Annotated in this window: 41 protein-coding genes and 1 pseudogene (1 of these 42 running past the window's edge); 11 read left to right on the forward strand and 31 right to left on the reverse strand. The window is 39.6% G+C overall.

The window, feature by feature from the left end; all coding sequences use genetic code 11:
• From C4F49_RS17705 to C4F49_RS17720, 4 genes are all read left to right on the forward strand, one after another.
• Positions 1-816, forward strand: partial view of a hypothetical protein gene (locus tag C4F49_RS17705; RefSeq protein ID WP_196937157.1) — the 3' portion only. 252 nt of this gene lie to the left of the window's left edge; the window shows 816 of its 1068 coding nt (coding positions 253-1068); its start codon lies beyond the left edge, outside the window; its stop codon occupies positions 814-816.
• 111 nt (positions 817-927) lie between these two features.
• Positions 928-2169 (forward strand): TPM domain-containing protein, encoded by a 1242-nt coding sequence (locus C4F49_RS17710; protein WP_196937158.1) that lies wholly within the window; start codon positions 928-930, stop codon positions 2167-2169.
• An 11-nt stretch (positions 2170-2180) separates the two neighbouring features.
• On the forward strand, positions 2181-2867 hold the full coding sequence (locus C4F49_RS17715; RefSeq protein WP_196937159.1) for a hypothetical protein: 687 nt from the start codon (positions 2181-2183) through the stop codon (positions 2865-2867).
• Between the two features lie 85 nt (positions 2868-2952).
• A complete protein-coding gene (locus tag C4F49_RS17720) occupies positions 2953-3423 on the forward strand; it encodes a hypothetical protein (protein ID WP_196937160.1) in 471 nt (156 codons plus the stop codon).
• 305 nt (positions 3424-3728) lie between these two features.
• Here the strand turns inward: C4F49_RS17720 and C4F49_RS17725 are convergent, their stop codons facing one another.
• The 8 genes and pseudogenes from C4F49_RS17725 to C4F49_RS17750 form a co-directional block, all read right to left on the reverse strand.
• Positions 3729-4439 carry a CBASS cGAMP synthase gene (locus C4F49_RS17725; RefSeq protein ID WP_196937161.1) on the reverse strand — a complete coding sequence of 237 codons (711 nt, stop codon included), beginning with the start codon at positions 4437-4439 and terminating at the stop codon, positions 3729-3731.
• Positions 4440-4557: 118 nt separating this feature from the next.
• On the reverse strand, positions 4558-5301 hold the full coding sequence (locus C4F49_RS17730; protein ID WP_196937162.1) for a CBASS cGAMP-activated phospholipase: 744 nt from the start codon (positions 5299-5301) through the stop codon (positions 4558-4560).
• Positions 5267-5497, reverse strand: a pseudogene (locus C4F49_RS18195) (patatin-like phospholipase family protein); the annotation flags it as partial. The pseudogene C4F49_RS18195 and the gene C4F49_RS17730, both read right to left, overlap by 35 nt.
• Positions 5446-6135 (reverse strand): RloB family protein, encoded by a 690-nt coding sequence (locus C4F49_RS17735; RefSeq protein WP_196937163.1) that lies wholly within the window; start codon positions 6133-6135, stop codon positions 5446-5448. The pseudogene C4F49_RS18195 and the gene C4F49_RS17735, both read right to left, overlap by 52 nt.
• Entirely contained in the window at positions 6120-7412 is a 1293-nt protein-coding gene (locus C4F49_RS17740; RefSeq protein WP_196937164.1) for an AAA family ATPase, read from the reverse strand. The genes C4F49_RS17735 and C4F49_RS17740 overlap by 16 nt, the downstream gene beginning before the upstream one ends.
• Positions 7413-7866: 454 nt before the next feature.
• Positions 7867-8001 carry a hypothetical protein gene (locus C4F49_RS18120; protein WP_262894790.1) on the reverse strand — a complete coding sequence of 45 codons (135 nt, stop codon included), beginning with the start codon at positions 7999-8001 and terminating at the stop codon, positions 7867-7869.
• Positions 8002-8054: 53 nt separating this feature from the next.
• Complete coding sequence (locus C4F49_RS17745) at positions 8055-8234, reverse strand: hypothetical protein (protein WP_196937165.1); 180 nt, start codon at positions 8232-8234, stop codon at positions 8055-8057.
• A gap of 130 nt (positions 8235-8364) precedes the next feature.
• A complete protein-coding gene (locus C4F49_RS17750; protein ID WP_196937166.1) occupies positions 8365-9195 on the reverse strand; it encodes a phytanoyl-CoA dioxygenase family protein in 831 nt (276 codons plus the stop codon).
• Positions 9196-9821: 626 nt separating this feature from the next.
• Here C4F49_RS17750 and C4F49_RS17755 point away from each other — a divergent pair.
• Positions 9822-10691: a helix-turn-helix domain-containing protein gene (locus C4F49_RS17755; protein WP_196937167.1), complete on the forward strand. Its 870-nt coding sequence runs from the start codon at positions 9822-9824 to the stop codon at positions 10689-10691.
• A gap of 175 nt (positions 10692-10866) precedes the next feature.
• Here C4F49_RS17755 and C4F49_RS17760 read toward each other — a convergent pair whose 3' ends face one another.
• The 12 genes from C4F49_RS17760 to C4F49_RS17815 form a co-directional block, all read right to left on the reverse strand.
• Positions 10867-12765 (reverse strand): RICIN domain-containing protein, encoded by a 1899-nt coding sequence (locus C4F49_RS17760; protein WP_231388367.1) that lies wholly within the window; start codon positions 12763-12765, stop codon positions 10867-10869.
• Positions 12766-12823: 58 nt separating this feature from the next.
• Complete coding sequence (locus C4F49_RS17765; RefSeq protein ID WP_196937168.1) at positions 12824-13993, reverse strand: prolipoprotein diacylglyceryl transferase; 1170 nt, start codon at positions 13991-13993, stop codon at positions 12824-12826.
• Position 13994: 1 nt separating this feature from the next.
• Positions 13995-17042 (reverse strand): SusC/RagA family TonB-linked outer membrane protein, encoded by a 3048-nt coding sequence (locus tag C4F49_RS17770; protein WP_196937169.1) that lies wholly within the window; start codon positions 17040-17042, stop codon positions 13995-13997.
• A 34-nt stretch (positions 17043-17076) separates the two neighbouring features.
• Positions 17077-18759 carry a RagB/SusD family nutrient uptake outer membrane protein gene (locus C4F49_RS17775; protein ID WP_196937170.1) on the reverse strand — a complete coding sequence of 561 codons (1683 nt, stop codon included), beginning with the start codon at positions 18757-18759 and terminating at the stop codon, positions 17077-17079.
• An 18-nt stretch (positions 18760-18777) separates the two neighbouring features.
• Positions 18778-21870, reverse strand: a complete 3093-nt coding sequence (locus C4F49_RS17780) for a SusC/RagA family TonB-linked outer membrane protein (RefSeq protein WP_231388368.1) — start codon at positions 21868-21870, stop codon at positions 18778-18780.
• Between the two features lie 50 nt (positions 21871-21920).
• Positions 21921-22922 (reverse strand): DUF4961 domain-containing protein, encoded by a 1002-nt coding sequence (locus tag C4F49_RS17785; RefSeq protein ID WP_196937171.1) that lies wholly within the window; start codon positions 22920-22922, stop codon positions 21921-21923.
• A gap of 4 nt (positions 22923-22926) precedes the next feature.
• Positions 22927-23364 carry a DUF5004 domain-containing protein gene (locus tag C4F49_RS17790; protein WP_196937172.1) on the reverse strand — a complete coding sequence of 146 codons (438 nt, stop codon included), beginning with the start codon at positions 23362-23364 and terminating at the stop codon, positions 22927-22929.
• A 14-nt stretch (positions 23365-23378) separates the two neighbouring features.
• Positions 23379-25106, reverse strand: coding sequence for a RagB/SusD family nutrient uptake outer membrane protein (locus tag C4F49_RS17795; protein WP_196937173.1), 1728 nt, complete (start codon positions 25104-25106; stop codon positions 23379-23381).
• Between the two features lie 107 nt (positions 25107-25213).
• Positions 25214-27517 (reverse strand): GH92 family glycosyl hydrolase, encoded by a 2304-nt coding sequence (locus C4F49_RS17800; RefSeq protein WP_196937174.1) that lies wholly within the window; start codon positions 27515-27517, stop codon positions 25214-25216.
• On the reverse strand, positions 27510-29849 hold the full coding sequence (locus tag C4F49_RS17805) for a GH92 family glycosyl hydrolase (protein ID WP_196937175.1): 2340 nt from the start codon (positions 29847-29849) through the stop codon (positions 27510-27512). The genes C4F49_RS17800 and C4F49_RS17805 overlap by 8 nt, the downstream gene beginning before the upstream one ends.
• A gap of 28 nt (positions 29850-29877) precedes the next feature.
• A complete protein-coding gene (locus C4F49_RS17810; RefSeq protein ID WP_196937176.1) occupies positions 29878-31278 on the reverse strand; it encodes an SGNH/GDSL hydrolase family protein in 1401 nt (466 codons plus the stop codon).
• A gap of 322 nt (positions 31279-31600) precedes the next feature.
• Positions 31601-33121 carry a DUF6377 domain-containing protein gene (locus C4F49_RS17815; RefSeq protein WP_196937177.1) on the reverse strand — a complete coding sequence of 507 codons (1521 nt, stop codon included), beginning with the start codon at positions 33119-33121 and terminating at the stop codon, positions 31601-31603.
• A 418-nt stretch (positions 33122-33539) separates the two neighbouring features.
• On the opposite strand from C4F49_RS17815, the gene C4F49_RS17820 reads away from it, so the two are divergent.
• Complete coding sequence (locus tag C4F49_RS17820) at positions 33540-36191, forward strand: family 78 glycoside hydrolase catalytic domain (protein WP_196937178.1); 2652 nt, start codon at positions 33540-33542, stop codon at positions 36189-36191.
• A gap of 150 nt (positions 36192-36341) precedes the next feature.
• A complete protein-coding gene (locus C4F49_RS17825; protein ID WP_196937179.1) occupies positions 36342-36908 on the forward strand; it encodes a hypothetical protein in 567 nt (188 codons plus the stop codon).
• 219 nt (positions 36909-37127) lie between these two features.
• On the opposite strand, the gene C4F49_RS17830 is transcribed toward C4F49_RS17825, so the two are convergent.
• From C4F49_RS17830 to C4F49_RS17840, 3 genes are all read right to left on the reverse strand, one after another.
• Positions 37128-38255, reverse strand: coding sequence for a TlpA family protein disulfide reductase (locus C4F49_RS17830; RefSeq protein ID WP_196937180.1), 1128 nt, complete (start codon positions 38253-38255; stop codon positions 37128-37130).
• A 1145-nt stretch (positions 38256-39400) separates the two neighbouring features.
• The gene (locus tag C4F49_RS17835; protein WP_196937181.1) at positions 39401-40633 is read right to left on the reverse strand and encodes an IS256 family transposase; all 1233 of its coding nucleotides are present in this window, start codon (positions 40631-40633) and stop codon (positions 39401-39403) included.
• A gap of 62 nt (positions 40634-40695) precedes the next feature.
• The gene (locus tag C4F49_RS17840) at positions 40696-41712 is read right to left on the reverse strand and encodes a WD40 repeat domain-containing protein (protein ID WP_196937182.1); all 1017 of its coding nucleotides are present in this window, start codon (positions 41710-41712) and stop codon (positions 40696-40698) included.
• Between the two features lie 250 nt (positions 41713-41962).
• Here C4F49_RS17840 and C4F49_RS17845 point away from each other — a divergent pair, with 250 nt between their 5' ends.
• On the forward strand, positions 41963-42913 hold the full coding sequence (locus C4F49_RS17845) for a glycoside hydrolase family 43 protein (protein WP_196937183.1): 951 nt from the start codon (positions 41963-41965) through the stop codon (positions 42911-42913).
• Positions 42914-43020: 107 nt separating this feature from the next.
• A complete protein-coding gene (locus C4F49_RS17850; protein WP_196937184.1) occupies positions 43021-43410 on the forward strand; it encodes a diacylglycerol kinase family protein in 390 nt (129 codons plus the stop codon).
• Between the two features lie 172 nt (positions 43411-43582).
• On the opposite strand, the gene C4F49_RS17855 is transcribed toward C4F49_RS17850, so the two are convergent.
• From C4F49_RS17855 to C4F49_RS17870, 4 genes are read right to left on the reverse strand one after another with little or no spacing between them, the layout of a single operon-like run.
• A complete protein-coding gene (locus C4F49_RS17855) occupies positions 43583-44863 on the reverse strand; it encodes a M16 family metallopeptidase (RefSeq protein ID WP_196937185.1) in 1281 nt (426 codons plus the stop codon).
• Complete coding sequence (locus C4F49_RS17860) at positions 44847-46109, reverse strand: M16 family metallopeptidase (protein ID WP_196937186.1); 1263 nt, start codon at positions 46107-46109, stop codon at positions 44847-44849. Before C4F49_RS17860 ends, C4F49_RS17855 begins: the two co-directional genes overlap by 17 nt.
• A 12-nt stretch (positions 46110-46121) precedes the next feature.
• A complete protein-coding gene (gene hemF / locus C4F49_RS17865; protein ID WP_196937187.1) occupies positions 46122-47024 on the reverse strand; it encodes an oxygen-dependent coproporphyrinogen oxidase in 903 nt (300 codons plus the stop codon).
• The gene (locus C4F49_RS17870) at positions 47024-48031 is read right to left on the reverse strand and encodes an NAD(P)H-dependent glycerol-3-phosphate dehydrogenase (RefSeq protein ID WP_196937188.1); all 1008 of its coding nucleotides are present in this window, start codon (positions 48029-48031) and stop codon (positions 47024-47026) included. Before C4F49_RS17870 ends, hemF begins: the two co-directional genes overlap by 1 nt.
• 234 nt (positions 48032-48265) lie before the next feature.
• Here C4F49_RS17870 and C4F49_RS17875 point away from each other — a divergent pair, with 234 nt between their 5' ends.
• On the forward strand, positions 48266-48667 hold the full coding sequence (locus tag C4F49_RS17875) for a hypothetical protein (RefSeq protein ID WP_196937189.1): 402 nt from the start codon (positions 48266-48268) through the stop codon (positions 48665-48667).
• A 33-nt stretch (positions 48668-48700) separates the two neighbouring features.
• Here C4F49_RS17875 and rny read toward each other — a convergent pair whose 3' ends face one another.
• From rny to pheT, 4 genes are all read right to left on the reverse strand, one after another.
• Positions 48701-50260 carry a ribonuclease Y gene (gene rny / locus C4F49_RS17880; protein ID WP_196937190.1) on the reverse strand — a complete coding sequence of 520 codons (1560 nt, stop codon included), beginning with the start codon at positions 50258-50260 and terminating at the stop codon, positions 48701-48703.
• A 254-nt stretch (positions 50261-50514) separates the two neighbouring features.
• Entirely contained in the window at positions 50515-50805 is a 291-nt protein-coding gene (locus C4F49_RS17885; RefSeq protein ID WP_196937191.1) for a cell division protein ZapA, read from the reverse strand.
• A gap of 43 nt (positions 50806-50848) precedes the next feature.
• The gene (locus C4F49_RS17890; protein WP_196937192.1) at positions 50849-51157 is read right to left on the reverse strand and encodes a hypothetical protein; all 309 of its coding nucleotides are present in this window, start codon (positions 51155-51157) and stop codon (positions 50849-50851) included.
• Between the two features lie 29 nt (positions 51158-51186).
• Entirely contained in the window at positions 51187-53580 is a 2394-nt protein-coding gene (pheT, locus tag C4F49_RS17895; RefSeq protein ID WP_196937193.1) for a phenylalanine--tRNA ligase subunit beta, read from the reverse strand.
• Between the two features lie 213 nt (positions 53581-53793).
• On the opposite strand from pheT, the gene purL reads away from it, so the two are divergent.
• Positions 53794-57462 (forward strand): phosphoribosylformylglycinamidine synthase, encoded by a 3669-nt coding sequence (gene purL, locus C4F49_RS17900; protein WP_196937314.1) that lies wholly within the window; start codon positions 53794-53796, stop codon positions 57460-57462.
• The last annotated feature ends 209 nt before the right edge of the window (positions 57463-57671 follow it).

Raw genomic sequence — 57671 nt, forward strand, 5'->3', positions numbered from 1 at the left:
TCTGCATTGGAAAAAGAAGGAACTTCGTACAGATACACGAACGCACTACTGTGGAAAAACGGCCAAGCTCAGGTGCTGAACGCACCTCCTTCAAAAAGTGTTAGTGCAAATGCACTTTTCATTTCTGGAAATGATGTTTATGTAGCAGGTTTTTACGTGCCAGAATCCGTGAATGCAACAAGCAGGGCTATCGTATGGAAAAATGGAGTGATGATGAATATTGGGAGCACTTCTATCCACACCCGCTTGGAAGACATATTTGTTTCCGGTAGCGCAATTTACGTAGTGGGTCACGAGAATACGCAGGGAGGTATCGTGTCAAAATACTGGAAAAACGGAGTACCGACCGTGCTTTCAGAAAGCTCATCAACGACTTATGCAAAAAGTATCCATGTAGATGGAACAGACGTTTATGTGGTGGGTTACGCAGATGCGCTCGGTGATCGTAGCTTGAAGTTGTGGAAGAACGGTGTGCCTACCAACCTGATATCGGGAACATCTGTAATACGAGGTCTAAACGTTAGTGTTAGCAATGGCAACGTCTATGCCACAGGCTATGAACAAGTAGGAAGTAAATATGCGCCCAGGGTTTTCAAGAACAATGAGCCACTTCCTATCCAGCACTCAAACAGCGGACATTCCTATGCTTTCTCCTCACAGGTTGTGGACGGCAAGGTGTATGTGCTGGGACAGGAAGATCAGAATGGTGCAATGACATACCTAGTTTGGGAAGATGGAAAGGAAATCAAATACCTCACAAATACTTCCCAGCCAATGGAATTACACTCCATGTACGTTGTACCTAAGAATTTATAAAATGATGCAATTGGACAGCAAATTAACTACGAATCATGATATGATTTATCACATACTAAATTAAAAAAATATTAGATGCGTAATCTGCTCTATATAATAGTGTGTTGTTTTTTGTCAACGCTGGTGGTTGGACAGACCAATCCTAACAAGAATCAGTTTGTTGTCAAAAAAGAACGCGTCATTGATTATGAAAGGATTTTTTCCGATAAAGAGATACAGCAGTTAGACAGTATTGTAAATGACCTCTGGCAGAAAGGAATTGCCGAAATAGCCATCATAACTATTGATGAACGCCATACCGACAAAGACCATTTTGATCAATATGTATTTAATAATTTGACAGGATATGCCCCAGGGGAATACGGAAAAAACAATGGGATAGTTATCGCGATTTCCAAACAATTCCGCCTAATGCGTATAGAAAATGGCTACGGTATAGAGAAAATCATGAGCGATGAAGCTACAAAAAAAATCATTGAAAAATATTTTATACCGAAATTTAAGGATGACAACTATTTTGAAGGAACAAGGAGCGGTCTAGATGCCATTGTCAGTCATGTAGAAAAGAAAGTGCAGCAATACAACTATACGGATGCATCGTCTATTTTCCTTCCTTCGCTGTTTCAAAAGATCAGGACATTTGTGCTAGAAAACGGAACACCGCAGACTTTCCGAAATCTCGATAATGATAATCCCTCATACAATTTCACATCACTTGATGTATTCCTCGGTCCAGCAAGGAAACAAGCTTTTATCTTGAAAGACTTTTTGGAAACCGATTACTATGAAATGACCATCCGAAAAAGTGATGGCAAAGATTATCAGTTTATCTATTTTGGTGAGCATGTACCTGAGCAGACATTTATAAAAAAGAATATGCACGCATATCGGGTGTATTGGCTTGACCCCGGAGATCAGTTGATTCCTCAGGATGTATGGCCTTTGCTCTATCAGATGGAGGATGAAATGACTCAGCATTCAGCAAGTTCCAATCCTAAAAAGTTCACTGATTACAGTTGGAAACTTAAGCAGGAATTCTATCCAATGGAGCGCAAATATAAGAACATTGACCGTAATGACACCATAGCGTTTTTTCAAGACCATGTTTTTATCAAAGGAGAAAAGAAAGGCGCATTTGACATCAACGAAAATAAAAGAGTGTTGTCCATCAAGATGGATGACGGACAACATCCTTCATTTGCGATTTTTAAAATGGAAGACCGCTATTATTATCGTTATCATTTCAATAAGACTGAACAGAAACTCTATTTGGTTCCGTTGGATGAAAAAGAAGGTAATGATCTTATTTCAGTAGAGGGATGCACACTTGTATTTGAAATTTTAGAACAATAAAAAGAAGAAATATGTTTTTTGTAATCAATAAAATAGAACATGCAGTCCATAGTAACGATGGTCTGCATAATCCTAAAAATCCATCCAACCCAATGGTATTGGGTATCTACCGTACACAGTCAAAAACGGCACTTTTTACCGTATATTCCAAAAAAGCCTATGGTGAATTCTGGGATGAAGTGACGCAAAAGAAAATTCCAAGAAGATTCTGGATACCGGAAATGAAAGCATTTGCGAGTCAAAAGGCTGCTGAAGCACCTCAGCCTCCTTTTATCTTTAAGCTGACCGTTGTAGGATGGATTTTCGTAGCATTGATGATCGCTACGATGGGATTGATCGTTTATCAGGAAGTAAAGCCGCCAGTACCTAAGTCTGCAATCTACACAGCTATGGAAAAAGCTCCAGTGGTCGGCGATATTTTCTTTGGGCATTATGAAAAGTATAAAGAAAAAAGAACGCCCATTGGCGCCGAGATAGGTTTTGGTTGGTTCAAAATTGTAAAAGTGGAGGGATCAGATTTTTATCTTTCCAAAAGCATGGAGATGAGCAAAACCAGCAAACCTAAAGAACAACTGAACAGCAGCGATTACGAAACAGAAACCTTACCCGCATTGCAATTGTCGGAACAAACCGGGTATAATATCCGCTTTAAATCTGCCGATGGATTGACGGAAGTATATATATCAGAGAAGAAGTAAGATGTCTGCGAAAAAAACAATGGGTATCATTGCTTTAATTATTATAGGTTGTATCGTGCTTTTAGGTTTTATAATTTTCGCAACGGTGAAGACAAAATCTACCAACATCAACAGATACGAACCTTTTAAAGAATGGGTGGGAAAAACCGTAGCTCTGAACAAGGAAACAGTCTTATTTAAGGATAAGGTAGAAATTCACCATAACAGCAGCTATCCTTACTTGCTACTGGATAGCAACCATCCGAAATGGCAATATATAGAAGAACAAAAAGAGATTGGCGATTTATTGGAGATAACCAGATTTCCGGCAGGAACGAGGTTGAAGTTTGACAAAGCCATTCAATATACCAATGGCGTATCCGGTTTTTCTTATCCCTCAATATTCGGAACGATAACAGCTAATGGAAAAGAATACAAGACAGGTTACCAGTGGGGAGAAATGGATATGGGAAAAAGATTTGACATGGTAGAAAAGTGCTGGCAATTTCATCAGGCACCGTGGCAAAAAGAAAAGGACACGGCTTTTTATGCATTGCCAACGGCCAGATTTTGGTAATATTAAAAAAGCATAAAAAAATCATCACATTTTAACAATTATTCTCATAGATACTATAAGTATATACTTTTTTGCACTTGCTTCTATGATTGGCATTGAAAGCAGTAGTATAATGAGCGAAAAAGCAACTATCACGATTATTCCTTCGAAAAAAAACTTTTAAGTTCATCAGGAAGACCTTTTTGCTGTCATCATGAACAGAGATGACAGCCTCGTTGCAGCACACGGAATGCAGCAGATAGCAGCATTCATCAAGACTAAAGAAAAGAAAAATCATAATGGTTTGACTGTTGATGAAATCGTGTTCAGCAGTAGCAACCAACAGTTGAATACGGTTTAAAAGGTCGGTATATCGATCCAGATGTGTGGACCTCACCCCTTAGCTCATCTGACCACCCCTTCAAATAGCGAACGATCCTTCGCAACTGTGCATCCTCCTTACGTATATCTGACTGCCATTGCTTATATTCACTGAACATCCTTCTTTCATAAAGAAATGCTTTTTGAAAACCAGATGCAACTTTCTCCTCAAACCACGCTATGAATTCAACGGGATTGCTCAACGGCCAGTCCTTGGATAAATGCGCTAAATTTGGATTCGTAGGTGAATCCGCATAGTAGATTGGAAGATCAATGTGGAATTTCTCTTTGTCGTAACGTACCCGCACACACGTATCTTTGTCCGTCACATCCGCGTAGCTTTCATCCTCACCGACCGCGAACAAGATTGCATCATGAAATTCCTTCGCATCAGGCCTGTCCTCCTTGGATTTATCCCCAAGAAAATAAACCCCGTAATCCAAATCATAATCATCATCCTTTGGTGTGATGATCGTATCCATCACGTACGATCCCTGACTATGGAATTCCAAAGTTTCGTCAAAAATTAATTCGTTAAATTTCCGCTCAATCTTTTTTCGTAAACTATTGCGTACAGCGCGTAAAATGGTTCTTCGCTCCTCGCTTAATTTAATCGCACTGTTGTAAAGTGAAAATAGTTCGTTACAGTTTGCCATAATTTGGTTTATATGTTTTTGGTGTAGTAAATAATTCGCGTATAACTTCGGTTTTTCCCATTCCAATGCTTGGTTCGATGCCAATTGCTTCATCAAGCTGAAGGCATCTTCCGTAGCTTTATCCAGTTTTGATGATCTTTTCCTGATTTTTTGACATCGGACAACTCGGAATACGGTTGTAAATGATATCAGTTTCTGAAAATTTCGAGATTTTCTTCAGAAAAAAATCTGTAAAAAAACTTTGCCCGTTCATTGAGGTTTCGAATAGCTCGTCACGCCAATCAACAAACGCGCGATGCCGCTTGAGATTCGGACGGTTTCCCGCATTAGCCGACAAGCTACTCAAAGACAAAATATTAATCGCTTTATATGGTTTTGGGTCTTCACCGACGAAGTAATCCAATGCTTCTAGTATACCCACCAAAGCCGGGTTATTCGCCCATACTCCCCCATCGATAAACTGCGTATTATTGTAGCTCGGCAGGTTCGCCAATGGAAAATACGTCGGCGCGGCAGATGTAGCAAGCGCAATTTCCACCATCTTGCTGGTGTTATCACGCTCCAAATTCGTATGGTCGTATTTGAACACATACGGTTTGTGTTCTGTGATCGAATAGCTCGGTATACACAGCAGATTGTTCGAGTTCCTAATGATCTTATCGCCAAAGATACTTTCTAGGGCCTCCCGCAATCCTTTATCACTGAACTTTCCACAAAATAGGGTCTGTCTTATAAATGACATCAACCGATTGCGCTCCGGAAATATAAGCGGACCATTTCTGATATAGAACGCTGCGATATCTTTTGCTGGAATTTTTAGCGATAAGGCTAGGGCAATCAGCCCCCCCGGTGGAGGTGCCACATATCATGTCGAAATGATCGCTGGTAAGGCACTCAAACTTCTTTTCGAATTGTTCTAAAATTGACGCCGAGTAAAGTCCCTTGATACCGCCTCCATCAATTGACAATATCTTAAACGTCTTTTGGTGAACTGTATCCATTGGTATTATGAGTCTAAATTTATTAATTCTTCGATCAGTGCGAACACCATCGTGCATGGATTTTGGCTTGAATAATCCCGGTCCCCTTCATATTTTTTCGCCAATCGTTTTGCATTGCGGATCGCCACTTCTAAGCTTCCAAACTTCCTAAGAATAGCATACATGTTTGGGCTATTCTTTCTATACCGAAAACTGTTGCCCAAACTTGACTTCAGGCGATCTTCGATCATCTTTTTATATACATCACGCCCCATCCCATTTTCGAAATAATCGAAATGTAGCAGATACCATAGCTCAAATGCCTCATTACTCCATGCACAACCGATTCCTTCATTATGGCAGCGCTGGATAGCTCCATTGAAATCCTGCGCCGTGAAACTGTCCTTATCAAAAACAATCCATAACCGATCAACTTTCCGTGTGGAATATTTTTGCATCCAAGCCCTCAATCGCATAGCTTCATCCAACAAAGACTGTGTATTGCGTCCTGTGCCTTGCACCTCAATTTGATGTGTCGTAAGCGTCCCTTTGGGAAGATCATCTTTAAGACCCTCAAAGTAATTAGGCTCTGTTTCTGCACCCTCACAAACGATCAGAAAGTACTGACGCATGTTGCGAGTATCTCTTTTCCGCCGTTGGTCGATCCGCGAGAATTTCTCCCTCTTTGCGTCAGAGAATTTTACCTTTCTTGCCATTCCACAGCGATATTAGAAAAGTTGCCAATAAATGGAATGGCACCATAGCGTCCCTCTATATAATCTTTCTCGAAAGAACGGTCTTTGCGAACGGTCTTCCCGTCTTCTTTATACTCCACCAAAGAATAAATTGAAGACGCTCCATACCGATCTTTCTCAACAAAATAAATCTGATCCCTTCTGTAATCCCCATAGCACAGCAGGTTGGTATCGTGGGTAGCAAAAATTAACTGTGCATTATTCCTGTTAAATTCATTGGAATTGAAAAGCTTCGTAATGGCTAAGGTCATCAACGGATGCAAACTTGCATCCAGTTCGTCCACCACCAGCAAGCCACCGTCATTTAGCACATCGAATATTGGACCCGAAATATTGAACAACTTATTCGTTCCAGATGATTCCTGACCGCGCATATCAAATTCTACAGGATCTACCGGCTGGTTGTTTTCGTTGTACTTCGTGTGTATCGTCTTTATATCGATACGGAAAGATCCTTCAAGATCGGTCAGCAACTGCTTGACCATCACATCTGGCAATCCGCTAGGTAGCTCCTTAGGATCAAACTCATTTTTGGAGATTCTTAGCTCGTCAAAACCTAAATCCAGCTTTCTGTAAAAGTCAAACAGCGTGCTACGTGTATCTTTATTATTCAGCATATCGAACGTAACAGCCTTGTAACCTTCATGACTCAGACCCGAAATACTTATAAAGTTGTTGAACCATTTCATGACCTTCTGTGCAATCTTCCCATTGAACTGATCCGCAACAGCAAGAAATAAAGCATTATTCCTGGTGCGCTCCTCCAAATTCTTACCTTCAGTAAAGCCTTTCATCACTTCGATGCCCTCCCCTTCACGAAGAAAAAGAGCCTTCTCCGTATTTTTCAGAGCTTCAAAAAGCCATTCCGCATGTACGCCGTGGTTGTCAACCTCGAAACCATACCGATAACGAATACCACCGATCACAAAAACCGCTTCAAAAAACGAAGGTTTGGCTTCTGTTTCTGTGTTTAGCAAAAACGGAACAATATCCAGTTCATCCGCGGAAGACTGCTCGAAAGATAACAGCACAAGCCGACGCATAGTAGACATCGCCCTCACGATATTGCTTTTCCCACTTGCATTCGCCCCATAGATCACCGCACCTTTTAATAGGTTGAAACGATCCGTTGCGAAGATATTTGCATCACTATGCTCTTTTATTGGCGTAGCAACCATGCTAAGAGTAGCCTTGCTTTTAAAAGATAAAAAATTACCAACTGAAAATTCTATTAGCATCTTATTTATTTGAGAATTATTCTCAAATATAAACAGAAAATTTTAAAAAAATGAAATAATTTGAGAAATTATCTCATTTTAATTATTTTTAATGTAAAATATGTAAGAATATCAAGTTCTCACGCTATTCTAGATCTTCCGAAGAGTCCTCCAGAATGTCTGATAAAGCGGATTTGCAATATCCATCCCTACTCCTATTATCAGCTATATCGCTTAGCTAAGAGACTCTTCGTTTTACTCAGATTGGCAAGCCAAATAAAGCTATTCTGGATGTTCCGAAGGGTCATCCAGAATAGCTGCTACTGCGGATTTGCAATTCGCTCTAGATTCATTATCAGGATTGCAAACCTGGCTTATCTGCAGTTCGACATCTTCCTACGGAGGCTATCGAACAACGGAGCCAGTTCTTACAAACCATCTCCATCAGACTATTTGCATCCATTTTAAATTTGGGTTACTCAACTTTATTTTTCAGCGCCATCAACAGTGCATATGCTCCTTTGCTGACAATGCTTTTATTTATAAAATCCGAATAGTTTTTGACTTCGACATACTCATTGCCGCTCTCGCCTACTTCGACATTTAACAATTGAAATTTGTTATTACCCAGCGATTCAAACACGTAATTTTTCCCCTCGAAATCTACCAATGCCTGCGTTGGAAATGTATATGCCGTCTGTTTATCATTTCTTTCTTTTCTGTTTTTTCGCCAAAAGGATACACCTCTACGCCATCGAAGCCATCAGACTTGACTTTGCTGGAAAATGTGTTCCAGTTAATGGTTTCGGAGCCCCAACGGGGACAAAAAAATTCTATCTTCATAATTTGCTACTTATCAAAACTGTTTTTCGATCGAAAGATTATTTCTCTTGGATGCTAATGAACTCGGACCGACAATCTTCTACTAAAAACTAAAAATTAGGCAGAACGAGTGAACACCCGTCAATCAGCATTAAAGAGATGATTCGCGCCGTTTATAGATTAGCGGATTTTGTTGCTCGTTATTTAAAAGATCTCCGACCTTAAGCGTCTTTACGTATTCATCAGGCAGCACGTTTGGAGTACCATTATATGTATTTCCATCTGGCATAAATGCACATGTCATTGCCCTACGAAAACCTGGCGTCATGTTGGCGTGCGCACCGTGTATTGTAAGACCATTGTGAAAAGTGCAACTGCCTGCTTTTATGACGGCAGATTTTGAGTGCGTAGATTTAAATTCGGGATACAATTCAAAAATTCCACCCATATTTTTGCCGATGCCAGCATTTTCAAATGTGGTTTTTTTGTGGGAACCCGGAATAAAGAATAAACAGCCATTTTCAAGAGTTACGTCATCCAGAGCTACCCAAATCGAAAGTGCCCTACGGTCTGAAAACGACCAGAATGGTGTATCTAAATGCCATGAAGTAGGATTTGCCCATGGACGTTTGATCAATGCTTGATCATGCCAAATGCGAATGCCATCAACTCCAGCCAGAGTCGCAGCCATTTTTCCAATACGTTCGTCCAACATTATTTCTTTAACCGCATCACTTGTTTGCCATAGATTTAAGAGCTGGTCGAAAACGTTATTGAAATAAGCCGTATCCTCGTTAATACCGTCGTCCTCTCCTATCTCAATATCTTTTCCAGGCATCTTTTTACCATTTCGCTCCTCAATAGCAGACTTAACCGCAGCTCTCCATGTCTCCAATTCCTGAGCGGATAAAAAATCCTCAATAACGACAAAGCCGTTAGCAGCATAAAAGTCTATTTGTTTTTTAGTTATATCAGTTTTCATGATTTATAAAAGTTAGATTACACTGAATGTATAATTGATCGTTAAACAAACTTAGATCTTACAGCCAAAAATAAAATGATCAAACTGGCAAGATTGTTGTACTTTTTGATATTACGTTTATCTTTAAACCAAACTCGAAAGTGTTGCCAAATCGTGAGCGCCAAATAAATAAAATGAGACAGTACGCTACATACCCCATAAAATCAAGTTATTGAGTTGAAAGAAAAATGAAAAAAGAGGGCCTAGCTCTAAATATTTAGACTTTCAAATTCATTAGAATAGATAAGATAACTGTTACAATTTTTAACAAATAGTATCTAAAATGATATTCTTGGATAAGATTGAGCTGTATGAAGGAATTGATTCAATGACAAATTCATCGTTTGATTAGGTTTCCCAAAAAGCCAAAAGTAAAACTGTCATCTTGCGTCAGAATTAGGAAAATCTAGGAACTATTAGTGGCAACAACCCACAACGCACATGGAATAGTATTAAGCAACGGCTTTGGTTCGTGTTACTGCTTGGCAAGTAAATGAACATGGAATGATCTCCTAAGAACTGATGCGAATTTCTTTTGTCGATATTTTCTGTATCTTACATTCAATAGATGATTACTGCGCAATTTTATGGAAAACTATCATAAATACCTAAACATTAGCGAACTTGAAAAAAAATGGAATTTCTATATTACAACAGTTGGATATAGCAAGACCGAAAAAAACATAGATTATCCCAATCCAAAAGACCATCCTTTGGATCATGGCTTCTCATGGAACAAAGGCCGGATTTTAGATGGCTTCTATGTCGTTTTTATCACAAGTGGCCGTGGTATTTTCGAATGCGAATCGATAGGAGAATGCGCAATTCATGCCGGTACTTGTTTTATCTTATTTCCAGGAGTTTGGCATAGGTATAAGCCGGATTTAACCACTGGTTGGGAAGAATATTGGGTAGGTTTCAAAGGTAGTTATCCGCAACAACTTATGGAGTCATTTTTTGACCAGAAAGTTCCTATTATCAAAACTGGTATCAGCAACAAACTTATTGCCGCTTTTACCGATTTGCTAAGCACGGTCCATCAAGCTGAAATTGGATACCCGCAAATGATTACTGGCCAAACTTTACAGATTATCGCCGTTTTGAACAGAGTAAAATTAATGGAAGAGATCAAAGATGATCCCGAATCATTATGGGTCTCAAAAGTAATATTTCTGCTTCAGCATCAACTCGACAGAAATCTAAATATCGAAGAGTTAGCAGCGGAGTTTCCAATCAGTTACTCCAAATTCCGCAAAGTGTTCAAAAGCTTAATTGGAGTAGCGCCAAATCAATACCATTTGGAACTCCGTCTTCATAAATCGAAGGAGCTTCTTGAAGAGGGCAATATGAGCACCAAAGAGATTGCATACCGCACGGGATTCACTTCTCCTCATTACTTCTCCCGATTGTACAAAAAGAAGTTTGGATTCCCGCCGAAAGTATCAAGACGCGGATAGAGATTTGCGTTCGCTCTTAAAAGAACAAAAACATCACTAACCGATTATTTCATTCTGAAATAATAATCGAAAAAAGTCACTACTTCGGGATTCTAAATCCCCTCGAATAACGAGCGTCATAAGAGGGGATAACAAACATATAAACTTACTTAATTAACTGAAGTTTTTACATAGGCTATTCAAATAGAGAATACGGTATCCTGACACCCTTCACTCGATAATAGTACGAATCATAAGTACCATCGCTTTCCTTGATAGCACCATCATTGTTCACGACGCATGCGCCAAAATTAATGCTATACGTAATTAATAATTCATCCTTCCCATTAACCGATGACGTATGAATGAGCGGCGTATACACCCTAGCATTTTTGCCTTTGTAATACTCCGTAAAGCTATGTACTAACTTTTTTGTCGTAAATGGTCCAGTAGGACTGCTAGAGATAGATATATACATATTGATGGATGGGATATCACAGTAAAATCCTTGATCCATGGTGAGATGGATATATTTACCATTGAGGTAGCTCACGTAATTAGTTCCATTACCTGTACTAACATGAGCAGATGACGATAAACTGGCTGTTGCAACCCAGGCATTTCCATTCCAAAAGGTCCAATTCTGTGGGTCATTTTGCAAGAATCTGGCAACATACAGATAGGTGTTAAAACCAAAACTATCTGGAATATTGCGGCTGCCGTATACATAGACATACCCATCGTTTGCTTTGACCATGCCGCTTGCAAACCGCATCAATTTTTCAGAAGCCGTTAAGCCAGCGGGCGTTGTGCGCTCGGTCTTCCAATGTGTGTTCGTAATTGGGGTAAGTTTATATAGGGATTGATGATCATTATCTGTCCCCAAGCCCTCACCTTCTGTGTTATGGATATAGACAATATTATTTAGTTCGACACCAGCTCCAGGCCAGCTCCATGTTTTCCCTGGGTATTTAGGAATCAGGTTACCAACACCTCCGTTTGACCGGCCATCGGCAGTCATCATAACCGCATTTGGACTCCAATTATCCATAGCAGATTGAATAATGACAGAGTTGCTATAGGATATAAAATGATTGCCATTTAAGTTGCCATTCGGTGCAAGCGACCCTTCAAACCATGCATCCTGTGTCACCCACAGAACTCTTCCATCCGACAATGGAATACTGTTACCTTGATCAAAAGCGACAGAGCCTGTTGTCCTGTTAAAGAAATTGCAGACATCGTCATCGCGGTAACTATCCCTCGGCAATTTATTGATTACCCATCGCTGTCTATCGGAGTTATCCCCAGTTTGTTGCGTGACATAGGTGATACTGCCACTGCTATTCAATGTCAGATAGAAACCGTTCGCCTTATTGATGATTTCATATTCTTCTGATTCTGCCGATTCTTCTAGCGCCCATAACTGCGCATCTACATTAGTCGATGACTTTCTGTTCTGAATTACCTTTTCGCCTTCTTCATTAGCGGCTTGAAGCAACAAACCACTATTTAAGTTTCTAAATGAATAATACTTTATTCCATCTTCCGTACGCTGGTAAATAATATCCCATTCCTGCCAGCGCTGCAGATTCTCGCCATGTGCTACTTCTGGGTTAACGATATTGATGTTCGCATTGATCAGGTATTTCTCATTAAACTTGTAATCCCCCTCTACTTGCATTACTTTACCATTCAGCACGCTAGCAATGCTATAAGTGTCATAATCGCTGATTTGCGAATCATGAATACGAAACACCACTTGCCAATCTCTTGTTTGTCCAGAAGCAGAAGTTACTTTGTAAACAACCGTCTTGTTGATTGATACATCGATTACATCTCCAGATGAAGGCGTTATGGATGCATCGTCAGAAATTTCAATAATAGGTTTCAACGAGTTCAAGTTTGCGTCGGGCTGTAAGGTCACAAACACTTGGTGTTCATCATTTGACGAAACAATACTTACCTTTCCATATTGACCGCTTTCCAATGCAAAACTTTTAATCATTCGTCCTGGGCTTAATAATTTTGGAAACTCTCGTTCGCAGGAGCTGAGAATAAGTAGGGCAAACAGATAAAATAATTTTCTTTTCATAATTCGTTACAGTTAAGATTGACTTAGTTTTATTAGGTTGTGCTAGGTATCATTTTTTCTACATAGTAATTTTTGTTAACCGAGTTTTCGATTGGCGTTGGTAGATCAGATGACCTAACATGAAAACTGCGAAGACTACTATCAGAAGGCTAATTAGCTGCGCTTCCGATAGCGAGTACCCCAACGCATCGTATTTATAATTAACGCGTAAAAATTCAATAAGAAAGCGTTCAATTCCAATGACAAAAAGATAAATGGTAAACATTAGGCCGGCTGTCTTCACCTTGTTCCTGATTGCATAAAGCACGAAAAAGACTAAGAGTATGCTGGAGAACTCGTATAAAGATGTGGGATAGACAGGGTCGATAAGCTCATGACAATATGCTCCCGTACATCCGTCAATGTATTTTCCTTGATTGATCACATTATGCGGAAATGTAGATGACCACATCCAATCCTGCAACCAGTTCAAAGGTTTAACTGTACGATTGACAATCCCCCAATCACCATCACCCGAAAAATGGCATCCCATACGTCCGACAGCATAGGCGACCAGCATTCCTAATGAACCAATATCAGCTAAGTGTTTCCAAGGAATGCCGTTCCGAATGCCGATGTACAAGTAGCTCGCTGCCCCAAAAATTAAACCACCCCAAAAAGTCAATCCGCTAAAATGAAAAATATCAATCAGCGAGTGTGATTTATGCAGTTCGTAATCTTCAAAAACATTAAATAATTTTGCGCCTATAAATCCTGTGACCGCAGCCCACAAGACCAAGGTTGGCATCAATTCTTTAGGGCTTACTAAAACACTTACTTGCCCATCTGAGATATTTTGAGATTTCTTGTATTCAAAATAAAAGGCGAGCATTGCGAGCAATAGAAAGATGATTCCACCGAGCCAACTTCCAGCACTTGAAAACATAAAACCATACGGATCACTAATAAATAACTTGTACGCTCCTACTACTCCAACTAGCTTGTACCCAACGACAAATCCCGAAACAGCATAGACCATTAAATAGATCCAAAAATAGTTCTTAGCGAACTTATTTTCGGAAGGAAAAGCTTTAATATCTCCTAATTTTTCTTTCCTTTCAAATTCACTTTTGAAGGTAAAATAGGAAAGCACAAAAGCCAAAGCCACAAAAAAACCGAATGTGGGAAATGGCCAATTAAAGTTTGTACTAAACAAATAATTAATCAAGGATGAGATCGTCGGAAACATTCTAAAAACCTATCTGAATTCCCAAATTGACTACGCGCTGATTCTGATAAGCATCTCCCGCTGTGTTGGAAGTAACCTCAGGGTCTTGCTGATACAATGAATAGTTGGTCCATGTCAATAAATTATAGCCACTTACATATAGACGCGCGTTGCTAATCGTTAACGGTAACCATCGATCAGGAAATTGATAGCCCAATTCGACGGTCTTTAGCCTTAGGTAGGTAGCATCGATTAACCAAAAATCTGACATGTACGATGACGGACTATTCACGGTAGTTGGATTAGTCGTTAGTCTAGGAAACTTAGCAGTAGCTGCCGTTTCAGGAGTCCATCGCTCTTGGTGAATAGGCAGAAATTGGCTTTTAAAAGGCTCTATTCCACTTCCCTGCACACTAAAACTATAGCCTGTAGTTCCCTGAAATAACACATTGGCACTGAAACCTTTGTAGCTACCTCCTAAAGTCAGACCAAAGCTTGAGTTTGGTATATTTGGTCTTCCAATCGTCGTTCTATCGTAATCATCGATTACTCCATCTTCATTGAGATCTTTGTACCGTAAATCGCCGGGCTGTACTTGGTAACCTCCAGCAGGTATCGGGCTAGAAGCTATGTTTTCTTCTGAATAAAACCCATCAAACAAGTAACCCATAGGCTGTCCGATCTGATGACCCGTCGATCTCAGCCATGGAAAAGCTGGAGACGGTTCGTCTTGAAATAAGATCTTGTTTTTAAAATAAGAAAACACTCCTTTGATATTGTAGCTGAACTGGCCAATGTTATCATTGTAATTTAGTTCAAGTTCTACACCGCGGTTCCTGACGCGCGCAATATTTGTCGGAGAAACTCCGACACCAATATGAAGTGGCAACGATTGGGAAGTTACCAGCTGATCGTAGCGAATGTTATTGAAATAATCTACTGTTAGCCCCAGTTTGTTATTAAACACACTTAAATCCAAACCAATATCAAAGGAAGATTGCTTTTCCCAAGTCACGTTGCTATTACCGAGGTTTCCTTCATAGATCGTCCCTGACGCCTGATGAGATACACCAAATGAGTAAGGGCCTCCTTCATTATACACCTGCTGGAATAAATATCGGTCGCCAGCAACTTTATCCGAACCGACTATACCGTAAGATCCACGAAACTTAAACAAATCGAAAAAATCAAACCTATTTTGAAAAAATTGTTCTTGAGCAAGGTTATATCCAACAGAGATCGCTGGGAAAAATCCATATCGCTGATCGGATTGGAATCGGTCCGAACCGTTGTAAGCCAAAGTCAAATCAAGCAAGTACTTTTGTTTGTAATCATAACCTGTTCGAAAAGTAAAACCTTCAAAATTTTGAGGAATCCAATTTGATCTTTTGTCTCCGCGGGAATTATAAGATTCACGATTGTAAAGCAATAAAGAATTGATCGTATGATCGTTAAATGATCTACTGTAATTAAGGCTAAGCTGTGCATTCACTCTGTTATTGTAATCACCTTGGTACGCTCTCAGTGTATAATTATCCATAACATAAGGCGCTCCACCTTTCAAAATATAGGAGTCAGTATCTGGAAAATACCGATACACGGGTATTTGGTCACGTCCCTGCTCGCGCCCATTCGATTCGACGCTTGCATAAGCGACTCTCCCTGATAATGACAAACCTTTGGCAATTGATTCCAACTCTTGGGTTCCACCAAAAAGAATGTTAATATCATTGCGCCTATCGAGATGATAACCAGACGTTCCAAGACGAGCATTGATGGTTGGAAGAAGTTCCTGAGTATCGCTAGCATAAGAATAAGATCCATTTGGATTAAGAAATGGGGCTGACCAAGGTCTGATTTTACTAAAGTCAAATACTTCTCCTACAATATTGCCTGCTCTTGGAGAATTGATCCTGTTAAAGTTAGCACGTACATCCAGTCTAAGCTTTAAGCTCTTGGTAGCTTGAATATCTAGGTTAGATCGCAAATTGTACCGCCTGTAGTAATAGTTGTTATTTACTTTGTTAGCCTCGTTTTGAAAGTCATAAAGATTTCCATCTTGTGAGAAAGCTCCTCCCGATATAAAATATTTAATCCGTTCGCCACCACCAGTGATGTCTACATTTGTATTGTATTGAAGACTTGCCGGTTTAAAAATGCGCTCATACCAATTAATATCAGGGTAAGTATACGGATCATCGCCATCTCTAAAATGAGCCAACGCTTGTTCGCTAAAAGGTTGGTAGGTATTATCGTTAGCCGTATTGTTGATGGCTTCGTTCCAGAGCAATGCACTTTCGTAAGCATCCAGAAATTCGAGTTTGGTGACCGGACTTTGCAAACCAGATTCAAAACGCGCATTGATTTTAGGTTTCCCTGATTCACCTCGATGAGTTTTTACGACCAGAACGCCGTTAGCTCCTTTAATACCAAACACAGCTGTGGTCGATGCATCTTTAAGTATGGAGATGCTCTCGATCTCATTCACATTGATCTGTGAGAGTTGCTCATACGTGTACTCGATATCATCAACAATAATCAAAGGCTGATTGCCGTCTGGATTTAACGAGCTGACCCCTCGGATATAAAAATCTGACGCATCTCTACCCGGTTGCCCAGAACGCTGTACGGAAACAAATCCTGGCAGTCGTCCTGTTAATGCATTCTGTACACTTGAGGTTGGAATCTGACGGATATCAGCTCCTTTAATAGAACTTACTGCGCCAGTATTTGTCAACTTTTTGGTAGTACCAAATCCTACCACGACCACCTCATTAATATCCTGATTGTTAGATTGCAAGAAGATTTCGAGTTGTTCTCCGGGCTTCGCTGACCGCTCTTGAGACGCGTAGCCGACGCTTGAAAACACCAATACTTGGGTGCTCCTTAGGGAGATGCTGAAACGTCCATTTTCATCAGATTGTACGGTATTGGAGCTCCCCTTTTCAGTAATTGTCACTCCAGCTAACGTTCCATCCGTATTCTTGATAATACCAGTGACTGTTGATTGAGCGATTGTCAACAATGGAAATATTAGGATTGCTAATACGATATAAATATTTTTTTTCATGTCTATGTTGCTATTGGAAAATAAATCCTGTTGCTTACCATCCTGGATTTTGGACCATATTTGGATTTTTCACTACTTCGCTGAAAGGTATTGGCGCCAAATACATTCGATTTTCAAAATTCATTTTATAGACAACCGCCGTTTGCCTAATCACTCCTGTGCCGGCCTGATATATAATCGCCGCGTGCAATTCCTTATTAAACTCTTCCTCGGCAAGCTTCCATCTTCTGACATCATAAAAGCGATGTTCTTCAAACGCCAACTCTTTGCGGCGCTCATTTTGGATGATGTCTCGCATTTGGATTTTAGTAAGTCCAAGAGGCAAAGAATATGGATTCAGTCCAGCACGTTCACGAATCCTTTCTATTGCTTGATACACGGCCAAATCAGGAACCGTTAAGCGTTCGTTCCGGGCTTCAGCAAAATTCAAAAGTGTTTCGGCATAGCGAAATAGAATATGGTCGTGATTGGTGTTGCTATAGTTAGAAGCTGTTTCAAAATTTCCCATAAATTTCCGTAAATAATAGCCTGTCTTAGTTTGTTGGCGGGAACCACCAGGTTTGTCTGCGCCACCTTCATAAGTCTGTACAGGACGATTTAACCACATCGCACCAGAATAAAAAATCGTCGCATAGAAACGCTTGTCCCGCCCCAAATAAGGATTATTTTCGTCATAACCAGAGTTAGGATCTGTAATTGGCAACCCGTTCTCCATTCCAAATGCATCGACCAATTCTTGAGTGGGACTTGTACGCCCGTTATTTAAAGCGGATGAATAGCCAATTGGTCCGTTGTTATTTTCGTAGCTGGTGTTATTGCCTCCTTGCTTTGAGAAAATCCGTTCATTGTTCCTGCTGATAAATACGTTTCTAAAATCTGGTTCTAGTGCAAATAATTCCAGATCCATAATAGCTTTTGCTGCATTCTCCGCAGATTGCCATCGTGTCGCATCCATAGCAGCATAACCCGTCAGCGGATTTTGTCCATCTATATTCCCTCCATTAAAAAGTGGACTAGCAGCGTACAACAGTACACGTGATTTGAGCGCTAGCGCAGCGGCTTTGGTCGGCCTTCCAAATAGCGTAAGACTTATTGGGTCTACATGCAGGCTATCTTTAACAAGGTCGCATTCGCTCACTATAAAATCGATACATTCTTCAAATTTATTTCTAGGTAGATTGATATCGTCATTCAATTGATATACTTTGTCATACAGTAAAGGCACACCGCCATGTCGCTTCACCAACTCGAAATACAACATTGCTCGAACGAAACGCGCTTCAGCTTTCCATACTCGATTAAATGGCGTTCCATTTGCCAAACGTCCTTTCAAAGGAACGCGATCGATATTCTGAATAAAAATACTTGTTCTTCGAATACCCTCGTAGCCAGATGTCCAAAAGTTATCATGGTAACTATCTGACGAATAAGTACCCAATGCCAATTGCTGGACTGATGTATTGGTTGGATTAGATGACACTGCGTCATCGGTGGCTGCATCGAGAAAATCACCTCCAACTCTATTTCCTGTGCTTGGCAAAAATCGGTAACTATCTGCCAAAAACCTTTCTGCATTCGCGCCGACAGAATCTTTAACATTAAAAATTTCTTCTAGTGTCTGCAATTCAATAGGCTCTGTTTCCAGATCGCTTTTACAAGAATATGTCAACACTGCTAGACCGATAAGGATTACCCCTGTTAGATTAATAAACTTCATATCTGTATATGTCTAAGGTTATAATTTAATGTTCACACCGAAATTAATAATGCGTTGGATGGGATAGGCTGTATTGCCATAAATCTCCGGATCCAAACGATCATAGGAAGTCGTTGTAAACAGGTTTTGAGCATTTGCAAATATTCGCAATGCGGCAAGATTAATTTTTTTGCTCCACGCATATGGGAAGGTATATCCTACATCGACATTGCGCACCCTCAAATAAGCTCCAGAACGTGTCCAATAACTCGAATTATTTAAGTACGGCGTGTTTGTTGGATCAAAACCTATAGTCAAACGTGGATAAGTAGCTGTAGAAGCTGTCTCGGGCGTCCATCGCCCAAGCATGTAATCATAACCCTGTCCTTCCCCGTTGCTTCCAAAGGAATAATCGGTCTGTTGATATGTTCGATTTGTTACCCCTTGAAGTAAAATGCTGCAATCAATCCCAGCAAAATTAAATCCTAGTGTAGTGCCATAAAACACCATCGGTTTAGTATTGCCGATAGCTGTTTGATCGTAAATGTTGATAATACCATCACCGTTCAGGTCAACTAACTTAACATCTCCAGGATTGACAACATTTCCAGCCAGACGAGGAGCAGCATCCGCTTCTTCTTGGCTTTGGATCAAACCGTCAGCCAAATAACCAAAGGTTTGTCCAACAGGCATGCCTGTGCGATGATTCCAAGAATATTTTTGAAATACTTCGTTCATATAAAGGACTTCTGTTCGCATGCGCGAAACATTTGCCGCTATGAAATAATTAAAGTTTCCAAGATGGTTTTGATAGGTTAATTCGATTTCCTGACCTTCATATAGATTCTTTCCGATATTTTCATTCGGATAACTAATGCCGATCAGTTCAATGGTCGATCCACGTTGCTGCAACAAATCAGAATAACTGTCGCGATAATATGCGGCACTCAGCTTGAATTTAGATTTTAACAGCGAAATATCAAGCCCCACATTAAGCTTATTTCCTTTTTCCCAAGTAGCTCCGACATTGGCTAATCCTTTTTCAACTAAACTGTTAAACCGTGTATATTCAGAACCAAACTCGTACGCATCAATGCCACCTTGACCAAATGAAGTACGCCAGCTATAATATCCTAAAGCCCCTTCATTTACATTACCTGTATGACCATAAGTTACTTTCAGTTTGAACTGATCCAGCCAATTGGTTTGATCGGCAAGAAAAGATTCTTGAGCCAGGTCCCATCCTAAGCCGGCAGCATAAAACAATCCAAATTTACTTCCTGGTTTAAAACGATTAAAACCAGAATAATTTACAGCGACTTCGGCGAAGTACTTGTTTTTATATGCATAATTTCCCGTTGCAGCAACATTCGTGTAAATTGCGGGTAAGTCAAATTGATAATTGGATGTCTGCTGATCAAAAAATAGCTTTCCTCCTACCTGATGTCCTCCCGCAAACTCTCTATCGTAACCCAGAGCTCCCTGAAAATAGAAGAAGTTGGCCGATGAAGTGGTTGAAAATGAATTCGGCTGATCAGTGATGTCTCCAAATCTTACATAAGTCAATTCATTCTGATCATTGTAAGTAACATCAAATACGGGCTGTCTACGGCTTCGATCTACAATACTGGAAGAAGAAGAGGACACATTCACTTTCCCTTGAGCATAAAGGCCAGGAAGCCAACGATCAAACTTATACTTCAAATCGAGATTAGCTAAAATGTCCCTAGTATTGTCAAGCAGATAACCCGAACCAGTAGCCTGTTGGTACAAATTTGTTTTGAATACAGAGGAGCCACCATATGACCCATCGGGATTAAAAATAGGATAAGCATTGTTCGGAGTAGAAAAAAGGCTTCTAAAAATCTCCTGTGTTCCTGCACCCGGTTGCCTTCCATTTTGAATGCGGCCAAACAACTGCAGTCCAATTGTGAAATCACTGGTCACATCCACATCTATTGTACTGTTGATCAAGTACCGAGATTGTTCCAAATTCGTATCGTAATCGAACTGATCTGAAGAATTGAACATCCCCTCTTGATTTAAGTAACTTAACGAAATTGCGTAACGAGCGTTTTTTATTCCACCATTGACACCCAAATTATATTTCGTGATGGGATTATGTTCCTTTAAAATAGCGTCATACCAATTTACATTTGGAAGCAAATAGGGTGAGCTTCCTGACTTATAGGCATCGTAATCTTCTTGGCTGTATACTGGCTGACGGCCTGAATTCAGCAACGCTTCGTTGTAGAGATAAGCATATTGATGAGCGTCCAGAGGGTTGACTTGTTTTAATGATTCTTGAAAACCCGTCTGTGCGGTAAATGAAACTCTCGGAGCCCCAATTTTACCTCGATGGGTAGTAATCTGCAATATTCCTCTGGAGCTTCGCTGACCTAAAAGGAGCGATGATAACGCATCTTTTATTACCGTGATGGATTCGATGCTTTCAGGATCTATGGAATATATTTCGCGTTGCACACCGTCGATGATGGTAATTGGATTTTGACCCCGCAATTGGAATGCAACTTCGCTATTGTCACTTAAACTCGTGCTATATTTCGTGGCTTCACCCGGCAAGGATCCAGCAAGGTCCGAAAAAGTGATTGGCGATGTTCTTGCGGATCTAAATCCAGAAATTTCTTGGGTATAAAAACCAGCAAGCCTTCCAGTTAAAGCATTTAAATACAAAGGCGTAGGCGTGCTTTTTATTTGATGATGATTTACCGTGGATATCGCCCCTAGAGATTTTTTTAGATCCTTCTTTTCATTAAGTATGTTGATGGAGTCAGCAGTAAAAAGATATTTAGCGACCATGTACACTGTGCTTGGTCCATTATGTTTTATGATTTTCGGTACATATTCAGGATGTTGAATAGTGATTTCCCTATCTGAATATTCCAATTCAGCTTCGCCAAATTCGTCCGTTGTCGCAAGCAATTGCTGTTCTACAGAATAGACCTTCGCCCCTGCTAATGGCTTGCCAAATTCGTCAACAACTTTTAGGATCTCTTTATTTTGTTGAGGAAAGCTTGCAATCCTGTGAAAAGAACTGGCATAGATTGTATGGGCACTGAAGAAAAACAGCCATGCGCCTACCATTCCCAACTTTATATAGTGATTAAACATAGTTATAATTTTAATTGTAATTGATGTGGTTTACCGATTATAGATTTCACCTATTGACAGCGAAACGTATATTTAAAAGGCTGATCTGTATTTCCATATCCCACTTTTTTTGTACCTGTACCATCGGTATAAAAATATTCTAAGCGTGCGATCTGAGCGTTTGGCTGCATATTAAAATATCCCCTTGGCCAGATATCCAATAATATCTTTTTACCTGCTGATGGCTTGAGTTTCGATTTGATATCGCGGGTATTTATTTCTCCCAATAGTTGGTCTGATTCATCGAATGCCTTTATCTGAATATAAACATCGTCGAGGTTTTGAAGTTCGGTTTCAATTACGCCCGCATCAAAAGACAGCGTGATGATATCGTTGTCAAAGCTTTTAACTGGCTGAACCGTGCTTAATTGCGGATTGACAAAATCGAGCAAGTCGCCTTCACCTTCGTAAATCTCTATGGGATTCGAAAATGTGAATTTTTTATAATCAGTATCGTCTGGTCGTAGATTTTCGATTGAAGAGCCTACATAAAAACCTAAACTAACCAGCATGTTTTCACTGCCAACACTGCATTCAACCTTTACATCGAAGCTCAGGTCAGCACGCTCATCTTCATTGTTGGTAAATGTAAACGACTGTGTGCTGCGATAGATAATCCATTCGAAATCATCGATCAGGTTAGGACCAACGCCGAACATTTTTTTTGCAGCCTGATGCCAATTAAGTCCTGAAACAGGTTCGGTTTCAGAGTCTGGAATCATACGCAAGGTTCCATTACCTTTGGTGCTTGTATACGTGAGCACGGCATTTTGACGCGCGTTCCAACTCTTGGGAACCATAATTCCCGCTACTAGCTGCGTTGTATACGTATTTGGCTCTTCGATTCTTGGTTGTGCTCCAGAATGCATATAAAATGTAGCTCGTTCGTTCGCTTTCGCTGTGGCTGGAACCGTTACAGTCAATGCGGTAAGGCCGCAATGCATTAAGAATATGGTCATACCTACTCCAATAAATAGGTACACATATTTTAGTCGTTGAAATGGGCGATTCATAATCTTAATTTTGGCGTTCAAATTGGTATTGATAGGTATTCGTGGAACATCCTAGGCTAAAGGACAGGCTCAATTGGCGCTCACCTTTTACGATCGGAAATTGAAACTTAACAGGAACTGTATTGGTTTGCCCCTTTGGATGTAAAATGATACCAAAAGGATATTGAGGATCGCTCAAAGTATAATTCCCTTCTTCATTAAGTACAAAAGGTAATTCCTCTGATAAATCATAGGTACCGTCGTTTTTAAAATTGATATAAAAACCACTTAGGTCCATTCGCTTGCCGATCTCTTCCCCATTTCTAGTAAGCTGTACCACCTTCCAATTTCCTGTTATATCTTTGTTCGTTTCGTCAAAAACCATTTTTGATATTTCATCTTTACACGATAGTTGGGCGATTAAAATAAGCATCATAAAGCCCCGAATTGCTGAATTTTTCATGCGTTTTTTTATAATTAGTATCCTGGATTTTGTAATAAATCTGTTGATTTGGCAACTTCTGACTGTGGGATTGGCCATAAATACATGCGGTTGCTGAATACACGTTTACGTACATTGATCGTGTTGTAGGTCGTCCCTGCGGCATTGCGGATTGGTTCCGTTCCATGCAATTGGCTATTTTCAACTAGTTCAGCAATCTTCCACCGGCGTACATCAAAGAAACGATGTCCTTCAAATGCCAATTCTTTCTGCCGTTCATTTTGAATAATCCGCCTCATCTCTTCCTGCGACAGATTTAAGGGCAATTTATAAGGAGATAGTCCTGCTCGTTCACGAATAGATTCGACAGCAGCATATACTTCAATATCTGGCGTGCCTAAACGTTCATTACGTGCCTCTGCAAAATTTAATAGGATTTCAGCATACCGTATGATCGGCATGCATCGAGGAGTTTCTGTACTAAACCAATCGGCAGCAACATTACGATGAACCATCTTATAGGTGTAATATCCTGTAGGCGTGCCTTTGTAAATTGCGTCCTGTCCCGAGATCGCGTTGTTGGGATTAGTTTTATCTATAAAAATGTTTACCGGACGCCTCGCCAATCCATCTCTATGGAATACAAGAGATTGATCTCTAGTGACGGTATTAGCTAAACGAGGATCTCGATCTTTATAAGGCTGCAATGGATCGTATCCTGAGGTTGGATCCGTAATCGGCAATCCATTTTTCATACCAAACGCATTAACGGTTTCTAGGTATGGATAAGCTCCAGGGCTTCCTAACCCAAATGTTGGTGGATGAAAGATACCTTCCAAATCTCGATTTGCTGCTTGCATTCTTGCCAGAATGTATTCGGTGTTTTTACGTAACTGAAATACTTGGTAAAATCCAAATCCTGGTTCTGTTGTATTATTTATATGCAAGCTATATTGTCCAGACGCAAGGACTTGTGCAGCGGCGTCTTCAGCTCTTTTCCAACGCTGAGGATCTGCATTGGGATAGCCTACGATTCCCTGCAAAGCTCCATCAGATGCGACAGATTCACCATTATATAACGGACTAGCGGCGTATAGCAATACCCTTGATTTTAATCCAAAGCAAGCCGCTTTATTGATTCGCCCATAATTTTCACCTTCATGAACCCAAGGCAAATCTTCTGCTGCAGCATCACATTCGGAAACGATATAGTCGACACATTCCTCATAAGAATTTCGTTCAAATGGAATTATGTCAGTTGCGCGATAAACACTATCCCCCATTAGAGGCACACCTGCGTAATGTTCCAGAAGAATAAAATAGTAATAGGCACGCAAAAAACGTGATTCGGCTTTCACTCTAGATTTTATATCATTGCCAAATTTTGTCTGGTTTAAGTTTTTCAATAATATATTTACTCGACGAATGTTCGTGTAACTTGTAGACCATGCATCCCTAGTGATCATGTTGGAATTTACAGTACCTGTTGCAAACTGAATAAATGTATTGGCACTACCCAATCCTGCTCCCTCTGCTTCATCTGTGCTGGCATCCAAACCACCTCCACCAAAACGCCTCGGCCAAGTAGAAAACCCAATATCTGAATAAATACTGGATAGAAAATTAAGCGTATAGACACTATCCGCAAACACCACTTGTTCATTCAAATCGGTAGATTGCGTCTGATCTAGAAATCCCTGTTTGCTACAGGAAAAAAATCCAATAGTAGCCAATGCCACAATAAGTAAATACCTCTTTTTCATAATTTTATTTATACTGGTGATATTATATAAGGTTATAAATATCCTATCAACTATTAATGCCTAAAGCATCTCATCTACAAAATCTTGAACAAAAAAAACCGGTATGTTTAGTTCTTTAAGCTTAATGAAAATGGTTTTGCTTCTTTGCTTATACCACGATTTAAATTGGGTGTGTTGCTCATTTCAAATGTTAACTCACCGCCATTAATTATATCTGTGTAGTGTATAAAATTTTTATCGTGTGACTCTCCATTTAGATGTGCAGATTTTATATAGACATTTTCGGCGTTATTATTTTTTGCGTTGATAATAAACTTTTTACCATTTTCAAGTGTGATAGTCGCCTTTTGGAATATTGGGCTACCAATCACGTATTCATCTGTGCCGGGGCATACACTATAAATACCCAAAGCACTCAATACATACCATGAGGACATCTGCCCTTGGTCTTCATCACCAGGGTATCCTTTTTCTGTTGCATTGTATAAATTTGAAGTGACCAATCGAACCTGCTTTTGGGATTTCCATGGCTCAGCACTAAAATTGTAAAGGTAAGCCACATGCTGAGTAGGTTGATTCCCGTGAGCATATTGCCCCATTTGCGCCAAAATCATTTCGCGCATTTCATGGATTTCTTGCTTATATGATCCGTAATTGATGGTCTGCTCCATGGTAAAAAATTGATCAAGTTTTTCATTGAAAAGCTTCTCTCCACCGATTAGGTTAATCAATCCATTGATGTCATGCATCACCGACCAAGTATATTGCCAAGCATTGGCTTCCGTAAACGGCCCTCCCCACTCAAAGGGATCAAAATCGGGGCGCCATTCGCCATTGGCTAATCTTCCGCGCACAAAATTAACTTCAGGATCGAACACATTTTTGTAATTATACATTTGCTTAGCAAACACCTCTTCGTAAAATGTATTGCCAGTCATTTTCGCCAGCTGATAAGCGCAAAAATCATCATACGCATACTCCAAAGTTTTAGCTGTACTTTCATGAATGTCGCCGTAGGGAATAAAACCTTTAGTAAAATATTCTTGCCACCCCTCTCTTCCATTGGATCCGCCCCATGGTCCTTTATTAGTCACTTCATGGTAGTAAGCTTGTAGCGCGCTATCTGGGTTGAAAGTATGTATGCCCTTTGCCCACGCATCGGTCAACAAGGATATGGCATGGTTACCGATCATTACTCCAGACATTCCAGGATTAGACCAGGTCGGAAAAAAGCCAGCTTGCTGCTGTGCGTCTAACAAAGATTGCATGTACCGTCCTTGCATTTCAGTATGCAAAATATTGCTTAATGGAAATTGCCCACGAAAAGTATCCCAAAACCCATTATCTGTGTACATATAACCAGCATGAATTTTGCCATCATACGGACTAAAATAATTAGGTTGCCCTTCGGCATCTATTTCATAAAATTTACGGGAAAATAGATTAGCGCGAAACAAACAGGAGTAAAAAGTCGCCTTCTCTTCTTCTGAGCCTCCTTCTACAAATACACGATTTAGCAATGTATTCCAAATAGTATAAGCCTTAGCCTTGGTGGCTTCAAAATTCTTGTTGTCAGCTAATTCTTCGCTAAAATTAAGTTCGGCTTGAGCAGGACTAATGTAAGACGACGCCATTTTTACTTCCACCTGTGTACCCGGAGCAAATTCTAAATAGGCACCGACTCCCTTGCCTTCGTCGTAGTCGCTTCCAGGTGTCACTTTACCCCCTACATTCTCCCAAACGCCATGCGATTGAAAATCTTTATTGAAAACGATTACGAAATAACTTTTGAAGTTATCCGGAACAAATCGACCATTATTCACATAACCAACGATTTTCCTTTCTTTCGGAAATATCTTGATTTCTGCATCTTTTGTGTACCCATCCAAAACAAGATGCGCTTTGCCCTTCTTAGGAAAAGTGAAGCGCATATGCGCGCCGCGCTCTACCGGACTTATCTCGGATTTAATGCCATTGTCGAAGGTGACCGCATAATAATTTGGTTTGGCTATTTCATTTTCATGGCTGAATTTGAGGGCGCGTTCATGTTCATTGACAATCAAATCGCCTACCCCAGGCATGAGTGAAAAAACTGCATAATCATTCATCCATGGGCTGCATTGGTGGACTTGCTGAAATCCTCTAATCGTATTATCTTGATACCTGTACTTCCAGCCGTTGCCATTTTCACCAGTCTGAGCTGAGAAAAAATGAACAGCGAAAGGTAAGCCAACTGTCGGGTAGGTATTCCCATAGGACAATGACCATTCAGAATGAGTGCCTTGCAACGTATTGACGTATTTCACCAAATCCGGCTGTTGAGCAAACGATTTATTCGCACAGAATATCCCTAATGAAAGACATAAAAAATACCCGATAACACTCCTTATACGTATACTTAACTTAATCATTGCTCAGCCCCCATTCTTTATTAGGTTCATTTCCCATAAACAGTTCAAGCTTCCCACCAGAAACTATATTTTGAAAATCTAAATAACACTTGTCATATGGCTTACCATTAAGCAATGCCTTTTGGATGTATACGTTTTCTGATGAATTGTTATGCGTTTTCACGATGAAATTCTTTCCAGAGAAAAATTTATCATCAATTTGAAATTCAATTTCATCGAATATAGGACTCGTGATCTCATAGCGAGTGCTCCCGGGCGTCACTGGATGTAAGCCAGTCGAAGCCAAAACATACCAAGCCGACATCTGTCCGACATCTTCATTACCAACAATTCCCTCTACGGAATTTTTATAGGCCTTTTCACAGATTAAACGCGACCATTTTTGCGTCAGCCAAGGAGCTTTTAACTGGTTGAAAAGAAATGGTACGTGGTGCACCGGTTCGTTGGCGTGGTTGTAATAGTCATTCCACAGGAAATGATCAGGAGTTTTTTCAAAAAACTCAGTTAAATCGGCCAGAACTTTATCAATACCACCCATCAATTCGATCATTCCTTGCACATCTTGAGGCACAAACCAACCTTGCTGATACGGATTGGATTCGATGGAGCCATACCATTCCTTGGTACGAGCATTTTCTGGCCATGGCTCCCAGGTTCCATCTGCGTTTTTAGGTCTAAACCAACCCTTTTCTTGATCAAATATATTTTTGTATGCTTGCCCTTTTATATGAAATCGCAGCGCGTCATCCTCCTTGCCAAGACCTTTGGCAATCTGTGCGATGCACCAATCCGTGTATGCGTATTCCAATGTATTCGAAATGCTGTGAGGTGCAGGAGAATATCCCAATGCGTCATTGCCAAATTTTGTAGAGGTATTAATCGCATATTGATAAGCTTTATTGATGTCGTACCCGCGAATACCCTTGACATAAGCGTCGGCGAGAACAGAAATAGCAGGATTTCCAATCATACATCCAGAGTAGGCATTCAGAAATTCCCAACGCTCAAAATATTCATTTCCAGACTCCTCAGCAAGCGTAATTAACGAATTGAGCTGATCATTCACAAGCGTTGGATTAATAATGGTCTGCAATGGAAATTGGCTACGGAATACATCCCACCCGCTAAAAATAGTACGCTTAGTGAAATTAGTCGTCTGATGAATTTTATAATCGCCTCCTACATATCGACCATCTACATCGCTATAGGCTCTAGGATCAATCATCGTATGATAAAGCGCTGTGTAAAATATTGTTTTCTGGTCTTCTGTACCACCTTTAACTTTTATCCGTTGAAGATCTTTGTCCCACATAGCCGCTGCATTTCTACTGATTTCATCAAATGTTTTGTCGGCAATTTCTGCTTTGTAATTGCGCTCTGCGCCATCCATATCAACAAATGAAACTCCTACTTGCATAGTCACCTCTTCATCTTTATGTGTTTCAAAGTTATTGTAGAAGCCCAAGTGTTTGCCTTCCAACTCATTTTCACCAGTGACGATTGCAGCCTCTTTTACTCTGTTCAGGTAATCAATACTGACAACCTCTTCCCTTTTACGTGTCCAAGAATCTGGAATGTCTGCAGTCCAAAATCCAAAATCTTTTAAAGGTTTGCTAAAACGAGCATAAAAATAAACCGTGTATTTAGCCTTACCGTCTCCGTTGCCCCAGCCACCGCCATCAGGTGTACAAAGCATCCAACCTTGTATCGTGTAATCGTCGACTTTGCGGATGTATTGCCTTTCAGACGTACCGCCGACCCGCCTCGCCAAATCTATTTGTATACGAGATGATTTATTTTCTGGAAAGGTAAATCGCAACATGCCACTGTGCGGTGCTGCCGTAGTTTCTACTTTGATCCCGTAATCCGTAAGATTCACAGAATAATAACCCGCTCGAGCAACTTCCGTATCCTTGTCATAGTTCGATCGATATCCAGATATGCTCCCATCTTCCTTACCAGCAATGATATTTAGTTTTCCAGTGGTCGGCATAATTAAAAAATTACCAAGATCCCCATACCATCCTGTGCCGCTCATCTGTGTGACGGCAAATCCCTCAATCGTTTTATGTTCGTAGCTATAGCCAGGACTATTGTCGCCGCCAGTAATCGTGTTTGGGCTAATCTGCACCATTCCAAAAGGTGTAGCAGCACCTGGAAATGTCTTTCCTAAACCGTGGTAAACTTCTGCCGCCCCAACGCTCGTACTCGCTCCAATAAAAGGATTGACGTATCGGCTAGGCAAATTCTCATCCATATTTCTGACACCTGAACAAGCAGTCAGCAACATCATGATATACAGCAATCCACTGTTTTTAAGTCTATTTATCATTTATTTCGATTTATTATCTAATTAGTAGTTAGTTGACTGGAATAATGGAGACATGTCTTTTTACAGGTTTGCTAATCTTTTTTATAGCAACTTGAAACGCATTTATTTGATCCTGCCATACTTGCCGCACTTCTGGAAACATGGCTTTGCTATAGAGATCTCGCTTGGCTCGAAGCCATCCGTCGTTTGGAGCATGTTCGTCCAACAATTCAATCGCTTGCCTATTGTTCGCATCTAGCATTCCGCGAGGTTGGAAAAAATTGTATTGTATCCAGGCATAATCTCTAAACCTTCGCTCTAGTTCCCATCGTTCTTCGTTGAGATGCATGATGCGCAGCGCCTGCTGATATTGTGGTGTATTAGTTAAGGTTGCTAAGTTGATTCCATTAGCAAAATCTTGCGCTGACCAGTTTCCAATGATTTCCCCATCGATTATCAATTTATTTTGCCCAGTTAATCCATTGACAATCAAAAGCTCTTGATTCATTTCTTCAACAAAGGGTACAACTTTCGTCGCATCGTACTGGCTTTTTTTACTACCCCAACCTCGCGCTACGGTATCTAGCGGATAAGGCAAAGAATTTGCTAAATAATCGAACTGAATGCCTTTGGATACGCCTTTAAGATTCGAAATCGAACAATTCGAAGCAGTAACAACTTTTTTATTTTCTGAGTCGATAGAAATCTCGGAAACTTTATTTCCTACGAATCCCTGTGCCTTCAAGAATAAATATGCCATGACCATATGTCCATCATTATCAGGGTGTATGCGATCATTTCCGCTAATTGTAAAACCCGGATCGGTTTGTTGATTTCTTCTGTTGATTGCTGTAATCGGCTCATTATAGTCAAAGAATTCCCAGTTATTTGCTTCTGCTGATTTTCTCTGAAAGTCCACAATACGCAACATCGCCTTGTTTTTATTTTTGAACGCAGTATTTCCTTCTATTTGTGCGCCCTCATCGTAGGGTGTACTTCCTAATAAAACGATTTTAGTATGCTTTAAGCTCTTGTATCGTTCTTCCATCTGTTGGAAAGCTTCAAAAGATTCTTTGACTTTGCTGTCCGCAAAATTTTCAGCGTCCGAACCATTGTATTCAAAATAGCCTGAATCATTCATTCCGAAAGTGGTAATTAGGACCGTTGGTTTCTTACTAAAAACATCACCGTCCAATCGCTTCACCATTTCGATCACGCGATCTCCTCCGATACCTGCATTTTGTATTAGCAAATCCATATTCGGAAATCGGGTGCTGTAGTAAAGCCAGATGAATGAATGGTAATGCCCACCATCAGTAATGCTATTTCCTAAAAAAACGACACGATCTTTGTCTTTGAAAGGGGATATTTTTTGCGCATACCCATATTTCCCAATCGAACAGAGTAGACATATACAGCAAAATACGGTTCTAGCGAATTTTAGATTCATAATCGATAATTATTGTTTCAGTTTTTCTTTGGTATAAAAAAACTCAGTTACAGCAAGTTTTACTTCCGTAAGCAAGAAATTTTATACAGGGTTTATCAAAATTTATAATAGGTTCTGAGAGAGAAGGCTTGCTTTCTAAAACACATGCTGTGTTAAGAATTATTCCTTTATCTGCTACACAAACAAAAGTATATAGCAAATCGACTAATTGTAGCAGCGAGTAAACTCTTGGTAAACAAATAGAAAATGAATTGAACACAAATTGCTGTAAAAGAAAATATTACAGCTTATCAGGAAATTAAAATGGTAAATAAAATTGAATCTAGTTACTTACAAAAGCGCCGATTTTCTTGATTTTTTCTTCAAAATTATCAATATCCGAGTGGGCTTTCCCTTTAACTTTACTCTTATAATTATAGATCGTCTGTATAGAGTAACGAAGAAATGTAGCGATCTGATTGACGTCCGTAATCCCTAACCGAATCAATGCAAAAATCCTGAGCTCGGTGTTTAATTGATCTTTTTTTAATAGGTATCGTTCTTCCTCCTTGAGGAGTGCATTAAATTCTTCAACGAACGTCGGATAAACCTCGAAAAAAGCTTTGTCAAAGTGGCTGAATAGTTCTAGTGCATCCTTTTCCAAGGTATGCGTAGATGAGGTCAGTTTTTGTAAGCTGTCGATCTGCCCTGCTTTTATTTTGCGGTTTACCTGCTTTCGGTAGTCATCCAGTTTGTCCAAGTATACTGCACACTGATTGATATAATACCCAATATAGCGTTCACGAATGATATTAGCTTCGTCTAATCGACCATTGACAACGGTTAATTCGCTGTTAATTTGCTTTAGATTTTTTCTTGCTTTTGAGACCACTTTAATCTGTCTATAGAGAAAATAGAGTACGACTATTAAAACGAGTACAAAAAAACTGAGCGCGTAGGCGTATAATCGTAGATTTCCTTTTTGTTCTTCAATTTTTGCCAAATATGTAGCTTCTATAATAGGCTGGATGCGAGCAATGACCGCATTTCGAAATCTTGAGTTATAAAAATTGGCACTTTCTAGCGATGCTTGAATATAGTTGTACGCTCGATTTACATCCCCTTTTTTGTGTAAGTAGATAGCCAATATCAACAAGGATTCATTTTCTTTGACGGCTAACTTTACGTCAGTTATTGCTGCCAACAGCAAGTATTTTTCTTCCAGTGCTTTGTTATTTAGCTCCCGATAAATCTGCGAAAGTCCCATTGCGGACATGGCGTAATTATGTGTTTCTGGCTGGTTCGTCTTAAACAATTCTGCTTGTATCTTTGCTGAAGCTTCAAAAGCTCCTTCATCTTTTAGCTTAAATGATTGCTCTTTCAAATACAGATCGGTGCCTTTTCCAAGCATATTCATCAAGCTATCTCTATAGCGCCTATTCTCAGCATTGTAGAATGCTTCGTAATATGGATTATCTGTATATTTTATCAAATTTTCATTGTATCGAATGTAATCCCAACAATATAATGCTTTCTGATACTGCTTCAATTGGTTGTAATCTATAGTTTCGAAAGCTTCTAATGCTTGAGTAAATAGACCAGATAGCGATAGAATAAATGCCAACTTTAATCTACTCTCATCGAGGTATGATTTGTTGTTTAGCTGCTTAGCAATTTTAATATTCTGATCTATATAAACCAATGCTGAATCGCATTTAAAGGATTGGTATTCAGATATGATCTGATCGTTGACGCCATAACGATCTTCCAGCGAGATATTTTTGTTGAGCTTCTTTTTTATTTGCTCGATCTTAACTTCCTTAAGCGTTGTGTAAACTTTACTATCCGAAATCGTCTTATCCAATACCCTTAATAAAGAGTCTATCTCTGTATCTGCAAAAATGAGAAACGGCAATAAAAAAAAGAGGCTTAGTATAATTTTTTTCACGCTTAGTTGGTGCTAATATCTATAAATTGGTCATCTAAATAGTTAACGTTCGAAAGATAAGCAAAAAAAATCTGACAAATGGTTTGCTATCGACTGAGCATGTCAATCAGGTTCATAAAATTTATGCGCGAGGCAACTAGGATCGGCAATAAAGAACAAAATGGGATAAGAATTCTAAATATATGTCTACCAAGAAAAAACATCCTCTTTGTGTAACAAACTCATAATCTATATATTAAAAACAAAAAACTTAAACATTATTTACCAACAGCCTTGACCATAAAGAAATTGCTGTTTTCATAAATATATTTGTAAAACCAAATACAAAACCAACATGCCCCTTCATTCGAAATACATCGTTCTATTTTTTGCGGTTTTCAATCTGACAGGATTTGGAAGAACAACGCCAATTACAGTTTATGATCTGCGCTGTGAAAATTTGATTCAACCGATTGCTATTGACAACGACCGCCCTCATTTTAGCTGGAAGATCAAGTATGCTGAAGGCCAAATGAAACAAAGATATTATGAAGTTCAAGTGGCGTCGGATAGCCTAACCTTAAAAAGAAACCGTCAACCCGATTTATGGAATACGGGTAAAACTAAGTCAGACGAATCGGTAATGATACCGTATTCTGGAAAGCCACTCTCTTCACGCTCGTTAGCTTATTGGCGGGTGCGGGTATGGAATGAAAAGGGTGAAACTTCCGCTTGGAGTGAAATTCAAAGGTTTGGAGTCGGGATATTAACTAATGATACTATTCAGGGAAATTACATCGGATTGCCTGCTGTGCAAAGTCCGTTATTACGTAAATCATTCTCACTAAACAACGTCGGTACGTCGTTTTTGCATGTTAATTCGCTCGGTTACTACGAAATATTCATCAATGGAAAAAAGGTAGGTGACGATGTATTGTCTCCAGCCGTTTCTCATCTAGACAAAAGATCGCTTATCAATACCTATGATGTTACAGCTTACTTGCGCAAAGGTGAGAACGAAATCGTCTTTTGGCTAGGCACAGGATGGTTTAAAACAACAACAGGATTCGATGTGCAATTTGATGGAGCGGTAGTAAAGGCACAGCTTGACATTTATAAAAATAAACAGTGGCAAACCGCGTTAACGACAGATTCATCTTGGATGGGTTCCCCTTCTGGTTATAAGGATACCGGTACATGGCGCGCGTTGCAGTTTGGCGGTGAACGTGTAGATGCAAATTTAAATCCAGCGAACATGTCGAAAACTACGCTTAATGCTAGAAATTGGGAAAAAGTAACCGTAGTTGATATCCCTAAGCATACGGCATCGCCACAGATGGTTGAAGCAAATAAAATACAAGAGACTTTTATAGCAACAGATATTAAACAATTAGCCGATAGCACTTGGTTAATTGATATGGGCAAAGCACTCAATGGGTGGTTTGAAATTCGGTTAAACGGGCTGATCAACAGGCAACAAATTGTGTTTGAATACAGCGATTTTTTGGATAAAGAAGGGAATTTTTTAGATCAAGGGCAACAGGATATTTATATTGCGAAAGGTAACGGATCAGAAGTGTTTAGAAATAAGTTTAACCATCATGCCTTTCAGTATGTGAAGATATCTAAGCTAAAGCAGATACCTAACAAAGAAGACATTAAAGCGCACTTAATCCATACCGATTTCCGATCCACCTCATCTTTTGAATCTTCTGACGCCGACCTGAATGCCATTCATGATATGATTCAGTACACAATGCGTACACTTTCCTTCAGTGGTTACATGGTGGATTGCCCTCATTTAGAGCGTGCAGGCTATGGTGGCGATGGTAATTCATCCACGAATGCATTTCAAACGATGTTCAATGCCTCTCCTCTGTATAGCAACTGGGTACAAGCTTGGGCCGACGTCATGCGAGAAGGTGGCAGTTTGCCGCACGTTGCTCCGAACCCCGGTGCGGGAGGTGGAGGTCCTTATTGGTGCAGCTTTCTGATTTTATCTTCTTGGCGCACTTACGTCAATTATAACGACCCTCGTTTAATTCAAAGGTATTACCCGATGATGAAAGAATGGCTTTCTTATGTCGAGAGGTATACTGTAGATGGTCTTTTACAACGTTGGCCAGACACTAAATACCGGGATTGGTTTTTGGGCGATTGGCTTGCCCCTCATGGAGTAGATTCAGGAAATCAATCCTCAATCGATTTGGTAAATAACGGTGTGATCAGCGAATGTTTTGGAATCATGGAGAAAATCGCAAAACTTCTAAATAAACCAACAGAAGCAAATCTTTATGCAGAGAAGAAGGCTGTGCTAAATAAACTAATCCATCAATCATTTTTCGATCAAAATGACAATTCTTATGCTACGGGTTCCCAACTTGATATGGCCTACCCAATGCTCTTAGGCATAACTCCGCCCGATAAATACGAGCAAGTCAAAAACAACTTAGTTAAAATTACGAATCAGCGACACAATAACCATATAGCGGTAGGGCTTGTTGGTGTGCCCATATTAACACAGTGGGCAATAGAGAACAATGAAGTCAATTTTATGTATGGCATGCTAAAAAAACGAGACTATCCAGGTTATCTTTACATGATTGATAATGGCGCATCGACTACTTGGGAATATTGGAGTGGTGAACGTAGCCGTATTCACAACTGTTACAACGGAATTGGGACTTGGTTTTATCAAGCTATTGGCGGCATTCGTGTAGACGAACAGAATCCAGGATATAGGCATATTTATATATCGCCGCAAATTCCTAAAGGCCTTACTTGGGCAAATACGACGATTGACACACCTTATGGTCATGTGAAAGTAAACTGGAAACTTTCTGCAAATAAATTAGTGATAGAAGTTACAATACCTGTTGGCAGCAGGAGTACAATCGAAGCACCTGAGAATATGGCTTTAGTAAAAGTGAATCAAAAATCTGTGAACAACGAACGAACGATTGTTATCGAAGATGGTGTACATGTACTAGAAATGTCAGCCCAATAACTTAAAACTCGGCTATGTCATAACATCTTCGCGTTTGATTCTATCAAAATTATTCCGAGATTTAATGAACGAAGATGACAATGCTTCGGAACATCATTGCAAACTATCCAAAAGAATTGCAAAATGGGATTCCAGTTTGATTGAAATATTATGGGTGTAAATATAGCTTTTAGAAGATTTATTTTGTTGGCTTCGTTTGTAGCCTTATCAGTATGCACTGCTATGCAATGCAAGAAAGATGATTATATTTATTACGATCTCGAGGGGCTGGAAGGAAAGAAAATAGAGATCGGTCTAACTCCGGCAAGTTCATCGTACAAAGTAGGCGAATTAATCACGATAGAAGGAAAAATAACGCCACAGGATATCGGTCTTAGCGATTTTCAGAAGCTCGAAGAGCCTACCCTAGCCAGTTTCTATTTCTACGACCAAAATAACATACCTAACATAGATTACGAAGCATTTAAATTGGTAAGCTCCGAAACAAGATTTAATGACGACAGGACGACTTACAGCATAAAGATTACTTATGAAATTAAGAATAAAGGATTGTATAAGGTAATGAATGATCCTTCCTTTTCTAGCCACAATTTATACAGCGTAGTTTATGTAACTGTGCTATCAGGCCAACGTAAACCTAGGGGTTATCGAGGATATCTTCCATTAGTATTTACCAACAATAACAAAACCTTTATGGAGATAGAGGTTATAGAATAACAACATTTATTTTCGGCATGCGCCCAAAAAAGCAATTTAAGATAGTCTGTGGACTTATATATTCTGTATTTTTTTTCATTCGCCAAGTTCCTACTTCGAACTTATATAAATTGGATTGATTGGATTTTTATATTATATGGATATGGAAGAATACTACGTAAATAGCGTATTTGGTATTTCAATATTTGCACAACAAGTTACAGCTAAGCAAGTATTCAATTACTCAGTCTTCTTTTCATCTAAATCTACAATCTCGTTTAATAGTTTATGTAGATCATTTAGTACAGACCCTCTGTAAATCACATTTCTATTTTTATCAAACAAAATTGTCTTAGGAAAGCTGGTTATATTTAAAAATCTCGTTATTCTTGAATTACTGTCAACTACGTGAATCCAATTATTGGACAGCAGAGACGAAGCCTCTTTAAAATCTAAATATTTCCTATCGACATTAACTCCTATTATTTGTAGCTTGGATGGATGATAATTTTTACTAATTGAATCAATTATCGGTAATTGCTTCATACACGTGGGACACCAGGTTGCCCAAAAATCCATTAGGATATAATCGCTATTTATTTCGCCGATTTTAAAATGATTGTTGTTATCGTCCGTAAATAAGTACTTTGAAATATCATTTTCATTATTAAGAAAACCAAGTTTGATATCTATCTTTTCTAACAAATGAACAGCCTCGATATTTTTTATAAATTTATCGGGAAAAGTCTCAACGAAGAATGAACGCAACAACGTCAAGTAATCGAAGTTATCAGAAGTATTGACAGCGTACTCAAGCAAATTCTTAGACATAAAATAGGAAAAATATTCATTGGGATACTTTTTAAAAACCACCATTTTAATGGAGTCTATTGATTTAATCAGATTAATTTGGATAGACTTTAATGAGTCAGTAGTTTTTACTTTATCAAGGCTGTTATCTTGGTAAAATCGATTTAATTTTATGTTGATTGGCTTGGCCGCTGAAAGAAATTCTTTAAATATTTTATTTTCTATGGTATCGAAGGGATTTACGATATTTCTTTGGTCAATTATCTTAAAACCTGCCTTCCCATCAGATACGACTTTTAGGGATCCCGGTTTCCCATTAACTAAATAGCTTATATAATTATCTGGCGGCGATTGTATCGATAAAAGACCGTAAGGACCACTTAATGGCAAAACAAAACTTTTCTTATAGAATAAACTATCAGTTAAAAAATGTTGATTGATTCCATCTTGGAAATCAATTAGGACATTCCCTACCACTGAAGAATCAATTTCGATGGTAAGATTGGTTTTACTTTGTGGATAAGCAACCGTAGTAAAACTTAAATAAAACAGAAACAAGATAAAAATTTAAGTGACATATAGTATCTTCTAAATATTATGGTCAACAGTTTCTTAACACGAAATGAATTTTAGTGCCGTTATAAGCCAACAAGCTCGTTGTCACCCACTTTATATCATATAAAGATATCTATTTTTTTCTAGAGAAAACAACTTAATTTTTACTTAAAGGTTGATAATATCTCTATAATAAAAAATCCTGCTTTGTAGTCAACCGTATCCTTTCATAAAATTAAAACCTTTCGAATAACGAGGGGAATACATAGCATAAATGTCACCCAGTGTACCACCTCCTATCCAGACAAAATTGTTTCAATTCTTGCTTTTTTATATGTTAAATTAATACCAATTTTACAACCGAACATTCGATAAACATAGCAATACATTTTGATGCTAAATATCTTTTCACTATATTTAGATAATTAACCATAAATTTATGCAAGAAAATAAGTTCGGATTTAAATTAAACAAAAATAGGGTGTTATTTGTCATTGTCGCATTTGTTATTTTTCTTTTATATGACCGATTTGATTGGTTAATGGGATTTTTTAAATAAGCTTTTATTTAGGAAACTTCTACAACCATTTGAAGAAACTAAATCTAGACGGCATAGTATCCAAATGAAGTTGCACAGTATCAATCAAAGCTTAAAAACTAAAAGTCTCTGTTCGAAAAGTTCAAGATTATTCGTGACTTGTTGGGCATATTTATTTCAATAATCCCATTTTTAAACAAAATAAACAAAGAATCCCACAATAAAATAAATTGATTATTAATGGTAGGTAACATGTATTCTTGGGGTTGCCGGAAGTCATTCGGAAGTAACAAAAAAGCAAAGAAATCGGAATGCTATATATAGCAAGCCAACGCCCATAATTGGATATTAAGAAAATAGTGGACAATAATGTTGTAGCCCAAATGATCGGCATCGCAAATCTACTTATCGCTGTTTTAAAGAAATATAAAACCAATCCTAATCCAAAGCTCCAAACGGTCAACATTGCAAGTAAGATTGAAGAAGAAATTTTATGATCTGTACTAATCGATAAAGCAGAAAAACCTGCAATTAAAGTCATAAGGACAATAACCGATAAAAAGCCATGGGAGTGTAACTCGAACTGTGTCATTGGATAATCAACCTAAACCTAAAAGCCTCTATCAAGCTTGACCCTATCACCAAATTTAATATAAAGCTGGGATATCGTCAAGCCCCAGTTGTGCATCGGCATCGTCCATTTTTTGGAGATATCCCTTATTATCAAGAACATCAGCTTCATAAGGGCCTGCTCAGAACTGAATGCACCTTTGGTCTTGGTGATTTTCCGGATCTGGCGGTGGATCCCTTCGATCGGATTAGTGGTATAGATGATCTTGCGCACCTGCTCATCGTACTCAAAAAAAGTGGAGAGGTTGATCCAGTTGTCCAGCCACGATCTTGCACTCAGCGGATACCTCTTGCCCCATTTTTCTTCGAAGGCAAGCAGGTTTTCATAGCCCATCTCTTGGTTGACAGCTTTATAAACCGGCTTTAGGTCTTCGATAACTGCCTTTTTATCCTTCTCAGTAACATAGCGCAGGCTCGTGCGGATCTGGTGCACGATGCACAGCTGGATTTTTGTTTTTGGAAAGATAGCCTCGATAGCTTCAGGAAATCCTTTCAATCCATCGATGCAGGCAATCAAGATATCTTCCACGCCGCGCTGCTTCAGGTCTGTGAGGACCGAAAGCCAGAATTTTGCCCCTTCGTTCTCTGAGCTGTAAAGCCCGATCAGGTCTTTGCGCCCATCCATTCCCACTCCTAAGATATTATAGATAGCCCTGGATTCGACCGTACCGTTCTGGCGCACTTTATAATGCATACAGTCTAGGAATACGAAGGGATAAACAGCTTCCAAGGGACGGCTTCGCCATTCGTTGACAGCGGGCATCACACTTTCTGTGATGCGGGAAATCTCTGTGGCAGAAATATCCATAGCGTAGATCTCACGGATAAAATCGCTTATGGAACGCGTGCTCATCCCTTTGGCATACATGCTCAGGACATGGCCTTCTAGCTGTTCGGTAATGATGAGCTGGCGCTTGGGGACTGCCTTGGGCTCAAATGTCCCAGCTCTATCGCGCCCAGATTCAAGCTCAAATGTGCCTGTGTTCACGCCTCGGACCGTCTTTTTTGTTTTGCCGTTGCGGCGGTTGGAAGTGCCGGAAGCCCTGTCCTCCTGTAGATGGTTCTCTAGCTCTCCGTTCATCATGGATTCGAGCAGGTGCTTCATCAAGGGGGCTAAGACCCCGTCATTGGGCGATAAGCTGTTGCCGTTGTAAAGACCTTGCATGGCTTCCCCTTTGAAGCGTTCAAAGTCGAATGGGGTGGTGTCTTTCATGACCATGTCATTTGAATAATTAAATATAAAAAAATCTTACTAAATTATTCCGCTGACGCAGTTCACGTTACAGTCTCAAAGCCATATAATTTTAGCCGGAATAATCCATCACCCACAATCTTTTCCAATTCGCCGGTATTCCAATTCCAAAACTTTAAAGACCCGTTCGCAGAAGCACTTATAAGCTGGTTTTTGTTATTAAAAGATAAATCGTCAACAGAACTTAAATTGTTTCCAAGCATCGAGGTGACTAGTTCTCCTTTCTGCCAATCCCATATTTCAATTTCGCCACCAAGTATCCCAGCGGCTAAATACTGTCCATCTGGCGTGAATTTAAACGCGCTTATACCTAGTGCTGAATTCTCCTCAAGCATAGTTAGTGTTGACAACACTTTATTAGCGTTTAAATCTATAAAACTGAAACTACTATCCTCTACAGCAATTATATTTTTCGATGGGTTGAATACTGGCGAACCACAGAACTTTCCAATAATTCGTAGCTCTTGCATTGATTTTAAATCAAAAAGTGTTAATAAACAAGAAGGATCGATGTAAGCTAAGATATCTTGGTCATTGATTGAAAAATCAGTATGCTTGATATCAAGTTCTTTCACAATTTTATCATTCATCCAATCCCAAATCAACATTTTGTCGTCATAGCCAGCGCTGATGACGTAGGTATTTGATTTGCTGAATTTAACCTTGTTCACACCTTCCTTGTGTCCACTTAATGTTCTAATTACTTTTTTGTTTGCAAACGACCATACTTTAGTTGATTTATCAATACTTCCACTTACAATATATTGTCCGTTAGGAGAAAAAGCGACAGACTTTATGGAATCGGTATGTCCAATTAATCTGCTTGTACATTTGCGTTTATCCCAAAGAAATATTTCGTTTTCGCTTGCACTAGCCACAATGTCCTGAGAATTATTGTCAATCGAGTAAACCCAAGATCTGTGCGTTTCAAATTGTGCGGTTATAAAAGCATAGCCAATATACCCAATAGTCAAAAGGAGAATTGAGAAGAAGAAAAGAGTTATTTTGTCATTGATACTAACACTGTTAAAATAGTTCATAACCTATAGGGTAATCTTGCTTACCAGCAAATCTTTTGATGAAAATACACAATCAAGCGTACTTTTCAAAGCTTCCAGTTAGTATCAGTCTGCAACAAGAAGATTTTTTTGGATCATGGAGAACAGTTCCGACTTAGCACAGTTTATCTACTGCCATTTTCTAACATCATTCACAAATTAAAACCAAAAATAATTGACAGTATTAATTTGATTTAGTATTATTACGGTTAATCATCTTAAAATCTTATATATGAGAAATTTCTTGCTAATTCAGTTCATTTTTCTAATTTCATTTGCCAAAGCACAGCAGAATCCAGTATTTCCGGGATGGTATGCCGATCCGGAAGGAATTATTTATAACAACGAATATTGGGTGTTCCCGACCTATTCCGCTCCGTATGAGCAACAGATAAAATTCGATGCATTCTCTTCTAAAGATTTGGTCAACTGGACAAAACATGAAACGATTTTGGACAACAAAGCGATCACTTGGGCTGAAAAAGCGATGTGGGCGCCGAGTGTAATCGAAAAGGATGGCAAATATTATATATTCTTCGGTGCAAATGACGTGCATGAAGGCGAAATCGGAGGTATCGGTGTCGCTGTGGCGGATAAGCCCGAAGGCCCTTACAAAGATTTGATTGGAAAGCCATTGATCAACGACATCGTTAATGGCGCACAACCGATTGACCAATTTGTGTTTAAAGACAAAGACGGTTCTTATTATATGTATTATGGCGGATGGAAACATTGTAATGTTGTGAAACTGAGCGATGATTTTAAAAGCCTGATCCCTTTTGAAGATGGATCGATCTATAAAGAAATCACGCCAAAGGATTATGTAGAAGGTCCATTTATGTTTATCAAAGACGGAAAATATTATTTTATGTGGTCTGAAGGCGGATGGACTGGCCCAGATTATAAAGTGGCTTACGCTATCGCTGATTCGCCATTTGGCCCTTTCGAACGCATTGCGACTATTTTGGAACAGGATGCGACGATAGCGACTGGTGCTGGACATCATTCGGTCATCAAAGTTCCGAATAAGGACAAATATTTTATCGTGTATCACCGCAGACCATTAGGAAAAAAACAATCTTACGAACGCGAAACTTGTATAGACGAAATGAAATTTGACGAAAACGGATTGATTCTTCCAGTCAAAATGACTTTTGAAGGTGTAAAATATGTATTGGATTAATCCAAGGCCTTATTAGCAAAAAAGCCTCGATTAGTTCGAGGCTTTTTTCATTTTGAAAATTATTTTAACAAGAAATAAAAGCAATATATTTGTTAAAAATAACCTTCATGAAACAAGAAAAATTTTCTCCTCGAAAAAGACTGAACAGTTTTTCGTATGCGATTAACGGATTGAAAACGCTTTGGATTGAAGAACATAATGCAAGAATACATTTCTTTCTTGCCATCTCGGTCATTTTAATGGGTTTATATTTTAAAATAACTATTTATGATTGGATGGCCGTTTTTTTTGCGATTGGGTTTGTACTCGTAACAGAAATAATAAATACTGCGATTGAGAATATTTCTGATTTTATTTCAGCAGAAAGAGATAATCGGATTAAAAAAATTAAAGACATTTCTGCTGGAGCTGTACTGATTAGTTCGATAACCGCCTTTATAATTGGATTGCTGGTTTTTGCTCCCAAATTTTTGATTTTATTTCAGAGCGGATCTTAGCGAAATAGAAATAAAAAAAGTGAATTGTTATTTTTTCGAGAGGTAAAAGTAAATCGAATAAGTAAACTATCAAAAATCCTATTCTATTATTATCCCATTTAAATGACTAATAAAAAATGGGCTAATGCCCATTCCTATTCAATCTTCAAAAAGAAAATCTCAAATCTCAAATCTAATCCAACTTCCCAACAACTACCTTCGTTAATTGTTGATAATCAAAATATTGACCAGCTATTTCTTTTACTTTAGCAGGAGTCATGGCCTGTATGCTTTCGGTATAGCGCTGGTAATAGCTCAGATCCATTCCCGAGAAGTAGACGGCTTTGAATTTATCCGCATGGGAGAATATAGATTCCAAGCTTCCTAGCATGGTGCCCAATAAATAATTCCGAACCAACTGTACTTCTTCTTCTGTTGGAATTTCAGTGCGAAGCAGGCTAAATTCCTTTTCGATTTCGGACAAGGTCGCAGAAGTCACATCCACGCCAACTTCGGTCGCTATGGTAAAGAAACCGCTATATTTTAAGCTCGCAACCGCAGAACCGATGCTATAGGTGTAGCCCTTCTCTTCCCGAATGTTTTTCATCAGGCGAGAACCAAAAAATCCACCGAAAAGCGTATTCACAAATTGAACTGACGCATAGTTTGGATCGGTACGATTAATTAACTGATAACCCATTCGAATAGCAGATTGCACCGAATCTTTGCGTTCTTCAAAGATAAAATCAGCGACTGCTGGCTCAAACACAGGCGCTTTTAACTGAATTTGATTTTCTGGCGAATGCCAGTCGGAAACAAATAAATTTTCAATCAATCCCAAAGTCTGCTGATCCACAGCCCCTGCAAGTATCAATGTACAATTCGAAGGGCGGATCTGTTTTTGGTAAAGAGCCAACAGGTCAGCTCTGGTCAATGCGTCCAAACCTTCCTTGGTTGGCGTTATGCCATAGAGGGTATTTCCAAACACGCTTTTGTAGAATTGCTTTCGAGCGACAAAATCATTCTTTTCCAGCGAAACCTGCAAGGTTTGCTTGTTGTTGCGAATGTAGGTCTGCAATTCCTTTTCCGGAATGATTGCATCCATTAAGATGTCTTTGACAATCGGAAAAATTTTATGCGCATATTTTTTTAAGGTATAAACAGTAATGGCGGTATGGTCATAACTATATTCGGGCACGAGAAACGCCCCGTAAAAATCAACCTGCTCGGCGATTTCTGCGCTCGTCAGTCGAGTAGTTCCTTCTTTAATCAATGAAGACAAAGCTGTATTCAGCAAAGGGTTTTCAGGCGATTCAAAAACGTTGGCAAATATAAATTCCGCTTTGATTAGCGAATGATCCTCCGATGCGAACACAAATGCCTTCAAGCCGTTTCCATAAGCATATTCCTTTGGATGGATAAGATGGATTCCGGTGATTTCTTTATATTCTGGGCTATTAATTCTGTTCAGCATGTGTTTCTTTTACTAAAGGTTTGTAAAGCAAGGTCGACGAGTTTTCTTCCCTAAAAATAGCATTCGCAACGCGTCTTATGTCTTCAGGTTTTACTTGAAGATACTTTTCGATTTCCTGATTGTATAAATCAGCATCGCCCAACAGTTCGAAATAAGCCAAGTTCATTGCCTTATCCAGAATCGAAAGTTCAGAAAATACCATGGTCGACTCGACTTTATTCTTAACTTTTTCCAATTCATGTTCCGTCACCAATTCCGTTTTCAAGCGTTCCAATTGCGCCCATAATGCCTGTTCAGCGTCTGCTAGCGAAACTCCTTCGGAAGGTTTTCCTTCCAAAACAAATAAATTCGTATCCAAGCTTCCCATCATGTAGGCATTCACCTCTGAAAAAATTGGCTCTTCTTTGACCAGACTTCTATATAAGCGCGATGAAGAACCGCGAGACAAAATATCTGAAATCAAATCTGTCGCATAATAGTCAGCATGCATGCGCTCTTCTCCATGAAAAGCGATGTAAATGCTTTCCAAAGGCACATCCGCCTCCACAGTTTCCCGGCGAGCTTCTGTCTGCTTTGGTTCTTGAGGTAAATACCGTTCAATTTTTTCGCCTGCCGGAATGTCTCCAAACCATTTTTCAGCTAAAGATTTCACGCCCTCAAAATCAACATCACCTGCAATAACCATAATGGCATGCTGAGGTGTGTAATGCGTATCGAAAAAGGCTTTGACATCCTCCATCTTTGCATCTTCAATATGTTTCAGTTCTTTTCCGATGGTCGCCCAGCGGTAAGGATGTTCTTTGTAAGCTAACGGACGAAGCTTTAACCAGACATCGCCATAAGGCTGATTTAAATAGCGCTGTTTAAATTCCTCTATAACAACCTGACGTTGCACTTCCAGGCTTTGTTCTGAAAAAGCCAAGCTCAGCATGCGGTCGCTTTCCAGCCAAAAAGCAGTTTCCAAATTATTCGCTGGAAGCGTAATGTAATAGTTAGTGATATCGTTGCTCGTAAACGCATTATTTTCTCCGCCGACTTGCTGAAGTGGCGTGTCGTAGTTCGGGATATTCACCGAACCGCCGAACATCAAATGCTCGAAAAGATGCGCAAACCCGGTCTGTTCTGGATTTTCATCCCGAGCGCCAACATCATAGAGGATATTCACGCAAGCCATCGCTGTGCTATGGTCTTCGTGCACAAGGACGCGGAGACCGTTGTCCAGTGTAAATTTTTTATAATGAACCATGTTATTTTTAAATTATATCGCTAACCAGTCTATGTCTTTCTTTAAAAGAGACAGCGTACGTTCTTCTTCCGAACCAGCTTCTGTTTTAAAATCATAGAACCAATTTGCTTGTTTAGGCAGACTCATCAAAATCGATTCGATTCGCCCGTTTGTTTCTAATCCAAATTTTGTACCTGCGTCATAGACCAAGTTAAACTCTACATAACGCCCCCGGCGAAGGAATTGCCATTCTTTTTCCCTGTCGGAATAGGATTTATCGCGGTTGCGGTTCACAATCTCGCTATATGTTGGAGCGAATGTACGACCTAGGTCGCAGGAATACGCAAACAATTCGTCGTAAGATAGGCCTGTTTTTTCAGGAGTCAGCTTATCGTAAAACACTCCGCCGATTCCGCGAGTTTCATTGCGATGTTTAATAAAGAAATAGTTGTCAGCCCAAGTTTTAAAGTCCGCATAGAAAGTAGGGCTATGCTTGTCAGAAACAGTTTTTAATGCCTGATGAAAATAAGTTGCGTCAGCATCCTGGATATAGTGAGGGGTCAAATCAATCCCACCGCCAAACCAGCGTACCTGTTCGTTCAGTTCAAAATAGCGGATATTCATGTGGATAATCGGAACAAAAGGATTATTGGGATGAATGACAATCGACACACCGCATGCAAAAAAATCATCTTCATCCACGCCAAACGCTTTCTTGATAGGCTCTGGAAGTTTTCCGTAGACAGCCGAAAAGTTGACACCGCCTTTTTCAAATACATTTCCATTTTGGATAATGCGCGTTCGGCCTCCGCCTCCGCCCTCACGTTCCCAAACTTCCTCTACAAAATGAGCTTTCCCATCCAGCTTCTCTAGCGCCGTGCAAATTTCATCTTGAATCTTCTGATATTCCTGAGCTATCTGTTCTTTATTGACCATTATGTTAGTTTATTCGCTAATACTTTTATTTCTTGATTTGCCGGACGATTCTGGTACAGAATGCGATACACGGTATCGCAAATCGGTAAGCTGATTCCCTTTCTTGAACAGATGGCTTGAATACATCCGGTAGCATAATAGCCTTCGGCAATCATATTCATCTCCAATTGTGCAGACTGAACACTATAGCCTTTGCCAATCATATTGCCAAATGTCCGGTTTCTGCTAAATTGAGAATAAGCCGTAACCAATAAGTCGCCTAAATAAGCCGAATTGTTAATATTCCGGTCGCTGGGATTGATTTGTTCCAAAAAATCTTCCATCTCCCGGATTGCATTGGTCACTAAGACCGCCTGAAAATTATCGCCATAACCCAATCCATGGCAAATCCCTCCTGCCAAGGCATAAATATTCTTTAGAACCGCACCAAACTCGACACCGATGACGTCCGAAGAAGTAATCGTATGAATGTAATGCGTCGACAATATATCCGCAACATGCCTTGCGTGTTCTTCGCTTTCAGACGCAATTGTCAAATACGACAGCTTCTCCAGCGATACTTCTTCGGCATGGCATGGCCCACCAATCGCAACAATATTCTGAAAAGGAATCTGATAGGTATTTGTCAGGTATTCTCCAACGACTAAATTTTCGTCAGGAACAATTCCCTTAATTGCCGAAACAACGATTTTATCTTGAAAATCCTCTGCTTTGACATCCTTTAAAGCCTGTTTTAGATAAGCTGAAGGCGTGTTTAAAATAACAATATCGGAATCCTGAATAATTTGCTGTGCATTGCAGGAAATATTTTCTTTTGGAAGATGGATTTCCACCGCGCTTAAATAGGAAGGATTATGCTTATGGCTCAGAATATACTCGATGTCATCTGATTTGCGCACCCACCATAAAATGGATTTCGGAACCTGATTATCACTTAGCATTTTGACCATCGCCGTTGCCCAACTCCCGCTTCCGATGACTCCTATTTTCAATTGATCTTTACTCATATATTAACCTCGACAGCTACAAAGATAGGAATTTTAGGGGCATGTCATGGCTTTAAGCCATTGAAATGATTTTGGACTAACAATTCGGATTTCATGATAAAAATACATCCGAAACCTCGATTTTTAAATACCGAAATTTTATCTGAAGTACTGTTAAGCAACTAAATGACAAGTGTAGCGAAAAATTGCATAACTTCGTTATATACAATATTTTATAAGAAAACCTATTTTTATATGAGAACGCTCTATATCTTTTTAATCGCATCCATGTGTATGCTATCTTGTTCCAAAGATGAAACTAATGAACTAATCGGTGATTGGCAATTGGTAGAAGTTCAATCTCCACAAATGATGCTGAATGGCCGTATAGAACTTGTAAGTAAAGATTTTCGGTCAGAAAACATCATGTATAGTTTTATCTCAAATAATACGCTACGGGTAACAGGTGCTAGTCATTTCGCATATGAACCTGGAACCTACTCGTATGAATTGATTGATAGCCACGCCACTTTTAAAACTTCTAAAGGAGTAATTATCGAAAATACGGATTGGGTATTGGGATATCGCGAAGGCTTGATGGTTTTAGATAAGAGTTATGTGGATGGTCCCCAATTACTATTTGAGAAAAAACAATAAACAAAGAAAAAGGAGCTTTTCAGCTCCTCTCCTTTATTTTGCATAAGAAACCGATCGGGTCTCTCGAATAACCGTCACCTTAATCTGACCTGGATAAGTCATCTCCGTTTGAATGCGGTTAGAAATATCTGCCGCTAAGATTTCCGATTGAACATCTGTAATCTTTTCGCTCTCTACGATAACACGCAGTTCACGTCCAGCCTGAATAGCAAATGTTTTCTCCACACCTGGATATGACAGCGCCAAGGCTTCCAAATCTTTCAGACGTTTGATGTAACTTTCTACAACCTCGCGGCGAGCACCAGGACGAGCGCCTGAAATCGCATCACAAGCTTGAACAACTGGAGAAATCATCGATGTCATTTCGATTTCATCGTGGTGAGCACCGATTGCATTACATACTTCTGGATGTTCTTTATATTTCTCTGCCAACTGCATACCAAGAATAGCGTGAGGCAATTCTGGGTTGTCATCTGGCACCTTACCAATATCATGCAATAATCCTGCACGCTTAGCTAACTTCACATTTAAGCCCAACTCTGCAGCCATTGTTGCGGCAAAATTCGCCACTTCGCGCGAGTGTTGCAAAAGATTCTGACCATAAGAAGAACGGTAACGCATACGGCCTACCATTCGGATTAATTCCGGATGCAAACCATGGATACCTAAATCAATCGCTGTACGTTCACCGATTTCAACGATTTCATCTTCAATCTGTGTACGAGTCTTAGCAACCACTTCTTCGATACGTGCCGGGTGAATACGACCATCCGTTACCAAACGGTGTAAGGATAAGCGTGCGATTTCGCGTCTTACCGGATCAAAACCTGATAAGATAATCGCCTCCGGTGTATCATCAACAATAATCTCGACTCCTGTTGCGGCTTCTAGCGCACGAATATTACGTCCTTCACGACCAATAATACGGCCTTTGATTTCATCATTTTCAATATTGAAGATGGAAACTGTATTTTCGATTGCCGATTCTGTAGCCGTACGCTGAATGGTTTGGATAACGACTTTCTTCGCTTCTTTCGAGGCTGTTAACTTCGCTTCGTCAACAATGTCTTTAATCTGTGCAATCGCTTGTGAGCGAGCTTCTTCACGTAAGTTTGAAACCAATTGTTCCTTCGCTTCTTCGGCAGTCACACCAGCAACGCTTTCTAGTTGCTTGATCTGCTGCGCTTTTAATTGCTCAATTTCATCACGTTTATTCTCATTCACTTCGACCAATTGATCTAATTTTTTGTTTTTAGCATCAATGTCCTGCTTTTCGCGATTTAATGTTTCTAATTTCTGATTGATCGACTGCTCTTTTTGACGAATCGAATTTTCTTTTTGAGAAATGGTATTGTTGCGCTGATTGACTTCTTTTTCATGCTCCGCCTTTAACGCTAAAAATTTCTCCTTTGCCTCCAGCATACGCTGCTTTTTGGTATGCTCAGCTTGCTGTTCCGCTTCTTTAAGTATGCTTGATGCCTTTTCTTTCGCGGCTTGCTCCTGCTTTTTTAGCAGCATGCCCAATAGAAAGCGACCTATAAGAATACCAACGATAAGCGAAATTATAATTGATATTGTTGTTGATAACTCCATTTGTATTTATTTATATAATTGTTTTTAGTTAAATTTTTCTCAAAAAAAAACCGCAATTAAATTATCAGGTATCATGTATGTTTAAACTTCGATTTCACATGGTTTGAGCAATTGATCATGACCTAGATGGCTTACGCAAAATGGCCTTCATCTTTGTTCGCTCGTGATATTGAAGCGTTAAGTTTAAAATAGTGACAACCCGAATTTAACTGCGGCAAATTCGTCGTTTTAAAGCTCTAAATAAAGAACGATTTTTATTTTCTAAAGAAATCCGTTAGTAAATCATCCAATTCGTGAATGGATTGCTCCAAACCAGCATCCTGGCTTTTTGCTCCCTTTTCTGCTTTAATCATCCCTGTAGCATATTGCAACACACACATGGACAATAAATCCTGTTTATCACGAACTGCATAATTTTCTTGCAATTCCTTTATTTTTTCATTTATTAACTTCGCTGCGTGGCGGATAACCTCTTCTTCCTCTGCCTCTACTCTCAGTGGATAAACGCGGTCAGCGATATTTATTTTTATGGAAATGTCTCCCATTTGTTTGAGCTTATGAACGGATAGGTCTTAATTTAGCAAACCGCTATTTTAGTAAACCTATACATTTGTCTATTTCTCGCACAAAATCGTTAATTTTTTGTTTTGTGTCAAGTATTTTTTCGTTTATTACTTCTTTATCTACCACCGTTTCGTCCAAACTCTTTGCTACAGCCATCACGCGCAACTTCTCATCAAGCTGTTTGACTTTTTCAGAACTGGTTTCAAAAGCGACTTGCAAGGATTGAACTTCTAATTTTAACAAGTCATTCTCTTCTTGTAAGGCTTCACACATTTGAATTAAGTTTTTCGTTTTCTCAACGATGACATTCATTTGTGAAGATAAAGCAGCCATATTTCGCAATTATTCCTTTTAAATCGACCTTAGCGCACTTTAGCACTAACTTCTTTCTCAAAGTTAAGAATTAATTTTTGAATAATCCCATCAATTTGCTTATCCGTTAGCGTTTTTTCTTCATCCTGAAGCACAAAACTTAACGCATAAGATTTTTTGCCCGCTGGTAATTTATCGCCTTTATACACATCAAAGATGGTCACATCTTTCAAAAGCTTGCGCTCCGTCTTGAATGCTATTTGCTTTAGTTGCTCAAAATGAACGGCTTCGTCAAGCAACAAAGCTAAATCACGGCGAACCGCGGGATATTTAGAAACTTCTTGAAACTTAATCTGGTTCTTCCTGATAAATTTCAGCACAGCATTCCAATCAAACTGCGCAAAGAAAATTTCGCCTTCCGCTTCTGATATTTTGACATTCGTTTTTGCGACAGCACCAAAAGAAACAACTACTTTCTCCCCTTTCTTATAGTCCAATCCATAATCAAAGTACGTAGAACTCGTTTCTTCAGCTCGCACATCTGCTAATTTCAAACGCTTTAGAATGGCATCAACAGCGGATTTCAGCTGATAAAAACTCACATTCTTTGCCTCCGTATTCCATTGCTCTGCTTCATTCTTACCTGTTATGGTTAATGCCAAATGTACATTTTCTTCGTAACCGCTCTCTTTCAAGAAATAGCTTTTGCCAAATTCGAATAATTTCAAATCGGGACTGCGTCGATTCTGATTGTAAGCAACGGCGGTTAAACCTGAGAACAACAGGTTTTGGCGCATCGTATCCAAATCCGAACTCAATGGATTCAACAACTTCACAGCAGTATCTATATTTTCAACATACGCTTCTTTCGTCAATGAATTGGAAAGAGTTTCCCGATAGCCATTTGCAATTAACAAGTCAGCAACCTGATTTAAAACTACTTCTTTATCAGGTTTTTCAGAGGTGTTTAATGAAGCTTTTATTTGGGACTTCAATTCAATATTGTTGTATCCGTAGATACGAAGAACCTCCTCAATCACATCCACTTCACGCGTCACATCCACTTTATAAGGCGGAACCTGCACAGTAATTTCTTCTTCATTTTCCTGCGAAACTGTAATTCCTAAAGCCAGAATAATTGCTTTAATCTCTCCTGCCGGAATGTCTTTACCAATCAATCGCTGTACGCGTCCATAATTCACCACGAATTCAAATGGCGCGACAGGATTCGGATAAATATCGGTCACTGAAGATACAACCTCACCGCCAGCTAATTCTTGAATCAGCAAAGTAGCTTTTTGCAAAGCAACAACGGGCATATTCGGGTCCGTACCACGTTCAAAACGGAATGAAGAATCGGTTTTCAAGCCTAATTTCTTCGATGTTTTACGAACATAAACCGAATTGAAATAAGCACTTTCTAAGAAGATGGAAGTCGTCGCTTCTGATACACCAGAATCTAAACCGCCAAAAACTCCGGCAATACACATCGGTTTCTCTGCATCCGCAATGACTAAATCCTCAGTACCTAATGTACGTTCCACTCCATCTAACGTCACAAATTTTTCAGCTTCCGTAGCTAACCGTACAATCACTTTATTTCCAGCGATTTTATCTGCATCGAATGCATGTAAAGGTTGACCTAAATCATGCAAGATATAATTCGTGATATCAACGATATTATTGATTGGGCGAACGCCGATTACATTCAATTTTTCTTTTAACCAATCAGGCGATTCCGCTATTTGAATATTGTTGATATGAACACCTGCGTAGCGCGGACAAGCTTCGGAATTCGTTACTTCGACCGTTTCAAAAACTTGGTTGCCAGCTTTGAATTCAGAAACAGCAGGAAGTTTATACGTCATTTTATAATAAGCTGCCAAATCACGGGCAACGCCTAAATGCGAAGTTGCATCCGCACGGTTTGGTGTTAAGCCAATTTCGTAGCGATAATCATCTTCAATATTGTATAATTCCTTCACACTAGAACCGACATTCGCGTCAGCTGGTAACTCAACAATTCCTGCATGTGAAGAACCCAAACCTATCTCATCCTCACCGCATAGCATTCCTTCAGAAACTTCACCTCGGATTTTTGATTTCGTAATTTTAAAAGGTTCGCCATTCGTCGGATGACAAGTCGTCCCTACCGTTGCCACAATGACTTTTAAGCCCGTCCTAACATTCGGAGCGCCGCAAACAATATGTAAAAGTTCTTCTGAACCGACATTGACTGTCGTAATTTTTAATTTATCAGCGTTAGGATGTTGTTCGCAAGTAATCACTTCGCCAACAACCAGACCCGCTAAACCTCCAGGAATACTTTCTACTTTCTCCAAAACTTCAACTTCAAGACCGATATCAGTCAATACTTGTGAGATTTCTTCTGGACTTTGTGTAAGATTTAAATAATTCTTTAACCAATTATAGGAAATATTCATGCTTAATTTTTATTAAAGCACAAAGATAGAATTTTGTGGGGAAATGTTGGTTTTATCGAGTAAAATAGTACAAGTTCGTCTTTCATTGATTTCGTCTGTAGGATTTTTGATTTTCGGTAATTGCTACTAAGATTTATTGCTTTTTTACTTCGCAAAATTCAAAGGATTAACGTATTTTTGTATATTATTATTGAAGAAAATCCAAAAGCACTAATGATTCATTTCTTTGTGAACCCAAGCCATAGCGTATTTGCTGTGCAAACTCAAGAAAATCTATCCGTTGAAGATATCGCTAAACTTAACTGGTTATTTGGCAAATCAACAAAACTCGAAGAAGCTACACTTACAAATTTCTACGTCGGACCTCGTGCAGCGATGATTTCGCCTTGGAGTACGAATGCTGTTGAGATTACTCAGAACATGGGTATTGAAGGCATTATCCGAATTGAAGAGTTTCAGCCTGTAAGCGAAGATTTTATTGATTTCGACCCGATGATATCGCAGAAGTTCTCGGCATTGACGCAAGATATGTTTACGGTGAATATTACTCCGGAACCTATTTTAGAAATCGACGATATTGCGGCATACAACGCAAGCGAAGGTTTGGCATTAAGCGCGGAGGAAGTTGACTACCTAGATGGATTAGCGTCTAAAATCGGTCGCAAGTTAACCGACTCGGAAGTATTTGCTTTCTCGCAAGCGAATTCAGAACATTGCCGCCACAAGATTTTCAATGGAACATTTGTGATTGATGGTGTAGAAAAACCTTCTTCCCTATTTAAATTAATTAAGAAAACATCCGAAACCAATCCTAACGAAATTGTTTCGGCTTATAAAGATAATGTGGCTTTTATCAAAGGTCCGCGCGTTACGCAGTTTGCACCTTCGCAAGCTGATGTACCAAGTTATTACGAACAAAAGGAATATGATGCTGTCATTTCGGTGAAAGCCGAAACACATAATTTCCCGACGACCGTTGAACCCTTTGCCGGTGCAGCAACAGGTTCGGGTGGAGAGATTCGTGACCGTTTAGCTGGTGGTCAAGGTTCTTTGCCGTTGGCAGGAACAGCGATTTACATGACATCTTATTCCCGTTTGGAAGAAAACCGTCCTTGGGAGAAAGCAATGGACGAACGCCAATGGTTGTACCAAACGCCGATGGATATTCTAATCAAAGCATCCAATGGTGCTTCGGATTTTGGAAATAAATTTGGGCAACCGTTAATTACAGGTTCGGTTCTAACGTTTGAACACGAAGAAGAAGCCCGTAAATTAGGATTTGACAAAGTCATTATGCAAGCTGGCGGTGTGGGTTATGGAAAATTAGACCAAGCAAAAAAACATGCGCCGAAAGCTGGTGATAAAATTGTGATATTGGGCGGCGATAATTACCGCATTGGAATGGGCGGTGCAGCTGTTTCGTCAGCAGACACTGGAGCTTTCGGTTCTGGAATTGAATTGAATGCCATTCAGCGTTCGAATCCTGAAATGCAGAAACGTGCTGCCAATGCAGTCCGCGGTATGGTCGAATCGGATAACAATCCGATTGTTTCGATTCATGACCACGGTGCGGGTGGCCATTTAAACTGTCTTTCTGAACTGGTTGAAGACACAGGCGGTTTGATTGATTTGGATAAATTGCCAATCGGCGACCCAACCCTTTCTGCCAAAGAAATCATTGGCAACGAATCTCAAGAACGCATGGGCTTGGTAATCGGCGAAGAGAACTTGGAACAATTGAAACGTGTCGCTGAACGCGAACGCGCACCGATGTATGCGGTTGGTGATGTAACCAACGACCATCGCTTTACGTTCCAATCAAAATCTTCAGGAGAAAAACCAATGGATTACGCATTGGAAGATTTCTTTGGCTCATCGCCAAAAACGGTGATGAACGATAAAACGATTACACGCAATTATGCGGCATTAAGCTATTCGTCAGAACAAATCCCTGCGTATTTAAATCAAGTCTTGCAATTGGAAGCGGTCGCTTCCAAAGATTGGCTGACGAATAAAGTAGACCGTTGTGTTGGTGGATTGGTTGCCAAGCAACAATGTGCCGGCCCTTTGCAATTGCCTTTGAATAATGTTGGGGTAATGGCGTTGGCGTATAACAACAAAGAAGGTATTGCAACTTCGGTCGGCCATTCGCCTGTGGCGGGATTAATTAGCCCTGCTGCAGCAAGCCGTACAGCAATTGCGGAATCACTTTCGAATTTAGTCTTCGCTCCTATTAAAAATGGGTTGGCGGGCGTTTCTTTATCCGCAAATTGGATGTGGGCATGCAATAATGAAGGCGAAGATGCGCGTTTGTATGAAGCGGTTGAATCCTGTTCAAATTTTGCCATTGAATTGGGCATCAACATTCCGACAGGAAAAGATTCGTTATCAATGAAACAAAAATACCCTGACGGGAATGTTATAGCGCCTGGAACGGTGATTATTTCTGCGGCAGGAAATTGTACAGACATTACGAAAGTTGTTGAACCAGTTTTGCAAAGAGATGGTGGTTCGATATATTACATCAATTTGTCGAAAGACGCATTCAAATTAGGTGGTTCGTCATTTGCTCAGGTCTTAAATAAAATCGGTCAAGAGGTTCCGACGATTCAGGATGCTGCTTATTTCAAAAACGCGTTTAACGCGGTGCAAGATTTAGTCCTAGACGGACAGATATTAGCTGGCCACGACATTGGTTCTGGCGGATTGGTTACGTCGTTGTTGGAATTGTGTTTTGCAGATGTGGATTTGGTAGCAGAATATGACTTATCCGGATTAAATGAGGCAGACAGCGTAAAAGCTCTATTCAATGAAAACATCGGACTGGTTTTACAAGCGAAAGAAGACAATTCTTTTGAAGCTACATTGCAAGAAAAAGGCATTGAAGCCGTAAAAATTGGTTTTGCAGGAACTGGCCATACCGTAAAAATCAAAAACAACGGCGACGAGTTTTCATTTGATGTTGCCGAAACAAGAGATACTTGGTTCAAAACATCCTATTTATTGGATAAGAAGCAAACGAAAAATGGGCAAGCGGACATCCGTTTTGAAAACTATAAAAAACAGCCTTTAACCTATACATTCCCTGCACAGTTCACTGGCAAAAAACCTGAATTGGCAAGCGGTGTGCAAAAACCAAAAGCAGCAATCCTGCGTGAAAAAGGTTCTAATTCGGAACGTGAGATGGCAAACGCAATGTTCTTAGCCGGATTTGATGTGAAAGATGTACACATGACGGATTTAATATCAGGGCGTGAAACATTGGAAGATATTCAATTTATCGGTGCGGTCGGCGGGTTTTCGAACTCGGATGTGTTAGGTTCGGCAAAAGGCTGGGCTGGCGCATTCTTATACAATGAGAAAGCAAAGAAAGCCTTAGCAGATTTCTTTGCGCGGCCAGATACATTATCGGTTGGAATCTGTAATGGATGCCAATTGTTTATGGAGTTGGAAGTTGTTTATCCAGAACATGCTGAACATGGCAAAATGCATCACAATACTTCTCAGAAACATGAATCGAATTTCGTTTCGGTAAATGTGCAAGAGAATAATTCGGTGATGCTATCCACGTTAGCAGGAAGTACGCTGGGTGTTTGGATTTCGCATGGCGAAGGAAAGTTCCATTTGCCAGAGGCAGAAGAAAAATACAACATCGTCGCAAAATATGGTTACGAACAGTATCCTGCCAATCCAAATGGTTCGGATTTCAATACAGCGATGCTTTGTGACGCGACAGGACGGCATTTAATGACGATGCCTCATATCGAGCGCTCGACATTCCAATGGAACTGGGCGAATTATCCAAAAGGCCGTCAGGATGAAGTGAGCCCTTGGCTGGAAGCATTCGTCAATGCCAGAAAATGGATTGAAGAAAAAGCATAAGCTTGCTTTAGTATATAGCATTTAAATGCCTTCAAGAAATTGGAGGCATTTTTTTTGCGATGGCAATTTCTTCACGGAATTACCTAAATCAAAACCAATTTGATTTAAAAATCACTCAATGAGGTATTTACTTCTTCTGTGTTTGAAATTAATTTTGATACCATCAACTAGAATAAATGATAGGTTATACAATCCTTTATTCTTAGCAT

Origin of the sequence: Sphingobacterium hungaricum, from assembly GCF_015210005.1 — a bacterium.
In the GTDB taxonomy this organism is placed as follows: domain Bacteria; phylum Bacteroidota; class Bacteroidia; order Sphingobacteriales; family Sphingobacteriaceae; genus Sphingobacterium; species Sphingobacterium hungaricum.

Excerpts from the sequence above, each read along its gene's own strand:
- C4F49_RS17715 (WP_196937159.1), top strand. The coding sequence starts at position 2,181 with ATGTTTTTTGTAATCAATAAAATAGAACATGCAGTCCATAGTAACGAT.
- C4F49_RS17725 (WP_196937161.1), bottom strand. The coding sequence starts at position 4,439 with ATGGCAAACTGTAACGAACTATTTTCACTTTACAACAGTGCGATTAAA.
- C4F49_RS17735 (WP_196937163.1), bottom strand. The coding sequence starts at position 6,135 with ATGGCAAGAAAGGTAAAATTCTCTGACGCAAAGAGGGAGAAATTCTCG.
- C4F49_RS17740 (WP_196937164.1), bottom strand. The coding sequence starts at position 7,412 with ATGCTAATAGAATTTTCAGTTGGTAATTTTTTATCTTTTAAAAGCAAG.
- C4F49_RS17745 (WP_196937165.1), bottom strand. The coding sequence starts at position 8,234 with ATGAAGATAGAATTTTTTTGTCCCCGTTGGGGCTCCGAAACCATTAAC.
- C4F49_RS17750 (WP_196937166.1), bottom strand. The coding sequence starts at position 9,195 with ATGAAAACTGATATAACTAAAAAACAAATAGACTTTTATGCTGCTAAC.
- C4F49_RS17755 (WP_196937167.1), top strand. The coding sequence starts at position 9,822 with ATGGAAAACTATCATAAATACCTAAACATTAGCGAACTTGAAAAAAAA.
- C4F49_RS17760 (WP_231388367.1), bottom strand. The coding sequence starts at position 12,765 with ATGAAAAGAAAATTATTTTATCTGTTTGCCCTACTTATTCTCAGCTCC.
- C4F49_RS17765 (WP_196937168.1), bottom strand. The coding sequence starts at position 13,993 with ATGTTTCCGACGATCTCATCCTTGATTAATTATTTGTTTAGTACAAAC.
- C4F49_RS17770 (WP_196937169.1), bottom strand. The coding sequence starts at position 17,042 with ATGAAAAAAAATATTTATATCGTATTAGCAATCCTAATATTTCCATTG.
- C4F49_RS17775 (WP_196937170.1), bottom strand. The coding sequence starts at position 18,759 with ATGAAGTTTATTAATCTAACAGGGGTAATCCTTATCGGTCTAGCAGTG.
- C4F49_RS17780 (WP_231388368.1), bottom strand. The coding sequence starts at position 21,870 with ATGTTTAATCACTATATAAAGTTGGGAATGGTAGGCGCATGGCTGTTT.
- C4F49_RS17785 (WP_196937171.1), bottom strand. The coding sequence starts at position 22,922 with ATGAATCGCCCATTTCAACGACTAAAATATGTGTACCTATTTATTGGA.
- C4F49_RS17790 (WP_196937172.1), bottom strand. The coding sequence starts at position 23,364 with ATGAAAAATTCAGCAATTCGGGGCTTTATGATGCTTATTTTAATCGCC.
- C4F49_RS17795 (WP_196937173.1), bottom strand. The coding sequence starts at position 25,106 with ATGAAAAAGAGGTATTTACTTATTGTGGCATTGGCTACTATTGGATTT.
- C4F49_RS17800 (WP_196937174.1), bottom strand. The coding sequence starts at position 27,517 with ATGATTAAGTTAAGTATACGTATAAGGAGTGTTATCGGGTATTTTTTA.
- C4F49_RS17805 (WP_196937175.1), bottom strand. The coding sequence starts at position 29,849 with ATGATAAATAGACTTAAAAACAGTGGATTGCTGTATATCATGATGTTG.
- C4F49_RS17810 (WP_196937176.1), bottom strand. The coding sequence starts at position 31,278 with ATGAATCTAAAATTCGCTAGAACCGTATTTTGCTGTATATGTCTACTC.
- C4F49_RS17820 (WP_196937178.1), top strand. The coding sequence starts at position 33,540 with ATGCCCCTTCATTCGAAATACATCGTTCTATTTTTTGCGGTTTTCAAT.
- C4F49_RS17825 (WP_196937179.1), top strand. The coding sequence starts at position 36,342 with ATGGGTGTAAATATAGCTTTTAGAAGATTTATTTTGTTGGCTTCGTTT.
- C4F49_RS17835 (WP_196937181.1), bottom strand. The coding sequence starts at position 40,633 with ATGAAAGACACCACCCCATTCGACTTTGAACGCTTCAAAGGGGAAGCC.
- C4F49_RS17840 (WP_196937182.1), bottom strand. The coding sequence starts at position 41,712 with ATGAACTATTTTAACAGTGTTAGTATCAATGACAAAATAACTCTTTTC.
- C4F49_RS17845 (WP_196937183.1), top strand. The coding sequence starts at position 41,963 with ATGAGAAATTTCTTGCTAATTCAGTTCATTTTTCTAATTTCATTTGCC.
- C4F49_RS17850 (WP_196937184.1), top strand. The coding sequence starts at position 43,021 with ATGAAACAAGAAAAATTTTCTCCTCGAAAAAGACTGAACAGTTTTTCG.
- C4F49_RS17855 (WP_196937185.1), bottom strand. The coding sequence starts at position 44,863 with ATGCTGAACAGAATTAATAGCCCAGAATATAAAGAAATCACCGGAATC.
- C4F49_RS17860 (WP_196937186.1), bottom strand. The coding sequence starts at position 46,109 with ATGGTTCATTATAAAAAATTTACACTGGACAACGGTCTCCGCGTCCTT.
- hemF (WP_196937187.1), bottom strand. The coding sequence starts at position 47,024 with ATGGTCAATAAAGAACAGATAGCTCAGGAATATCAGAAGATTCAAGAT.
- C4F49_RS17870 (WP_196937188.1), bottom strand. The coding sequence starts at position 48,031 with ATGAGTAAAGATCAATTGAAAATAGGAGTCATCGGAAGCGGGAGTTGG.
- C4F49_RS17875 (WP_196937189.1), top strand. The coding sequence starts at position 48,266 with ATGAGAACGCTCTATATCTTTTTAATCGCATCCATGTGTATGCTATCT.
- rny (WP_196937190.1), bottom strand. The coding sequence starts at position 50,260 with ATGGAGTTATCAACAACAATATCAATTATAATTTCGCTTATCGTTGGT.
- C4F49_RS17885 (WP_196937191.1), bottom strand. The coding sequence starts at position 50,805 with ATGGGAGACATTTCCATAAAAATAAATATCGCTGACCGCGTTTATCCA.
- C4F49_RS17890 (WP_196937192.1), bottom strand. The coding sequence starts at position 51,157 with ATGGCTGCTTTATCTTCACAAATGAATGTCATCGTTGAGAAAACGAAA.
- pheT (WP_196937193.1), bottom strand. The coding sequence starts at position 53,580 with ATGAATATTTCCTATAATTGGTTAAAGAATTATTTAAATCTTACACAA.
- purL (WP_196937314.1), top strand. The coding sequence starts at position 53,794 with ATGATTCATTTCTTTGTGAACCCAAGCCATAGCGTATTTGCTGTGCAA.